Annotated in this window: 41 protein-coding genes; 22 read left to right on the top strand and 19 right to left on the bottom strand. The window is 58.3% G+C overall.

The features are described from left to right. Positions 1-5378, top strand: a 5378-nt coding sequence (locus K0F88_RS11430; protein WP_257605242.1) for an Ig-like domain-containing protein, incomplete at its 5' end; no start/stop codon positions are given. Positions 5379-5759: 381 nt separating this feature from the next. On the opposite strand, the gene K0F88_RS11425 is transcribed toward K0F88_RS11430, so the two are convergent. The 5 genes from K0F88_RS11425 to K0F88_RS11405 form a co-directional block, all read right to left on the bottom strand. After that, on the bottom strand, positions 5760-6119 hold the full coding sequence (locus K0F88_RS11425; RefSeq protein ID WP_094468562.1) for a DUF6124 family protein: 360 nt from the start codon (positions 6117-6119) through the stop codon (positions 5760-5762). Between the two features lie 439 nt (positions 6120-6558). Beyond that, positions 6559-8499: a cyclic di-GMP receptor LapD gene (lapD, locus tag K0F88_RS11420; protein WP_094468560.1), complete on the bottom strand. Its 1941-nt coding sequence runs from the start codon at positions 8497-8499 to the stop codon at positions 6559-6561. Positions 8500-8521: 22 nt separating this feature from the next. Further along, a complete protein-coding gene (gene lapG, locus K0F88_RS11415; protein WP_094468559.1) occupies positions 8522-9229 on the bottom strand; it encodes a cysteine protease LapG in 708 nt (235 codons plus the stop codon). A gap of 124 nt (positions 9230-9353) precedes the next feature. Then, on the bottom strand, positions 9354-9749 hold the full coding sequence (locus K0F88_RS11410) for a YbaN family protein (RefSeq protein WP_200667926.1): 396 nt from the start codon (positions 9747-9749) through the stop codon (positions 9354-9356). 10 nt (positions 9750-9759) lie between these two features. Next, positions 9760-10347 (bottom strand): YecA family protein, encoded by a 588-nt coding sequence (locus K0F88_RS11405; RefSeq protein WP_010461974.1) that lies wholly within the window; start codon positions 10345-10347, stop codon positions 9760-9762. 389 nt (positions 10348-10736) lie between these two features. Between K0F88_RS11405 and recQ the strand changes: the two genes are divergently transcribed. From recQ to K0F88_RS11385, 4 genes are all read left to right on the top strand, one after another. Further along, a complete protein-coding gene (gene recQ / locus K0F88_RS11400; protein ID WP_131062539.1) occupies positions 10737-12863 on the top strand; it encodes a DNA helicase RecQ in 2127 nt (708 codons plus the stop codon). A gap of 120 nt (positions 12864-12983) precedes the next feature. Next, positions 12984-13418, top strand: a complete 435-nt coding sequence (locus tag K0F88_RS11395) for a MarR family transcriptional regulator (RefSeq protein ID WP_094468556.1) — start codon at positions 12984-12986, stop codon at positions 13416-13418. A gap of 128 nt (positions 13419-13546) precedes the next feature. Further along, positions 13547-15310, top strand: a complete 1764-nt coding sequence (locus K0F88_RS11390) for a FimV/HubP family polar landmark protein (protein ID WP_219095138.1) — start codon at positions 13547-13549, stop codon at positions 15308-15310. A gap of 45 nt (positions 15311-15355) precedes the next feature. Next, the gene (locus K0F88_RS11385; protein WP_094468554.1) at positions 15356-15643 is read left to right on the top strand and encodes a SelT/SelW/SelH family protein; all 288 of its coding nucleotides are present in this window, start codon (positions 15356-15358) and stop codon (positions 15641-15643) included. On the opposite strand, the gene K0F88_RS11380 is transcribed toward K0F88_RS11385, so the two are convergent. Further along, positions 15637-16527 carry a DMT family transporter gene (locus tag K0F88_RS11380; protein WP_219095137.1) on the bottom strand — a complete coding sequence of 297 codons (891 nt, stop codon included), beginning with the start codon at positions 16525-16527 and terminating at the stop codon, positions 15637-15639. The two genes, K0F88_RS11385 and K0F88_RS11380, sit on opposite strands and share 7 nt — an antisense overlap. Before the next feature lie 96 nt (positions 16528-16623). Continuing rightward, positions 16624-17388 (bottom strand): AraC family transcriptional regulator, encoded by a 765-nt coding sequence (locus K0F88_RS11375; RefSeq protein WP_094468552.1) that lies wholly within the window; start codon positions 17386-17388, stop codon positions 16624-16626. Positions 17389-17517: 129 nt separating this feature from the next. On the opposite strand from K0F88_RS11375, the gene K0F88_RS11370 reads away from it, so the two are divergent. Next, positions 17518-18333, top strand: coding sequence for a UDP-2,3-diacylglucosamine diphosphatase (locus K0F88_RS11370; RefSeq protein WP_219095136.1), 816 nt, complete (start codon positions 17518-17520; stop codon positions 18331-18333). Positions 18334-18483: 150 nt separating this feature from the next. Here K0F88_RS11370 and K0F88_RS11365 read toward each other — a convergent pair whose 3' ends face one another. After that, entirely contained in the window at positions 18484-19074 is a 591-nt protein-coding gene (locus K0F88_RS11365) for an HD domain-containing protein (protein ID WP_094468550.1), read from the bottom strand. 99 nt (positions 19075-19173) lie between these two features. Further along, positions 19174-19485, bottom strand: coding sequence for an Mpo1-like protein (locus K0F88_RS11360; RefSeq protein ID WP_094468549.1), 312 nt, complete (start codon positions 19483-19485; stop codon positions 19174-19176). Positions 19486-19648: 163 nt separating this feature from the next. On the opposite strand from K0F88_RS11360, the gene K0F88_RS11355 reads away from it, so the two are divergent. Beyond that, on the top strand, positions 19649-20710 hold the full coding sequence (locus K0F88_RS11355; RefSeq protein ID WP_219095135.1) for an AraC family transcriptional regulator: 1062 nt from the start codon (positions 19649-19651) through the stop codon (positions 20708-20710). Here the strand turns inward: K0F88_RS11355 and K0F88_RS11350 are convergent. Next, positions 20667-22121 (bottom strand): TrkH family potassium uptake protein, encoded by a 1455-nt coding sequence (locus K0F88_RS11350; protein ID WP_219095134.1) that lies wholly within the window; start codon positions 22119-22121, stop codon positions 20667-20669. The genes K0F88_RS11355 and K0F88_RS11350 overlap by 44 nt on opposite strands. A 122-nt stretch (positions 22122-22243) precedes the next feature. On the opposite strand from K0F88_RS11350, the gene K0F88_RS11345 reads away from it, so the two are divergent. Next, positions 22244-22810, top strand: coding sequence for a nitroreductase family protein (locus K0F88_RS11345; protein ID WP_219095133.1), 567 nt, complete (start codon positions 22244-22246; stop codon positions 22808-22810). A 106-nt stretch (positions 22811-22916) separates the two neighbouring features. Here the strand turns inward: K0F88_RS11345 and K0F88_RS11340 are convergent, their stop codons facing one another. From K0F88_RS11340 to K0F88_RS11315, 6 genes are all read right to left on the bottom strand, one after another. Next, positions 22917-24257: a cell wall metabolism sensor histidine kinase WalK gene (locus K0F88_RS11340; RefSeq protein ID WP_219095132.1), complete on the bottom strand. Its 1341-nt coding sequence runs from the start codon at positions 24255-24257 to the stop codon at positions 22917-22919. A gap of 201 nt (positions 24258-24458) precedes the next feature. After that, the gene (locus tag K0F88_RS11335) at positions 24459-24917 is read right to left on the bottom strand and encodes a Spy/CpxP family protein refolding chaperone (RefSeq protein WP_219095131.1); all 459 of its coding nucleotides are present in this window, start codon (positions 24915-24917) and stop codon (positions 24459-24461) included. A gap of 317 nt (positions 24918-25234) precedes the next feature. Beyond that, positions 25235-25912, bottom strand: coding sequence for a response regulator transcription factor (locus tag K0F88_RS11330; RefSeq protein ID WP_010461945.1), 678 nt, complete (start codon positions 25910-25912; stop codon positions 25235-25237). Between the two features lie 7 nt (positions 25913-25919). Further along, positions 25920-26333 carry a translation initiation factor 2 gene (locus K0F88_RS11325; protein ID WP_219095130.1) on the bottom strand — a complete coding sequence of 138 codons (414 nt, stop codon included), beginning with the start codon at positions 26331-26333 and terminating at the stop codon, positions 25920-25922. A 109-nt stretch (positions 26334-26442) separates the two neighbouring features. Next, positions 26443-26742: a YciI family protein gene (locus tag K0F88_RS11320; RefSeq protein ID WP_008156126.1), complete on the bottom strand. Its 300-nt coding sequence runs from the start codon at positions 26740-26742 to the stop codon at positions 26443-26445. A gap of 1 nt (position 26743) precedes the next feature. Then, the gene (locus K0F88_RS11315) at positions 26744-27340 is read right to left on the bottom strand and encodes a septation protein A (RefSeq protein ID WP_219095129.1); all 597 of its coding nucleotides are present in this window, start codon (positions 27338-27340) and stop codon (positions 26744-26746) included. Positions 27341-27427: 87 nt separating this feature from the next. Between K0F88_RS11315 and K0F88_RS11310 the strand changes: the two genes are divergently transcribed. The 8 genes from K0F88_RS11310 to K0F88_RS11275 all read left to right on the top strand — a co-directional run bounded on the left by K0F88_RS11310 (position 27428) and on the right by K0F88_RS11275 (position 35111). Beyond that, on the top strand, positions 27428-28291 hold the full coding sequence (locus K0F88_RS11310) for a PHP domain-containing protein (protein ID WP_219095128.1): 864 nt from the start codon (positions 27428-27430) through the stop codon (positions 28289-28291). 13 nt (positions 28292-28304) lie between these two features. Next, entirely contained in the window at positions 28305-28934 is a 630-nt protein-coding gene (locus K0F88_RS11305; RefSeq protein ID WP_219095127.1) for an L-threonylcarbamoyladenylate synthase, read from the top strand. Then, positions 28935-29756, top strand: a complete 822-nt coding sequence (locus K0F88_RS11300) for a ScpA family protein (protein WP_010461931.1) — start codon at positions 28935-28937, stop codon at positions 29754-29756. An 11-nt stretch (positions 29757-29767) separates the two neighbouring features. Next, entirely contained in the window at positions 29768-30766 is a 999-nt protein-coding gene (gene scpB, locus K0F88_RS11295) for an SMC-Scp complex subunit ScpB (protein ID WP_219095126.1), read from the top strand. 144 nt (positions 30767-30910) lie between these two features. Beyond that, positions 30911-31102: a DUF1289 domain-containing protein gene (locus K0F88_RS11290; RefSeq protein ID WP_219095125.1), complete on the top strand. Its 192-nt coding sequence runs from the start codon at positions 30911-30913 to the stop codon at positions 31100-31102. A 157-nt stretch (positions 31103-31259) separates the two neighbouring features. Further along, complete coding sequence (gene rluB, locus K0F88_RS11285; protein WP_008156114.1) at positions 31260-32558, top strand: 23S rRNA pseudouridine(2605) synthase RluB; 1299 nt, start codon at positions 31260-31262, stop codon at positions 32556-32558. Between the two features lie 855 nt (positions 32559-33413). Next, complete coding sequence (locus K0F88_RS11280) at positions 33414-34247, top strand: glycosyltransferase (protein ID WP_094467956.1); 834 nt, start codon at positions 33414-33416, stop codon at positions 34245-34247. 60 nt (positions 34248-34307) lie between these two features. Then, positions 34308-35111, top strand: coding sequence for a 2OG-Fe(II) oxygenase (locus K0F88_RS11275; RefSeq protein WP_094467957.1), 804 nt, complete (start codon positions 34308-34310; stop codon positions 35109-35111). Between the two features lie 128 nt (positions 35112-35239). Here the strand turns inward: K0F88_RS11275 and K0F88_RS11270 are convergent, their stop codons facing one another. Continuing rightward, positions 35240-36205, bottom strand: a complete 966-nt coding sequence (locus tag K0F88_RS11270; protein WP_219095124.1) for a leucyl aminopeptidase — start codon at positions 36203-36205, stop codon at positions 35240-35242. Positions 36206-36274: 69 nt separating this feature from the next. Beyond that, the gene (locus tag K0F88_RS11265) at positions 36275-36412 is read right to left on the bottom strand and encodes a hypothetical protein (protein WP_010461921.1); all 138 of its coding nucleotides are present in this window, start codon (positions 36410-36412) and stop codon (positions 36275-36277) included. Between the two features lie 929 nt (positions 36413-37341). Between K0F88_RS11265 and K0F88_RS11260 the strand changes: the two genes are divergently transcribed. The 4 genes from K0F88_RS11260 to K0F88_RS11245 all read left to right on the top strand — a co-directional run bounded on the left by K0F88_RS11260 (position 37342) and on the right by K0F88_RS11245 (position 42146). Continuing rightward, a complete protein-coding gene (locus tag K0F88_RS11260) occupies positions 37342-38757 on the top strand; it encodes an amino acid permease (RefSeq protein WP_219095123.1) in 1416 nt (471 codons plus the stop codon). Between the two features lie 575 nt (positions 38758-39332). After that, complete coding sequence (locus tag K0F88_RS11255) at positions 39333-40655, top strand: DUF2002 family protein (protein WP_219095122.1); 1323 nt, start codon at positions 39333-39335, stop codon at positions 40653-40655. Between the two features lie 106 nt (positions 40656-40761). Next, positions 40762-41136, top strand: a complete 375-nt coding sequence (locus K0F88_RS11250) for a nucleotide pyrophosphohydrolase (protein WP_219095121.1) — start codon at positions 40762-40764, stop codon at positions 41134-41136. Next, positions 41133-42146 (top strand): HNH endonuclease, encoded by a 1014-nt coding sequence (locus K0F88_RS11245; protein ID WP_219095120.1) that lies wholly within the window; start codon positions 41133-41135, stop codon positions 42144-42146. Before K0F88_RS11250 ends, K0F88_RS11245 begins: the two co-directional genes overlap by 4 nt. 491 nt (positions 42147-42637) lie before the next feature. On the opposite strand, the gene K0F88_RS11240 is transcribed toward K0F88_RS11245, so the two are convergent. Next, positions 42638-43360: a hypothetical protein gene (locus K0F88_RS11240; RefSeq protein ID WP_219095119.1), complete on the bottom strand. Its 723-nt coding sequence runs from the start codon at positions 43358-43360 to the stop codon at positions 42638-42640. A gap of 373 nt (positions 43361-43733) precedes the next feature. Here K0F88_RS11240 and K0F88_RS11235 point away from each other — a divergent pair, with 373 nt between their 5' ends. Continuing rightward, positions 43734-44495 carry a hypothetical protein gene (locus K0F88_RS11235; RefSeq protein WP_219095118.1) on the top strand — a complete coding sequence of 254 codons (762 nt, stop codon included), beginning with the start codon at positions 43734-43736 and terminating at the stop codon, positions 44493-44495. Then, on the top strand, positions 44488-45123 hold the full coding sequence (locus K0F88_RS11230) for a hypothetical protein (RefSeq protein WP_219095117.1): 636 nt from the start codon (positions 44488-44490) through the stop codon (positions 45121-45123). Before K0F88_RS11235 ends, K0F88_RS11230 begins: the two co-directional genes overlap by 8 nt. Positions 45124-45336 lie beyond the last annotated feature (213 nt).

Raw genomic sequence — 45336 nt, 5'->3', positions numbered from 1 at the left:
CCCTCAACGGCAACGTCCTGACCAACGACGTGCAAGGCGCCGATCGCGTGCCGACGGGCCCAAGCGCCGGGCCGATCACCCCGGGCACCTTCACCGGGACCTACGGCACACTCGTTCTGAACGCCAACGGCACGTACACCTACACCCTGAACACCAGCGACGCCGACTTCAAAGCGTTGCACGGCAATGGCAGCGGCACTGAAACCTTCACCTACGTCATCACCGATGCCGACGGCGACACCAGCACCGCGAACCTTGTACTGAACATCCACAACAACGACGACCCGGTGACCCTCAACGGCCTCGACGTTTACGGCGGCGAACTCACCGTCTACGAGAAAAACCTCAGCGACGGCACCAGCCCGAACGCGCCGGCCCTGACCCAGAGCGGCACCTTCACCGTGACCGCCCTCGATGGCCTGCAAACCCTGACCGTGGGCGGGATCAACGTGGTGACCGGTGGCGTGGCCGCAGGCTTCCCGCAATCGATCGTCACCCCATTGGGCAGCACGCTGACCATCACCGGCTACAACCCGGCCACTGGCGTGATCAGCTACAGCTACACCTTGGCCGATAACGAAACCCACCCGACCGCCAACGGTGCCAACAGCATCACCGAGAACTTCAATGTCGTGGCGACGGACACCGACGGCAGCACCGCGTCGGGCCAGATCAACGTCAACATCGTTGACGACCTGCCCACCGCCAACCCTGATCACGCCTCGGTGGGCGAGGGCGCGACTGTCTCGGGCAACGTGCTGGATAACGACATCGGCGGTGCCGACGGCCCGGCGCTCAGCGGTGCAGTGATTGGCGTGCGCGCAGGCGCGGACACCTCGACCTCGGCCATCGGTGGCCTGGGCACGAATATCAACGGCACCTACGGTTACCTGACGCTGGATGCCAACGGCAACGCGACCTACCACAGCAATCCGAATGCGGTGAACGGCCCGGGCGCGACCGACGTGTTCACCTATACCGTGCGCGATGCCGACGGTGATGAAAGCACCACCACCATCACCATCGACGTGTCCAACAGCTGCATCGTCGCGTCCCGCGATACCGACGTGACGGTCTATGAAAAAGCCCTGGACCTGACCAAGGACGGGCAAGACCTGGCGGCCGGCACGGTCATCGGCAGCGATCCAACCAGCACCGGCGAAACCGCCAAAGGCACGCTGGTCGGCTCGGTCACTGGTGCGACTGGCGCAATCACCTACACGCTGGTGGGCAGCGCCACGGGTAACTATGGCCAGATCCAGCTCAACCCCAACGGCACGTACACCTACACCCTGACGTCGCCTGCGACCACAACGCCGCATGCCAACGACGGCGCGAATTCGCTGACTGAAAGCTTCACCTATCAAGCCACCGATTCGCTGGGTAACAGCACCACCAGCACCATCGTGGTGAAGATCGTCGATGACGTGCCAAAAGCCTTCGACGACAGCAACGCCGCCAAGGCGTCGGAAACCGCTCTGACCCTCAACGGCAACGTCCTGACCAACGACGTCCAGGGCGCAGACCATGTTGCCACCGGGCCGAACGCCGGGCCTGTGACCCCAGGCACTTTCACCGGCACTTACGGCACCTTGGTACTCAACGCCAATGGCACATACACCTACACGCTGAACGCCAACGACGCCGACTTCAAAAACCTGCACGGCGGCGGCACAGGCACCGAAACCTTCGCCTACACCCTCACCGATGCCGACGGCGATACCAGCACTGCCAACCTGGTGCTGAACATCCAGAACAACAACGACCCGGTCACGCTCAACGGCCTCGATGTGTACGGTGGTGAACTTACCGTCTACGAGAAAAACCTCAGCGACGGCACCAACCCCAATACCCCGGCCCTGACCCAGAGCGGCACCTTCACCGTGACCGCGCTGGACGGTCTGCAAACCCTCACCGTGGGCGGCATTGCGCTGGTCACCGGTGGCGTGGCGGCAGGCTTCCCGCAATCGGTGGTCACACCGCTCGGCAGCACGCTGACCATCACCGGTTACAACCCTGCCACTGGCGTGGTCAGTTACAGCTACACCCTGGCGGACAACGAAACCCATCCAACCGCCAACGGCGCCAACAGCCTCACCGAGAACTTCACCGTGGTGGCGACGGACACCGACGGCAGCACCGCGACAGGTCAGATCAACGTCAACATCGTCGATGATTTGCCCACCGCTGCGCCGAACACCGCCAGTGCGATCGAAGGCGCTACGGTCAACATCAGCGTACTTGGCAACGACGTACCCGGTGCCGACGGAGCGGCGGCCGGCGGGGCAGTGATCGGCGTGCGGGCCGGCAGCAACACCGCCACCTCTGCCGTCGGTGGCGTGGGCACCAACATCAACGGCACCTACGGTTACCTGACCCTGGATGCGGCGGGCAACGCCGTGTACCACAGCAACCCGAACTCGGTCGGCGTCGCGGGCGCCACCGATACGTTCACCTACACCATCCGCGATTCCGATGGCGATGAAAGCACCACCACCATCACCATCAACGTTACCGACAGCGGCCTCAAAGCCGTGGTCGATCAAGACGTCACGGTCTACGAAAAAGCCCTCGACCTGAACCAGGATGGTCCGGACCTGGCCGCCGGCACCGTCACCGGCAGCGACCCGGGCAACACCGGGGAAACGTCCACCGGGACGCTGGTCGGTTCCGTGACCGGCGGCAGTGGCGCCATCACCTACACCCTGGTCGGCAGTGCCACCGGGACCTATGGGCAAATGCTGCTCAACCCCAACGGCACCTACACCTACACCCTGACCTCGGCGCCGAAAACTTCGCCGAACGCCAACGACGGCCCGAACACCCTGAGCGAAAGCTTCACCTACAAAGCCACGGATGCCTCGGGTAACAGCACCACCAGCACCATCGTGGTGAACATCGTCGATGACGTACCCAAGGCGGTCGCCGCCGATCGTTCGGTCGCCGCGGTCGAGATCGATTCCAACCTGCTGTTGGTGATCGACGTCTCCGGCAGTATGGCCGATGCGTCCGGCGTACCCGGGCTGTCGCGGTTGGCGCTGGCCAAGCAGGCGATCAGTGCCTTGCTCGACAAATACGACGACCTGGGCGATGTGAAAGTGCAGATCGTCACCTTCAGCAGCAACGCCACTGACAAGACATCGATCTGGGTGGATGTCGCGACCGCCAAGTCGATCATCTCCGGCCTGACTGCCGGCGGTGGCACCAACTACGACGCGGCTGTCGCGACGATGCAAACCGCGTTCAACACCTCGGGCAAACTGACCGGGGCGCAGAACATCGGTTACTTCTTCTCCGACGGCAAACCCAACGAAGGCGACATCGGCACCGCAGACGAAACCGCGCTCAAAGCCTTCCTCGACGCCAACAGCATCAAGAATTACGCGATCGGCCTGGGCAGCGGCGTGAGCAACGCCAACCTCGATCCGCTGGCCTATGACGGCAGCACGCACACCAACACCAACGCGGTGGTGGTGACCGATCTCAACCAACTCAACTCGGTGCTGTCGGGCACGGTGGTCGGCGCGCCGGTCACGGGCACCTTGCTGGAAGGCGGCACGTTCGGCGCCGATGGCGGCTTCATCAAAACCCTCGTGGTCGACGGCACGACGTATACCTACGACCCTAAAGGCAACAGCAATCAGGGTTCGTTGAACTTCAGTGGCGGCGCCAACCACGGCACGTTCAACACGGTGAACAACAGCATCAGCATCGCCACCAACAATGGCGGCACGTTGGTGGTGAACCTCGACACCGGCGAGTACACCTACACCTCGCAAAAAACCACGGCGGTGGTGATCACCGAAAACATCGGCTTCACCGCCAGCGACAACGACGGCGACCTGGCCAGCTCCACGCTGACGGTCAAAGTCATTCCGAACGCGGCACCGGTGGCGGCCGATGACCACATCATCACCAACGTGCTCTCGGGCAACATCGTGGTGCCGGGTGAATTGCTGCTGGCCAACGACACCGATGCCGATGGCGATCCGCTGACGGCTTCACCCACCAACTTCAACACCGGCTGGATTTCAAAAGGCGCCGACTTCACCGGCACTGGCGCGATCAGCTTCGCCTCGACCGGCAACAACACCGCTAACCAGGTCCTGGCGAATGTGCGCAACGCCTTTTCGGCGAACGCGGCCACCATGACGGCCGTGCTGGTGATCAGTGGTTATCTGGGCGGGGTAACCACCGGCAACGCCAACGATGAGGACCGGATTACCGTCAACCTCAAACAGGGCGAAACCCTTAACCTGGACCACAACCTGGCAGGCGGTCACATCGCCATGGAGTACTCGCTCAATGGCGGCGCGTGGATCACACTCGCGGACGGGCAAACCCTCACCGCGGCGGCGGACGGGACCTACCAGATCCACGTTACCAACATCACCAACACCAGCGGCAGCGGCGTGAACAACGCGGAAAACTATCAGCTGACCATGACCCTCAACTACGCCGGGGGCCACGACATCGCCCCGGATGCCCACGGCACTTACACCGCCAATGACAACCACGGCGGCAGCGACAGCGCGGGCGTGACCATCAGCTATCAGGACGGCCACACTCTCACCGGCACGGCTGGCGACGATGTGTTGGTGGCGGGCGCCGGCGACAACGTCCTCAATGCCGGCGACGGCAACGACGTGCTCACCGCCGGCTCCGGCAACAATGAGCTGCACGGCGGCGCCGGCAATGACTTGCTGTTCAGCGGCACCGGCAACGACATGCTCGACGGCGGCACTGGCACCGACACCGTGAGCTATGCCCACGCCACCGCCGGGGTCACGGTCGACCTGAGCCTGGCCTCCGCGCAAAACACCGGAGGCGCCGGCACCGACACCCTGACCGCCATCGAAAACCTCACCGGCTCCAACTTCAACGACTCGCTCACGGGCGATAACTTCAGCAACGTTATCAACGGTGGCTTGGGCGACGACATCCTCAAGGGTGGCGGCGGTGACGACTTCCTGATTGGCGGTCTGGGCAACAACACCCTCACTGGCGGGGCAGGGGCTGACACCTTCCAGTGGCTCAAAGGCAACAGCGGCCATGACGTGGTCACCGACTTCACACCAGGCACCGACAAACTCGATTTGTCGCAACTGCTGCAAGGCGAAAACGGCACCGCGGCATCGCTGGATGACTACCTGCACTTCAAAGTCATCGGCAGCGGCGCCTCGGTCCTGACCAGCATCGACGTCAGCGCCATGGCCGGCGCGGCACCGAACCAGACCATCGACCTGGCCGGCGTCAACCTGGCCAGCCACTACGGCGTCACGCCGGGAGCGGGCGGGGTGGTGGCGGGTGGGCATGACACAGCGACGATCATCAATGGCATGTTGAATGACCATTCGTTGAAGGTGGACACCGTGTGATCTGAAGGCTGACCTCTGAAACGACAAAACCCGCCATTCCTGTGTAAGGAATGGCGGGATTTTTGTTGTCTGTGAGATCGCTTTCGCAAGTAAGCCCGCTCCGACACTTTGATCTTCAGTGAACACAAAACAGGCGAACAACCCAGGTCAACTGTAGGAGCGGGCTTGCTCGCGAAGAGGCCCGAAAGTCCCCCACAAAACTCGCAGCCTGAAGAGCTGTTGTGGCGAGGGGGCTTGCTCCCGCTGGGTTGCGAAGCAGCCCCAAAACCATTCACCGCGATTGTGTCTGATAAACAGCGTTTCGCTGGTTCTACGACTGCTGCACAGCCGAGCGGGAGCACGCTCCCTCGCCACAGGAAAGTGTTCGCCCCAGAATTTTTGCTAACCCTGCGGAACGAAATTATCCAGCATCCGGTTCACCGCCAACTCACCCAGCATCACCACCTGCTGAATCCCCAACACCGTGTTGCGATGCGACCCCTCCATCAATCCCGCGAAATTACTCAGCATCACACTCGCCGACGCCAGGGTTTCGCAGGCGTTGACCAGCAGGGTCTCGTCGTTGGTATCGGGGTCGATTGAGTAAATCGTGCTCGGTTTACGCGGAGTGTCTTTGGGAACGACCGGTTTGAGGTAGTAATCGAGGGCGCGGTCGGCGGCTTCGTTGAGTTTTTTTGAATCGGGGGTTTCGTAGGGGGAAACGTCGTCGGTTTCGGGTGGGTTGGGTGTGATTTTGAACATGGTGAAACTCCTTGATCAATGAGGCCACCACGCATCGCTGCTAAACGAAAGGTGGCGACTGTACGCGGGTTAGCAGACCAGGGATCAAGGAACCCGGCGCACCGAAGTGCCCCACGCACAGTCACCAAAACGCCAATCAGGAGGCAAAAAAACCGACTGATCAAGAGGGGACATTGCGTGCCTTGATATTTACCGAGCTGCTAAACCCGATCGCTGCATTTGCAACGACACGGAAACGATAGAGCGAGGGGGCAAGGCACACAAGCCGGCGGATTCTGGCGTAGTCGTAGGCAACGGCGCAAGGTTGTGTAGCCTTGGTCAGTGTCAGGAGATGTCTTTTAAACATCGCCGTTTAACATGAAAAGATTGTCCGAACCCAGCAGTTTTGGGCCGACATATCTGATAGCTAATGCCAACTTTCAAACCGCAGTCATACCCCTTACATCGGCTCCGGCGGTCCAATCAACCGCCCCATCACCCCAAACAACCCCAACTCCCGAATCACCTCCAATTCCCCTTTGGTCTCGACCATCTCCGCAATCAACGGCAAATCAATGCTGTTGGTCGCCCGGTAAATCGCATCAATAAACAGCCGCTTGTCACTCTGTTCATCAATGTGCCGGATGTACGCGCCATCGATTTTCAGATACGCCAAACCCAGCTGCGTCAGATTGCCGATCTGGCTGAAGCTACCGCCGAAATGCTGCAAGCCGATGCGGTAACCGGTGTCGAGCAGGCTGTGGCTCAGGCGTTGCAATTCATCGGGGGGCGGTAGTTGGCGTTCGTCGATTTCCAGTGTCAGCAGAGGGGCCAGGTCAGGCAGCGATTCGAGCATGTCGATGATTTGTCGCAGTTGTGCCGGGTCGCGCAGGGTGCTGCCGGACAGGCTTAACGCCAGCGGCCAGCGGTTGACGATGAGGTAATCGAGGGTGGCTTCGAGCATCGCCAGGTCGAGCCGTGCCGACCAGCCGAGACGCTCGATCCACGGCAGGAAATGCCCGGCGGCGATGGCCTCGCCTTGCGGGTCGAGCAAGCGCGCGAGGACTTTGTGGTGCAGCACCTGGCTGGTGTCGGCGCATTGCACCACGGGTTGGAAATACAGCTGCATTTTGCCGTGGGTCAGCGCGTCGTCGATCCAGGTGCGCCAGTCGTGTTGCGAGTGGTTCGTCGCGGTATCGGAATGGGCCAGATGCACCCACGGCCGCTCAGGATGTTGCTGAGCCTGGGCCAGCGCTTGATCGAGGCGCAGCAGGACGTCGCCGGCCGCTTGGCCGGGCTGATAGGCGACCACGCCCAAGTGTGCAACGGGCATGCAATCGCTGGCGCCGGTCAGGCGCAGGTTTTCCAGGGTGGCGCTGATTTCCGAGGCGAGGCGGGCGGCTTCGGTACTGTCCAGGCCCGGTGTCAGCAGGCTGAATTCGCCGCCACGATTACGCGCCGCCAGCCAGGTGCGCCGTTCCGGCAGTTGTGTGAGGCGCTTGAGCAATTCGCCGACGGCGCTGATCAGCCCATCGGTGCGCTGGCCGCCCAGGCGTTGGTTGAGGCCGATCAGGTCGTTGATTCGCAGCATCAATAAATGGCCGTCGCTGCTTTGCTCGCAGACCAATAAATGGTCGGCCAGTTGTTCGTCCAGCAAGCGTCGATTGGCCAGGCCCGTGAGGCTGTCCTGATAGGATTCGGCGCGCAATTTTTCGCTGCGCGTGGCCTCTTCGGAGAACAGCGCCTTGAGCTTTTCGACCATCTGATTCATGGCCAGCACCACGCGCCTCAGTTCAGGGGTGCGTGGCAGTTTTGGCAGGCTGAGGAACTCGCGTTTACTGATGGCTTCGGCTTGCCGGACCATTTTGTCGAGCGGGCGCAATTGCCGGCGTAACAACCATCCACCGAATACGGCGCTGAGCAGCCCGCAGATCAACAGCCAGATCAGGCTGCCGAGGGTGCTGTCCCAAAGTTTGGCCAGGGCGAACTGCGGATTGCTCTGCACTTCGACCCGCGCCACCTGTTCCCAACCGCGCATGATCAGCGCATCGCCACCTTCCGGGCGCAGGTTGACCAGACTCACAAACCAACCGGGCACGCCTTCGATCTGCGCCGATGTGCTGCGCTCCACCAGCACCTTTTCATCAACGATATTGACGACGCGGATGCTGCGGAAATAGCCGCTGTCGAAAATCGAGCTGACCATCAATTCGGTCATCGCCGGGTCGTCGATCTGCGCGGTCAACGACAGACCCAAGGCGGTGGCAGCATCCTGGGCGTGGGAGCGCAACTGGCTGAGCATCTGTTCTCGGGAGCTTTCCAGGCTGACAAAAAAACTGCCACTGAAGGCCACCAGCAAGAACAGGCAAATGGCGAGAAATAACTGTTTGCGCAGCGACATAAAACGCTCCTTGCGATGGCGGCTAGCCTTCGCCCACGGCGAACCCTTCGGCTTGCATCTTTTTCAACACGTCCTGCCACCGCGACAATTTCTTCGAGTCACTGCTGCGTTTGCCGCCATTGGCCCCCGGCAAGTACAGGCCTTCGGCGTTGAAGGCGTACACCGGCAACAGGTCGTTGCGTTGGGAGGCGGGGCGAATTTCGCCGATCAGGTTGTCGAGCACCAGCGGCTCGGCCGTGGGGCTGCTGTAGAAGGTCAGCACCATGTGCGCCTGGTTTTGGGACAGTGCCTTGACGTAGGTAATGCGCAGTTTCTCGCTGGGAATCCCGAGTTGGCGCAGGCTGAAATATTTCGCCAGGGCGTAGTCTTCGCAGTCGGCGGCACCCTTAATCAAAGATTCTTCCGGCGTGGCCCAGTAATCGGTCTGACGCCAGATGCGCGTGTCGTCCTGAAAGTTCAGCTGTTGATTGAAGAAGCGATTGACCGCGTCCAGTTGTTCGCGCTCGGGTTGGTTGAGTTCGCTTTTAAGCATTTGACTCCAGGCCTCGATTCTTCCTTGGGCGGGGCCGAGCGGGCCGTAGCGCTTTTCGGCGATTTGCAGGATCTGCGTAAAGTTCCAGTCGGCCCAGACACTGCTGAGCCCGGTCAGCAGAAAACTCGCCAGCAGCAGCCATCCGCCGAGCCGAAGTCGGAGCGTTGGCCATCCTGGACTACGCCGGCGACGGGACATGTCTGGCTGCTCGGGTGCAGATGACTGAAGTCTAGGCGGTGTTTTCAGCGAGGCAGGACAAATTGTCGGGTGGCAGGTGATCGTTCCCACGCGGAGCGTGGGAATGATCGGATGACGAGGGGGCTCAGGGCTTTTGCAGGGTTTTCTGTTTGAGGATGTAGATCGTCACCAGCACCGCGCTGGTCAGCATGACCCCCCGCGCCCACGGCAGGGGCACCAGGTAGCAGGAGAACAGGATGCTCACCCACATCAGGCCGATGGCGTAGACCTTGCCCTTGAGCGGGATGCCGTTGCCGTCGAGGTAGTCGCGAATCCACGGCCCAAGCCGTGGATGCCCCACCAGCCACTGATAAAACCGTGGCGAGCTGCGGGCGAAACAGGCGGCCGCCAGCAACAGGAAGGGCGTGGTGGGCAACACCGGCAGGAAAATCCCGATCACCCCCAGCGCTACGCTCAGCCAGCCGATGGCCAGAAGCACGTAACGCAACATCAGGGAGCGGTTGCCTATGGGGTTGTCCATAGGCAAAACCTTAGTGGTGACGTGGCTTGAGGATCGCCGGTTTCTCGTCTGGCGCCTGGCACAGCAGGTACAGCGCGGTCAGGGCTTCCGGGATCTGAACGATCATGTCGTCCATCAGGTTGGCGTCTTTGGCGATGTCTTCGAACTCAGGCTGTTCGTCGAACAGACCCGAACCGACCATGATTGGCAGCAGCATTTCGCTGACTTCGTCTTCGGCGGTTTCGAACCAGGCCGCTTCGCGCAGGAACACGCCTTCCATGAAACCGATGCACCAGCCGCGCAGGTCGGAATCGTCCGGCTCTTCGCCCAGGTCCAGGTCGCATGGCAGCTCGAACTCTTCATCGGAAGCCAGTTGGCGCGCGATGTGAGCCTTGAGGGCCAGCAGGGTGGATTCGATCGCTTCACGCTCGGTGTCGTCAGCGTAATGCGGCTCTTCGGCGAAGAGGGCGTCGATCCATTCTCGATCCGGAACCTCTTCGGAACAGATCGAAAGCGCAGTGAGGTAGCCGTGGGCGGCCACGTAGTCCAGCGCCTCGTCATGCAGTTCGTCGGCGTCGAGGAAGACTTGCAAACGGGTTAGTTGCTCAGCGAAGGACATTAAAGGGCTACCTTGGGAATTAACAGATGCGGGAATTCTAGGCCTTCTTGAGCGCTCAGGCCAGCCGCGCGGGATATTTGCGCCCCGGAACACCGCAATCCCCGTGGGAGCGGGCTTGCCCGCGATGAGGCCGGAACATCCAATACATTTATCGCCTGACACGCCACCATCGCGGGCAAGCCCGCTCCCACAGGTTTGTCCTCATGTGTCTTCTCAGCGGTGCCCTTTGCAAGGGAGGCCTCGGGTATACTCGCGCGTTTTGTGATGCCCTGCTGGCGTCGCGGCTGAGATGTGAAGCGTCATGCAATGCGCACTTACGATTTGTCGGTGCAGCCTGCGTGGTTCTGAACCAGCCTTGCAGGGATGTTTTTGTGATTTTTGGAGTTTTTATGCTCGAACAGGCTCAACGCGTCCTCAAGGACATCTTCGGCTACGACAGTTTCCGTGGCCGCCAGGGTGCAATCATTGAGCGCGTGGCCAGTGGCGGCGACGCCCTGGTGCTGATGCCTACCGGTGGCGGCAAATCCTTGTGCTTCCAGGTGCCGGCGCTGCTGCGCGAAGGCCTGGCGGTGGTGGTATCGCCGTTGATCGCACTGATGGACGATCAGGTCGCGACCCTCGAAGAGCTCGGCGTCGCCGCCGCTGCATTGAACTCCACCCTGAGCGCCGAGCAGCAGCGCGATCTTGCCGCGCGGATCAAGCGCGGCGAAGTGAAGATGCTGTATCTGGCGCCCGAGCGTCTGGTTCAGCCACGCATGCTGGCTTTCCTGCAAAGCCTTGAAATCGCCCTGTTCGCCATCGACGAAGCGCACTGCGTGTCCCAATGGGGCCATGACTTCCGTCGTGAATACCTGCAACTGGGCCAGTTGGCGGAGCTGTTCCCCAACGTCCCGCGCATTGCCCTGACGGCCACGGCCGACAAGCGCACCCGCGAAGAAATCGTCGACCGTTTGCATCTGCAGAACGCCGAGCGCTTTCTCTCGAGCTTCGACCGTCCGAACATTTTCTACCGCATCGTACCGAAGGAGCAGCCGCGCAAGCAGTTGCTGGCGTTTCTCGCCGAGCGCCGCAGTGATGCCGGCATTGTCTATTGCCTGTCGCGCAAGAAAGTCGACGAAGTCGCAGTGTTCCTCAGCGAGCAAGGCTTTCCGGCGCTGCCGTACCACGCCGGGTTGCCCAACGACACCCGGGCCCATCACCAGAAGCGCTTCCTCAACGAAGAAGGCCTGATCATGGTCGCCACCGTGGCGTTCGGCATGGGCATCGACAAGCCCAACGTGCGCTTTGTCGCCCACCTCGATTTGCCGAAATCCCTTGAGGCTTACTATCAGGAAACCGGTCGCGGCGGTCGTGATGGCCTGCCGGCGGATGCCTGGATGGCCTACGGCCTGCAAGACGTGGTGATGCTCAAGCAGATGCTGCAAAACTCCGAAGGCGACGAGCGCCACAAGCGTCTGGAGCAGCACAAGCTCGACGCTATGCTCTCGCTCTGCGAAGAAACCCGCTGCCGTCGGCAAACCTTGCTGGCCTACTTCGACGAAGACATGCCCGAGCCGTGCGGCCATTGTGACAACTGCGTCGATGGCGTGCAGACCTGGGACGCCACCGAGCCGGCCCGTCAGGCGCTCTCGGCAATCTACCGCACCGGCCAGCGTTATGGCGTCGGGCATCTGGTGGACGTGCTGCTGGGCAAAGACAACGAAAAGGTCCGCAGCTTCGGCCATCAGCACCTGTCGGTGTATGGCGTTGGCAAGGCCATGGGCGAGAGCGAATGGCGCTCCCTGTTCCGCCAGCTGGTGGCCCGTGGCCTGGCCGACATTGACCTTGAAGGCTACGGCGGCCTGCGCCTGAGCGACACGTGCCGGCCGCTGCTCAAGGGTGAAGTGACCCTGGAACTGCGCCGCGACCTCAAGCCGCAGACTACCGCCAAAAGCAGCAAGAGCCAGGCGAGCCAGCTGGTTCGTGGCGAAGAACGCGAACAGTGGGAAGCCTTGCGCGCCTTGCGTCGCAAGCTCGCCGAGGAACACGGCGTGCCGCCGTATGTCATCTTCCCCGACTCGACACTGTTGGAAATGCTCCGCAGCCAGCCGACCTCGCTGGCGGAAATGGCCACGGTCAGCGGCGTCGGCGCGCGCAAGCTCGAACGTTACGGCGAGGCCTTCCTCGAAGTGCTGGGCGGTCAGGTCGAGGCGCCGAAAGTCGTCGCCGACGTGCGCCACGAGTTGATCACCCTCGCTCGCGCCGGCATGACGCCGCTGCAGATCGCCGGTCAGCTGCAATGCTCGGAAAAGAATGTCTACACCATGCTCGCCGAGGCCATCGGCAAGCAGCAGTTGTCGCTGGAACAAGCGCTGGACCTGCCCGAAGAGTTGATGGGCGAGGTGCAGGATGCCTTCCTCGATGGCGAGGGCGAGTTGCCGCCGGTGTCGGAGATTGCCGCGCTGTTCGCCGGGCGAGTACCGGAAGGTGTCTTGTACTGCGTTCGGGCGGCACTGCAATCCGAATTCGAGGTTTAAATGACCTGTTACAGTGATGTAACGATTCACTACAGACCAGACCTTGCCTCAAGCCAACGGTCATGCTTAGCTGGCTAATAATTAGTTTTTCTCTATTTTCAGTCTAATCATGAGTTTTTTATGCCGTTAACCGATCAACACCGTTTTGGCATGCAACTGGCCCAGATGTCGCGCGGCTGGCGTGCCGAACTGGATCGCCGTCTGGCTGGCCTGGGTCTGTCCCAGGCGCGCTGGCTGGTGCTGCTGCACCTGGCGCGCTTCGAAGAAGCACCGACCCAGCGTGAACTGGCGCAAAGCGTCGGCGTCGAAGGGCCGACCCTGGCCCGGTTGCTCGACAGCCTGGAATCCCAGGGCCTGGTCCAGCGCCAATCCGTGCTGGAAGACCGCCGGGCGAAAAAAATCGTCCTCTGTGCCCCGGCCCGTCCTCTGATCGAACAAATTGAAACCATTGCCACTCAACTGCGCCGCGAACTGTTCGACGGCGTCGATGAGGCGGATTTGAAGGTGTGCATGCGAGTCCACGGGCACATTCTGGCCAACCTGGAAAAATCTTGAGGCATAACCGCGCGTCAGCTTTTTGAGATACCCCGTTGGGCAGACTATAAAGAACTACTAGGCAATATCGTGTTCGTACCGGATGTGCGAACGCGTACAGGTTGGTTCTGGTTATCTAAGGGATGCTCATGCTCGAGAGTTGGCACGTTGTATTGCGGTGTTGCGCCAGGCTGCTTCTGGTCGGTGGTGCTGTCACTTACTCGGCATTGGCCCCTGCGCTGGGATTGGGCGACATTACCCTTCATTCCGCGCTGAATCAGCCGTTGCGCGCTGACATCGCTCTGGTGGATGTCGGTGGGCTGGAGGAGGGCGAGCTGTCGGTCAGCCTGGCGACGGCGGAGGAATTCACCCGCTCCGGCGTCGATCGGGTGTTCTTCCTCAACGACCTGAAGTTCACACCGATCCTGCGGGGCAACCGCAGCCTGATCCGGGTGACCTCGAACAAACCGGTCAATGAACCTTTCCTGAATTTCCTGGTGCAGCTCAATCAGCCCAATGGGCGCGTGCTGCGCGAGTACACGGTGCTGATCGATCCGCCGGGTTCTCCGGGGATCGTGCCGGCAGAAGACGAACCTGTCGCCAGTCCACAAAACTCTCCATTCCCCAGCGTCAAACCGGCCACTGCGCCGGCACCGGCGGCGAAGAAGTCCGCGCCTGCGCCGGCCGTCGTTCAACCTGCCGTGCCTGCGACCGATCCCGCTGCCGAACAACTGGCCGCCAGCGTGTTGCAAAACCAGCAGCTGCAAAAAACCATCGATGAGTTGAATGCAAAGCTTCAGGCTCAGGATGAACAGATCGCTGGCCAGAAGAAACAGGTGAGCGAACTGCAAACCCGGCTGTCGGAGGTCAACCAGGCGCCGCCGGTGACGCCGGTAGCGGTGGCACCTGCCCCCGTCGTTGTTGAAGAACCCGAGGCCAGCCATTGGCCGCTGATTATCGGCTTGCTGGCGCTGATCGCTCTGGTGTTGCTGGGGCTGTTTGTTCGACGTCAACGCCAGCAGGTTCAGGCGTTGCCCGAGTCTTCGCCCGTTTCACCCTCGAAACATGAGCCGGTACTTGAGCGTGCGGCGCACCCGTCGGTGCAACAGCCTATGCTGAAACCCGCTCCCGATCATCGTGAAGAGACGCCGCCAGGCGATGTGCTTGAAGGGGTCGGTATCTACTTGGCGTATGGCCGTTTTTCCGAAGCCGCGGGTTTGCTGCGAGAAGCGTTGGTCAAGGAACCGCAGCGCACGGATCTGGGCGTGCAACTGCTGGAAGTCCTCGGCAAGCAGGGGGATGTTCCCGCCTATGACGCGCAGGAAAAAAACCTGCGTGACGGCGGGTTCGACGAAGAAAAGCTTCAGGAGATCCGCGCCCGCCACCCGAAACTGAACAATGCGGCACCAGCGGCACCAGCGGCAGCCGTGGCAGTCGTCACCGCAGCGCAAGCGGCACCTGCCGACGAGTTCCAGTTGAATCTGGATGACCTGTCCATGGATTCCAGCTGGGACCTGATCAGCCCTTTCGACAATGCTAAACCTTCAGACGAATCATCAAAGGCCGTAGAACCGGCGTTCACCTCGAATCTGCACGTGTTGCCCGATGTATTCGAGATGCCTGAAGAACCTACGCTGGATGAGCCAGAGCTTGAGTGGGTCGCCGAACCGGACTCACAGGCGCTGGACGACGCCTTTCTCGATGAGTTCAGCGATGCCGGCCCGTCACTGGAGCTTGAGCCGTTAAATCCGCAGCCGGCCGAGCCGTCCAGTGCCGGTAAACTGGAACAAGCCCAGACCTGTATCGATGACGGCGATCTGGACAGCGCCATCGAACTGCTCAACGAGCTGCTGAAGGAGGGCGATGAGCCGCTCAGGCAAACTGCCCGGAGCCTGTTGGCCGGAATCCGCTGAGCCACTACTATGGCTGCGCCCTCTGGCTCAGGAATCTTGCCCGTCATGACCACGCATAAACCGGAAATCATCATCACTTATTGCACGCAATGCCAATGGTTATTGCGTGCGGCCTGGCTGGCCCAGGAACTGCTCAGCACCTTCGGCGACGACCTGGGCAAAGTGTCGCTGGTGCCCGGTACCGGTGGGGTTTTTCATATTTTCTGCAACGATGTGCAGATCTGGGAACGCAAGGCCGATGGCGGTTTCCCGGAAGCCAAGGTGCTCAAGCAGCGGGTCCGCGATCAGATCGACCCGGACCGCGACCTCGGCCACAACGACCGCACTCAGTGAGACGCAGCTTCGGCTGCCACGGTCTTTTTGCTTGAAGCGGACAGTCTGCTGGAGACCACAATCGCGACGATGATCAAGGCACCGCCGAGCAGCATGCGCACCGTCGGGTTTTCATCGAACAACAACCACGCCATGGTGATGCCGTACACCGGTTCCAGGGCGAACACCACAGCCGCGGTGCGCGCCTTGATCACCGCCAGGCTGGCGACGAACAAGCTATGAGCGACGCCGGTGCAGAACACCCCGAGCAAACCGATCCACAGCCATTCGATGGCGCGGACGTCGCTCAACTGCGGCGCCGCCACCGGCAGCAGGCACAGCGCGACCACCACGTTCTGACACAGCGCGGCCTGCACCGGCGGGATTCTGCCGGAGCTGGCGCGGTTGGTCAGCGACAGCAGGGCGAACAGCAAGCCTGAACCGACCGCCCAGAGCAGGCCCGTGGTGGCGCCACTCGCCAGATCGAAGTCAGGCGTGACCAGCACCAGCCCGACACTCACCAGCACCACCAACAGGATTTCATTGGCGCGGATCCGCTCACGGAATATCAACCCTTCGAGGATCACGGTAAACGCCGGGAAGCTGGCGAAACCCAGGGTCGCGATCGCCACCCCGGCCACTTTCACCGCAATGAAGAAACTCACCCAATGCCCGGCCAGCAGCAAGCCACTGAGCAGCAGCCGGCGCCAGTCCTGTGCTTCGAGTGTGTACCAGCGCGTGTTGCTGGCAAACCGCGCGAACACCGCCAGGGCGAGCACGGCAAATGCAGCGCGGCCAAACACGATGACCGCGGGCGAGGCGGCAGCGAGTTTGCCGAACACACCGGTCAGGCCGAACATCAATGCGCCGATATGCAGGGCGCCAAGGGCGGTACGGGGAGTCATTGCGATCCTTGATAAATGTATTTGAACCGGGCTGCCAGACACCATCGCCAGCTGCTACATTTAATCGCGCGACGCCCAGTGATGTCTGTCTTCAGACTATCGACTTTTGTCGCCAGCCTCGCGCCGCAGTTCGCCCGGGGTCTTACCAAACTCGCGCAACACCGCCGCGGCAAAGGCACTCTGGGAACTGTAACCGACCCGACTGGCAATCTCGCCGATGGGCAATGGCGAATCCCGCAACAGTCCCACCGCACTATGCAGCCGCCGACTGCGGATGTAATCCATAGGTGTCTGCCCGCATTCAGCGACAAACCGCGCATGCAACCGGGCGCTGGACAGCCCGGCAACGCGCGCCAGATCGGCGACCTGCAATGGATAAGCCGCGTACTGATCGATATGCGCATTCAGCGCCGCATACGGCAGGCGCCGACCGCCCACGATGTCGGGCTTGGCGTTGTTGAGGCTGGCCAATAACAGCACCGCGCCCTGCTGGGCAATCAACGGGTCACTGACCTGGCTGCCCGCCAGCCAGCTCACTAATTGGCTTTGCCCGGCATCTAGCGGCAGGCGACCGGCGTTGTCGAGCAAACGGCGGCTGGCGTCGGCGTGATCGCCAAGGGACTGCGAAACCCATTGATCGCTCGGTATATCCAGCACCAGGCAACGGCTGCCATTGCTGCTGCCGCAGGCGTGATGAAAGCCCGATGGCACCACCACGAAACTCTGCTGAACCACCTGGCTGCCATGCCCGCCGACTTCGAAGTCCAGCGCACCCGACAACCCGAACACCAGTTGCGCGTGGTCGTGGCTGTGGACGATCAGGTCCTTGGTGTATTGGCGCAGCGTGAGGATCGGTCTCATCGCAGGTCTCCCGGTCAAGATGCGGCCAGTCTACACCGGCCGGGCGTTGTCACAGGATTGACTCGCCGCTGTCATGGGCCATTAACCCGACCGGCGCAAGCTTGCCAAAACTTGCCCTGAGGGTTGTCCATGACCAGCGCCGAGCTCGCCAAACCCAGCCGTAAGCAACGTGTGCGGACCTTGTGGATTTCCGACGTGCATCTGGGCACCCGGGACTGCCAGGCCGAGCACCTGTCGCAGTTTCTCAAGGGCTACCATGCGGACAAGATCTACCTGGTCGGCGACATCATCGACGGCTGGAAACTGCGCGGCGGCATGTACTGGCCGCAGACGCACACCAACGTGATCCGCCGCCTGCTGACCATGAGCAAGCGTGGCACCGAGGTGATCTATGTCACCGGTAACCATGACGAATTCCTGCGCCGCTACTCGAAGCTGATCCTGGGCAACATCCAACTGGTGGACGAAGCGGTGCACGTGACCGCCGATGGCCGCCATCTGCTGGTGATTCATGGCGATCAGTTCGACGTGATTACCCGGTATCACCGCTGGCTGGCCTTTCTCGGCGACTCGGCCTACGAATTCACCCTGACCCTCAACCGCTGGCTGAATCACTGGCGCGCGCGTTATGGCTACGGCTACTGGTCGCTGTCGGCCTACCTCAAACACAAGGTGAAAACGGCGGTCAGTTTTATCAGCGACTTTGAAGAAGCCATCGCCCACGAGTGCGTCAAACGCGAGTTGCATGGGGTGGTGTGCGGGCATATTCACCATGCCGAGATTCGCAAGGTCGGAGGGGTGGATTACCTCAATTGCGGGGATTGGGTGGAGTCGTGCACGGCGTTGATCGAGCATTGGGACGGGTCGATCGAGTTGTATCGGTTGGCGGATGCACAGGCGCGGGAGGCGGAGTTGAAAGCCATTAAAGTCGCAGAGCCGGCATAGTCTGTTAGCAATGCAGTGTCTGAGCCGGCCTCTTCGCGGGCAAGCCCGCTCCCACAGTGACCGAGGTGAACACAAGATTTGTGAAACGCCAGAGAACCCTGTGGGAGCGGGCTTGCCCGCGAAGAGGCCTGGCCGGACACCCCACGCCTGTCAGGCTGGCGAATGTTCTTCCATCGCCGCCTTGTAGATCGAATGCTTCGGATGCGCAAACAAGCGCTCCATCATCGGCTCAAAGAAACTCAGCGGTAATGTCTCGTAAGCCGGATCAAACGCCGCCGCGTCATATTTGGCGCAGAACTCGATGGTTGGCTGATACTGCGGATGCCCGCTGAATTGTTCGCGCAAATGCCGATCCATACCCAGGTGATGGAAAAAGTAATACCCCTGGAATATCCCGTGCTTCTCCACCATCCACAGGTTTTCGGCGCTGACGAACGGTTTGAGAATCGCCGCGGCGATGTCCGGATGGTTGTAGGAACCGAGCGTGTCGCCGATGTCGTGAAGCAGCGCGCAGACCACGTATTCTTCATCCCGGCCATCGCGCCAGGCACGGCTGGCAGTCTGCAAGGAGTGGGTCAGCCGATCCACCGGGAAGCCGCCAAAATCACCCTCCAGCAATTTCAGGTGCGCCACAATCCGTGACGGCAACTGCCTGGCGTAGGCACTGAAGTCGGCGGCGATAATCGCCCAGTCTTCCTGCGTGCCATCCTGCATGTGGGTGAATCGTGCATTGGCGTTCATCAGCTATCCTCTTGTTCTAATCGAAAGGGATGTCTTGAGTGTAGGGCTTGGATCCAATGTCGCATTGACTGCGCAGGACGGTTTGATGGCCAGTGGAGCCTAGAACGGCACGCGACCCAGGATCATGTCGCGGTACATGACAAAGTCGCCGAGCAGGCTGTAAAGAGGATGCTGAAATGTGGCGGGACGGTTTTTCTCAAAAAAGAAATGCCCGACCCAGGCGAAGCTGTAACCCGCCAGCGGCAAGGCGAGCAACATCAACCAGGCGCCTTTGCCGATGGTCAGCGCCAGAATGAAGATGACCAGGCTGGTGCCGACAAAATGCAATCGTCGACAAGTGCTGTTGCTGTGTTCACTGAGGTAGTACGGGTAAAACTCAGCGAAGCTGTTGAAACGTTTGACGTTTTCCACGACTGCGATCTCTGTGCTTGTTGTTCTGATTGCAAGTTGTTCTGCGGGTAGCCTATTTGAGTCTAGAGTGATCATTGGCATCAGCCAGTGACAATGGGCGCCACTTTAGTATCCTTCGAAAACTTGCCGCGGTAGACGGCTCACTAATCAGTAAGAAAACGCCATGAGCGAACGAACGACTTCTGCAAGCTGGGCGATGGGGATTGTCAAAGCTCTGGAGATGGACGGCCTGGATTGCCGGGTTCTGTTCAAGCAGCTAGGGCTCGACTACGCGTCTCTGGATGATCCGGATGCGCGCTTCCCGCAAGATTCCATGACACGCCTGTGGCAGCGCGCGGTCGAGCTGTCCGGCAACCCGGCGATTGGCCTGAACATGGGCAAGGTGGTGCGACCGGCATCCTTCCATGTTGCCGGCTACGCGCTGATGTCCAGCCAGACTCTGGCCGAAGGCTTTCAGCGGCTGGTGCGTTATCAGCGAATCATTGCCGAAAGTGCCGACCTGAGTTTCCGATTGCTGGATGAAGGTTATGCGCTGATTCTGACGGTGCATGGCGATCACTTGCCGCCGACCCGACAGAGCGCCGAAGCGTCGCTGGCCTGTGCGTTGGCGCTGTGCGGCTGGTTGACCGGGCGCACGTTGCAACCGCGCAAGGTGCTGATCCAGGGCGATCAGCCTGTCGATCTCGAACCCTATAAACAAGCGTTCCATGCGCCGTTGGTGTTCAACGCGGCCTATGACGCCTTGATTTTCGAACGCGCCGACATGGAAGCGCCGCTGCCGACGGCCAACGAGGCGATGGCGCTGTTGCACGACCGCTTTGCCGGCGAATACCTGGCGCGGTTTTCCGAGAGCCGCGTGACCCACAAGGCGCGCCAGGTGCTGTGCCGTTTGCTGCCCCAGGGCGAACCCAAGCGCGATACGGTGGCGCAGACGCTGCACCTGTCGCAGCGCACCTTGCAGCGCCGTTTGCAGGAAGAAGGCACGAGTTTTCAAACCTTGCTCGACGACACGCGACGTGAACTGGCCGAGCAGTACCTGGCGCAGCCCACCATGACCCTGCTGGAAATTGCCTACCTGTTGGGGTTTGCCGATCCGAGCAATTTCTTCCGCGCCTTCAGGCGCTGGTTCGACGCCACGCCCGGCGAGTACCGGGCGCGGCTGATGGAAACGCCGGCGGTTGTCAGTGCCGCCAGAACGCAGGAATACACAGAACAAACACCGTAATGATCTCCAGTCGGCCCAGCAGCATGCCGAACGAGAGAATCCACTTGGCGGCGTCCGGCAGGGTGGCGAAGTTGCCCGCCGGGCCGATGGTCTCGCCCAATCCCGGGCCGACACCGGATACGGTGCTGGCAGCGCCGGTCAGGGCAGTCATCCAGTCGACGCCGAGCAGCGACAGCAGCAATGCAATCACGCAGATGGTGATGGCGAAGAAGAACGAGAAGGTCAGGATCGAACGCACGATCTCTTCGTCGAGACGGTGGCCGTTGTACTTCTGCTTGATCACCGCGCGCGGGTGAATCAATTGGTTAAGGTTGGCCTTGAGCAGGATGTAGGCAACCTGGAAACGGAAAATCTTGATCCCGCCCGCCGTCGAGCCCGAGCAACCGCCGACAAACCCCAGATAGAAGAACAGCATCAGCGAGAAGTTGCCCCAGAGGCTGTAGTCCCCCAGTGCAAATCCTGTCGTGGTGACGACTGAGGTCACATTCAGCGCCACATGCCGCAACGCATCCAGCCAATGCAGTTGGGTGGTCCACCAGTACCAGGTGCCGAGCACCAGCCAGGTCACCAGCAACATGCCGAGCAAGCCTTGAACCTGCTGATCCTTGATCAGTGCCCGACGGTTGCCGCGCAAGGTCGCTACGTACAGGGTGAACGGCAGGCTGCCGAGAATCATGATGACAATCGCCACCCAGTGCACCGCCGGTTGCGTCCACTTGGCCAGGGACTGGTCGGACGTTGAGAAACCTCCGGTGGAAATCGCCGACATCGCGTGGTTGATCGCGTCGAACGGGCTCATCCCGGCCCACCAGAACGCCAGGCTGCCGAGAATGGTGATGCCCACATAAGCCGCAACGATCAAACGCGCCACCATGTGCGAACGGGGCATGACCTTTTCGGAACGGTCCGACGACTCTGTCTGGAACAGCCGCATGCCACCGATGCGCAGCAGTGGCAGAATTGCCACCGCCATGCCGATAAAGCCGATGCCGCCGATCCAGTGCAGCAACGAGCGCCACATCAGGATGCCGGGGGACATGGTGTCCAGTCCCGTGAGCACCGTGGAGCCGGTGGCCGTGATGCCGGACATGCTTTCGAAGAACGAGTCGGTGTAGCTGATGCGCTGGGTCAGCAGGAATGGCAGCGCTGCGAAGATGCACACCACCACCCAGCTGCTGACAGTCAGCAAGTACATGTCTCGCGGGCGCAGATGAATGTGTTCGGGACGGCCGGGGATGACCAGGGCTAAACCCGCGAGGAAGGTAATCATGCTCGCCCAGAGGAACGACGGCAGATCGCTCGTGCGCTCGAAAATCACCAGGGTGGCCATGGGCACGACCATGGCGATGGCCAGCGTGATCAGGAAGATGCCGATGATGAATCCAATAATCCGTAAGGTCGGCAACGCCATGAAGTCCGCTCGGGCTGAGGAAGGGAAGGCCGCCATTCTACCTGCGGGGCAGGGCATGTAAACCGGCACTGCCACGGCAGTTGAAGCTAGAATAGCCGCACATATTTTTCTGGAGGTGGCCGATGCAGGCTCTCGACGCTTTGCTCAACCGTGTTTCCGTTCCACGACTGCTCGAACCGGCACCTACCGCAGCGCAGCGTGAAGTGCTGTTTTCTGCCGCGATGCGTGCGCCGGACCACGGCCATTTGCAGCCTTGGCGCTTCCTGACAGTCGAAGGTGCGGCGCGCGAGCAAATGGGCGAGTTGCTGGCCGAAGCGGCGAAGCTGCAAGACAGCGAGGTGTCCGAGGCGGCGCTGGACAAAGCGCGTAACGGTCCGTTGCGCGCACCGCTGGTGGTTGTGGTGATCGCGCGATTGCAGGACCACGTCAAATACCCGAAATCCGAACAACTGCTGGCGGCGGGGTGTGCGGCTCACGGAATTCTGCTGGCCGCTTACGCGCAAGGCATTGGCGCGGTTTGGCGCACAGGGGATCTAGCCTATTCGGTGCATGTGGCCAAGGGGTTGGGATTGGCGGAAGGGGAAGAGGTGATCGCTTTCCTGTACCTGGGGACGCCGCAGAAAGAACCGCGGGTGGCCGAGAAAGTGGACCTGGCCGAGTTCGTCAGCGCTTGGCCCGGTAGCAACTGAGCGCCCAATCCCTTGTGGGAGCGGGCTTGCCCGCGATGGCGGTGGCACGTTCAACGTATCAGTGCCTGACATTCCGCTATCGCGGGCAAGCCCGCTCCCACAGGGATTACGGTTGAACCATCGCTCCGGGCACCAGCGGTAATTCCAGGCTGGCGATGAACCCGCCTTGCGGATGATTGGCCAGTACCAGACTCCCGCCATGTCGCTCCGCCGCACGTCGCGCAATGGCCAGTCCCAAGCCATGCCCGGCCGCCGTCTGCCCCGGCGCCCGATAGAATGGCTCACCCAACTGAGTCAGATGCTCGGCATCGACACCGGGCCCATGGTCCCTGACGCTGACCACAATCCGCTCGCCCTGGCGCACCGCCTGCATTTCAATCGACTGCCCCAAGGGGTTGAAGCGCTGAGCGTTGCGCAGCAGGTTGTCGACGGCGCGCTCGATCATCGTCGGCCAGCCCTTGAGGTTCAGCTGCGGTTCGACGTCCAGGTGAACGGTCTGCTCCGGTGAACTCAATTGCGCATCCTTTTGCAGCGTACTGAGCAACGCATTCAGATCCACTTCTTCAGCGCTGGCGTTGTCGGCATCGACCCGCGCCAATACCAGGATTTCGCTGATCAAGGCTTCCAGTCGATCGCATTCACGGGTCAAGCGTGGCGCGAGTTTTTCCCGTTCTTCGGGTGTGGCCCGTTCAGCCAGTGCCAGGGCAATGCGCAGTCGCGCCAGCGGCGAACGCAGTTCATGGGACACATCACGCAGCAATTGTCGTTGGCTGCCGATCAGACTTTGCAGGCGCGCACCCATGCGGTTGAAGTCGTTGGCCAATACACCAAATTCGTCGCGCCGGTTGGCCAGTTTCACCAGGCTGTTCTGCTGATAGGTGGTTTGCCCCAGGTCATGCACCGCACCGCGCAAGCGGTTCAGCGGGCGAGTGATGGACAAGGTCACGAACAGGCTGAAGAGGGTCAGCACCACCAGCGCAATGCCCAGCGCACTCAACGGCCAGAGCAGGCTTTCGCGGTGCCAGGCGTCCAGTTCCGGGTGCGGAATGCGATAGATCAGCAGGTAGGTGTCGCCCGTCTTGGCACTGGTGTATTCGTCGGTCAGACGTCGCCACGGCAGGCGACGATCGTCGTTGTTCTGCCGTGCTTCGAAAGCCGCCGCACGCCGGGGAAAGGTGCCGCGCACCACCGGGTCGCCGCTCTCGTTGAGTACCTGAACGTCGATGTGATATTGGCGCTTGCGCTGTTCCAGAATGTCCTGGGCCGCTTCCTCGCCCTGGGCTTCGTAGGTTTGCGTCCACTGTTCGGCCAGGGTGTTGAGGCCCGGGTGGCGGCTGAGAATCCACGCGTCCTGGTTGAGCATGTGCCCCAACAGAATGGAAAGCCCTGCAACCAGAGCGATGGCCAGCCAGAAGCTGGCCAGGATACGCCAGAACAATGAGCGCACAGAAAATCCTCAAACAAACATTAACCAGTGTGGGAGCGAGCCGACCTGTAGGAGCGAGGCTTGCCCGCGAAAGCGATTTCATGATCAACAGCGGTGTTGAATGTTAAATCGATTTCGCGGGCAAGTCGGATCGCCGCACCGCTCGCTCCTACAATGGCAAAAAACCCGACGGGGTTAGCCGTCGGGTCCGGGGTCAGCGCATTATTGCGCTTTTTGCGCTTTTTGCGGTTGTTGCGCTTTCCACGCCTTGAACTCAGCCCATTCGGCGCGGCGCTCAGCCTGTTTCTTCTGGATCTCGTCGAATTTCTTCTGTTGATCCGGTTTCAGCAGGCCACGGACATCGGCTTCGGCTTTTTTGTGGTTGGCGGCCATTTCGTCCTTCATGGCTTTCTGGTCGGCCGGCGAGAGTTTCTCCAAGTACTTCTCGACCACTTGCTTACGCTCGTGCATCTGCTCGCCCATGATTTTGCGGATCTGTTCACGCTGTTCGCGGCTCAGGTCCAGCTGGCTGTACGGGCCTTTATCGTGCATGCCGTGCATCTGACCGCCGTGGCGCGGGCCGTCCATCGGGCCACCCATCGGGCCGGCACCTTCAGGCATGGCCATGGCAACGGTCGGCAGGGCGGCAGCGAACATCAGAGCGATAAGAGTCTTGCGCATGGTGAATCTCCTTGTCTCGTTCCCGGTACGTTCCGGATGAGTTCAGATTACGGAGATCAAGGTCAGCGGCGGTCAGCGGAGCGTAAAGCTTGGGTAAAGACGATTTCTCATCGACCTTACAAATCCATGCCCTGACGAAACACTATCGTTGTAGCAGCTGTTGAGCCCTGGCAAGGCTGCGTTCGGCGGCGAAGCCGTCGTAAAACCTGAGAACGCGGTTTACCTGAACAAACGCATCGTCTGATTACACGACTGCTTCGCAGCCGAACGCAGCCTCGCCGGGGCTCGACAGCTGCTACGAAGGTTTGCGTTGGGTTTCAGAGGCTGTAGTAGTAACCGCGGCTACGCAGGGCAACGATGCGCGGGCGGCCGTCGGGGTGCGGGCCGATTTTTTTGCGCAGGTTGCTGACGTGCATGTCCAGGCTGCGGTCGTACAGGGTCAGCTTGCGGCCGAGGGCGATTTGCGCCAGGTCCTGTTTGTCCAGGGGCTCGCCGGGTTGCTTGAGCAGGGCTTCCAGCAGACGGCTTTCGGAGACGGTGAGGGTGAATTCCTGTTCGTCGATGCTGACCACGCCACGCACCGGGCTGAAGCACAGGTCGCCCAATTCGAGCTGGCTGGACACCGCCGTCGGATGACTGCGGCGCAGTACGGCGCGCAGACGGGCTGTCAGTTCCCGTGGGTCGCACGGCTTGGCCAGGTAATCGTCGGCGCCGAGTTCCAGGCCGAGGATACGATCCAGTGGCTCGCCACGCGCAGACAGCATCAGCACCGGCAGGTCCGGGTGGTCGCTGCGCAATTGCTTGAGCAGTTCCAGACCGCTGCCGTCCGGCAGCATCACGTCCAGTACCACGGCGGCGGGGGAGGTTTCGGCCAGCGCACGGCGAGCACTCTGGCCGTCGTGACAGGCACGGACCTGAAAGCCTTCCTGGCTCAGCCAACTGCTCAGGAGCTCGCACAGCTCCTGGTCATCATCAATTAATAACAGCTCGCTCATTACTCACTCAATTTAGCCATTGCCGACGTTTTCTGGTGGCACCACTGGCGAAGATACCGCAGAGCAGGGCCAATAGCGCAACCCCACCACCGATTACGAACCATTGCTGCTGATCAGTCAGCAGACGTGGCAGCGGATTGCTGGCCTGGGCTTCCTTGAGTTGCAGCTTGAGGCGCTGGTTCTCTTGGCGCAACCGGCCCAGCTGAGCGCTTTCGCGTTCACTGTCGGTATTTTGCAGTTGTTTGCTCAGTTCTTCTCGTTGCTGCTCACTTGCCTTCAAGCGCTGCTGCAACTCAGTGATCTGGCTGCCGGCGCTCAGCGACAGCGGCGTCGAACTGTGGCCCTCGGCGCTTTCTTCACCGTGGGCAGGCGCCACCATCGACAACGTCACCAACATCAGACACAACGGACCTTTGCGCATCGCCACTCCTGATTCCAATACGAGTATTGGGCAGGTTGTCGGCCGGCAAACGAGAATAATGAGCGTTGAGCGCGCGATGAACCGGCAAGGTTCATCGCGCGGGCGCGATTTACGGCAGGACTTGCTTGAACGGCTTGACCGAAACGTTGGCGTAGACGCCGGCGGCGATGTACGGATCCGCATCGGCCCAGGCCTGGGCGGCGCTCAGGGAATCGAACTCGGCGACGATCAGGCTGCCGGTGAATCCCGCCGCGCCCGGATCATTGCTGTCGACTGCCGGGTGCGGGCCGGCCAATACGATACGACCTTCGCCCTTGAGCACTTGCAGGCGCTCAAGGTGGGCAGGCCGTGCGGCCAGGCGGGCTTCCAGGGAGTTGGCGACGTCTGTGGCAATGATGGCGTAAAGCATGTCAGTCCTCGGTTTTTGGCGTGGTGGTATCGGCGTCGTGCAGGTGGCGGGACAGGTAAATGCCCTGGGCGACCAGGAACAGCAACGTCATGCCCAGGCTGCCGAAGACTTTGAAGTCGACCCAGTAGCTCTGGAACGTGAACGCGACGAACAGGTTGGCAGCACCGCAAAACAGGAAAAAACCGATCCAGGCGATGTTCAGACGCGTCCAGACCAGGTCTGGCAGGGTCAGTGCGTGACCCATGATGCGCTTGATTAGCAGTTGGTCACCGATGAAGTGGCTGCCAATGAACGCCAGGGCGAACAGCCAGTTGACCACCGGCGCTTTCCACTTCAGGAAGGTTTCGCTGTGGAACGCCAGGGTCAGGCTACCGAAGACCAGGCAGGCGATGAGGGTCAGCCATTGGCTCTTTTCCAGCTTTCGCTGCTTGATGAACAGCGCACCGTAAACCACCAGGGAGCTGATGATCAGCATCGCGGTGGCGCTGTAAATACCGCCTACAGTCAGTTGATGACCACCGATGTCGACGACCCGTGGATCAATTTTGAAAACGATGAAAAACAGCAGGAGCGGGATGAAATCGATGAATTGTTTCACAGTGGCAGCCAGAAGCAGGATGTGGCGGCATAATAACAAACATATGGGCGCGCGATAGCGCCAGCTGATTTGAGGTAACACATCCCCGTGAATGTCGACTTGCACTGCCATAGCACCGCCTCCGATGGCGCTCTCGCGCCTGCTGTCCTGGTGGCGCGTGCGTTCGAGAAAGGCGTGCGAGTCCTGGCCTTGACCGATCACGACACCCTCGAGGGCCTCGATGAGGCCCGCAGTGCGGCCACCGCGCTGGGGATGCAACTGGTCAATGGCGTGGAACTGTCCTGCACTTGGGGCGGCGCGACCATTCATGTGCTCGGCTACGGATTTGATGTCAATGCCGAACCGTTGGTCGAGGCGATTGCCAAATTGCACGATGGCCGCTGGCTGCGGTCCGAAGAAATAAGCCGCAAGCTGGCGTTGAAAGGCATGCCCGGCGCGTTGGAAGGTGCCCGGGCAATCCAGCAGGAACTGGGCGACAGTGGCAATGCGCCGGCCCGTCCGCACTTCGCCGACTGGATGGTGCGTGAAGGTTTCGTCAAGGATCGCGCTGAAGCGTTCCGTAAATGGCTGGGTGCCGGCAAGCTGGGCGACGTCAAGCAGCACTGGCCGACCTTGGAAGACACGGTCGAAACCCTGCGAGCCGCGAAAGCCTGGGTCAGCCTGGCGCATCCGTGGCACTACGATTTCACTCGCAGCAAGCGTCGCCGCCTGATTTCTGACTATATTCAAGCCGGGGGCCACGCCATTGAAGTGGTCAATGGCCATCAGCCCGCCGAGCAAGTGGGCAGCCTGGCGATTCTTGCCCGCGAGTTCGGTCTGCTGGTCAGCGCCGGCAGTGATTTTCATGGCCCTGGAGGCTGGTCCGAGATCGGCGAGTACCGCCCACTCCCGGAGGATCTGCCACCACTGTGGTGTCGATTCAAACATGACCCAATTATTGCCGCCGTCTGAACAGGTAGAGAATGTGAGTCAATTTTTCCAGATTCATCCGGAAAACCCGCAAGCGCGCCTGATCAAACAGGCTGTCGAGATCATCCGCAACGGCGGGGTGGTGATTTATCCCACAGACTCGTCCTACGCCATTGGTTGCCAGATCGGCGACAAGAACGCCGTGGACCGCGTGCGCCGTCTGCGCGGGCTGGACGACAAGCACAACTTCGCGCTGATTTGCAGCGACCTGTCGCAACTTGGGGTGTTCGCCAAGATCGACACCGGCACCTTCCGCTTGCTCAAAGCGCACCTGCCCGGGCCTTACACCTTCATTCTCAACGCCACCCGTGAAGTCCCGCGGCTGTTGTTGCACCCGAAAAAACGCACCATCGGCCTGCGGGTACCGAGCCATCCGATTGCCCTGGCGTTGCTGGAAGAACTCGGCGAGCCCTTGATGAGCGTGACCCTGATCATGCCCGGCGACACCGACCCGATGAGCGATCCTTACGAAATGCGCCAATTGCTTGAGCATCAGGTCGACCTGATCATCGATGGCGGTTTTGGCGGGATCAAGGCGTCCACCGTGATCAACCTCGCCGACGGCGAACCGGAAGTGATCCGCGTCGGTTGCGGCGACCCTACGCCGTTCATGGCCGAGGCGTAGATGTCTGCAGTAGAGCCCGTTGTCGACAGTCAGGCCGGTGCCCAGCAAGAACTGCCCTTCGCCATGGTCTATGGCCAGGCGGTCATGGAAATGCCGCTGGACCTGTACATTCCGCCGGATGCGCTCGAGGTGTTTCTCGAAGCCTTTGAAGGCCCCCTCGACCTGCTGCTGTACCTGATCCGCAAACAGAACATCAACATCCTCGACATCCCGGTGGCGGAAATCACGCGCCAGTACATGGGCTATGTCGAGCTGATGCAGTCGGTGCGCCTGGAACTGGCCGCCGAGTACCTGGTGATGGCCGCGATGCTGGCGGAGATCAAGTCGCGGATGCTGTTGCCCCGCGCCGAAACCATCGAAGACGAAGAAGATGACCCGCGCGCCGAACTGATCCGTCGCTTGCAGGAATACGAACGCTTCAAGGCGGCGGCCGAAGGCATTGATGGCCTGACTCGCGTCGGGCGTGACGTGGTGGTGCCCAAGCTGGATGCCCCGGAAGCCCGGGCACGCAAGCTGTTGCCGGATGTGCGTTTGTCAGAGCTGCTGCTGTCCATGGCCGAGGTCCTGCGCCGTGGCGACATGTTCGAAAGTCACCAGGTCAGCCGCGAGGCGTTGTCCACCCGCGAACGCATGAGCGATGTGCTGGACCGGCTCAAGGGCGGCGGTTTCGTGCCCTTCGTCGAGCTGTTCACCGCTGAAGAAGGACGTCTGGGGGTGGTGGTGACCTTTATGGCGATCCTCGAACTGGTCAAGGAATCTTTGGTCGAGCTGGTGCAGAATGAGCCGTTCGCGGCGATCCACGTGCGAGCCCGAGCCGAATAACGAGTTGAATCATGAACCTGACTGAACCCCGCGAGCTGGCGCCATTGCTTGAAGCCTTTCTGTTGGCCTCGGGAAAACCGCAATCGCTTGAACGCCTGTTCGAACTCTTCGAAGAGGGCGAGCGCCCTGAGCCGCCAGTCTTCAAGAAAGCCCTGACAATTCTGGCCAAGTCCTGCGACGGCCGCGCCTTCGAGCTGAAGGAAGTGGCCTCCGGGTATCGCCTGCAGATCCGCGAAAAGTTCTCGCCGTGGGTAGGGCGTTTGTGGGAAGAACGCCCGCAGCGTTATTCCCGCGCCATGCTCGAAACCATCGCCTTGATTGCCTATCGCCAGCCGATCACCCGGGGCGAGATCGAAGACGTGCGGGGCGTGGCGGTCAACAGTCACATCGTCAAAACTCTGCTGGAGCGCGAGTGGATCCGTATCGTCGGGTACCGCGACGTGCCTGGCAAACCGGCGATGTTCGCCACCACCAAGGCGTTTCTCGACCACTTCAACCTGAAAAATCTCGACGATTTGCCACCACTGGCTGAGTTGCGTGAGCTGGAGCCTGATCCGGTACTCGATTTCGACGATGCGCCGGTGCCGGCAGGCTTGCAGGAATTGGCCGATGCCAGCGCCGAACCGGAAGAGCCCAAGGAGGAGACCAGTTTCCATACGCTGTTGCTGGAACTGGACACCATGGAGGAGGGGATCAAGACCGACTTCGATGACATCCTGCGCGACAGCGCGGTGACGGATTCCGAAGAGGTGCTGGATCAGCCTGAGCCTGAGATCGAAGTTGAACTTCAGGTCGAGCCTGAAGCCACAGTCGAAGAAGAGCAGGAAGAAGAGCAGGAAGAAGAGCTTGAAGACGACGTGCTGGGTGTTGCCGAAGCCCGCGAAAAGCTCCTGGCTGCCGTCGCCGCTCTCGAACAACCAAAACCCGAGCCCGAGTTGAGCGACGAAGAAGCCGAAGCCCGCGCCCTGGCCGAAGCCATCGAAGCCGAACGCCGCGAATTCGACGACTGACCCCAACCCTGAGAACAAATGAGATCCCTGTGGGAGCGGGCTTGCCCGCGATGAGGATGTGTCAGTCGACATCATTGTTGTCTGATCCACCGCAATCGCGGGCAAGCCCGCTCCCACAGGGGAATGTGTGGTCTGGAGTGATTGATGAGTTCTACCAAAGACCCCTGCATCAGCCTCTGCAAATTCACCGACGACATCTGCCTCGGTTGCGGTCGCAGCAAGCGCGAGATCAAGGCCTGGAAGAAACTCGACAAGACCGACAAGCGCACTGTTCTTGCTGAAGCCTCGCTGCGCTTGATCAAACTTGGCGCCACCGGTCGGCGGAAAGGCAAGTAAGTCTCCATTCATCAGCTAGTCTCTGATGCGCGAACGCTTCCATGAGCGTATGATTCGCGACCCTTTGGCGATCCCTTTGCCAAAGTACCCAGTTTTACATCGCTTCAGGACGCTCAATTCAGGGCCGCCTGAACAGACCACACCGGGAGGTGCCCAGATGAGTATCAACGACCAGAAAGACGACCAGGAAATCGGCCCAGCAGGCGAAAAACTGCAGAAAGTCCTCGCCCGTATCGGCGTCGGCTCGCGCCGTGACGTAGAAGCCTGGATCAGCCACGGCCGCATCAAGGTCAATGGCAAAGACGCCACCCTTGGGCAGCGCGTCGACATGCACGACGCCATCACCATTGATGGCAAGGTGATCAAGCGCGAAGAAGCCGCCGAGTCGGTACGCCGCGTGATCATGTACAACAAGCCCGACGGTGAGATCTGCACCCGCCTTGATCCGGAAGGCCGTCCGACCGTTTTCGACAAGATGCCGCGCCCGAAAGAAGGTCGCTGGATCAACATCGGTCGTCTGGACATCAACACCACCGGTCTGCTGATGTTCACCACCGACGGTGAGCTGGCCAACCGACTGATGCACCCGTCCTACGAAATGGACCGTGAATACGCGGTACGTGTCCGTGGCGAAGTCGATGACGAGATGATCGAGCGTCTGAAAGCAGGCGTCGTCCTCGAAGACGGCCCGGCCAAGTTCACCGACATCAAGCAAGCGCCAGGTGGCGAAGGTTTCAACCACTGGTACCACTGCGTGGTGATGGAAGGTCGCAACCGCGAAGTTCGTCGTCTGTGGGAATCCCAGGGCCTGGTGGTCAGCCGTCTGAAGCGCGTGCGTTTCGGTCCGGTGTTCCTCAACTCCGACCTGCCGATGGGCCGCTGGCGCGAAATGAGCCAGTACGAAGTCGACATTCTGAGTGCTGAAGTCGGCCTGACCCCGGTGGCCATGCCGCAGATGAACGCCAAGAGCAAAGACAAGCTCGACCGCATGCAGCGTAAATCGTCGCGTCCAATGGGCAAGACCGAGCGCGTGCGTTCGTTGCGTCCAGCCATCGGTAACCAGACCGCTGCTACGCCACGTGATACTCGTGAACCGCATATCGAAGGCGAGCGTCCAGCGCGCAAACCAGCAGCACCGCGTGCTGACGGCGAGCGCGGTCCACGCACGCCGCGTCCGGCCAACGGTCGCACTGAACGTGGCGAAGGCCGTGGTGCGCCAAGCGGTGGTCGCAGTGATCGCGGTGCTCCAGCCGGTCGTGGCGAGTCTCGTGGTGAGTCGGGTCGCGGTACGCCAGTGGCAGACCGTCCTTCCGACACCAAGCGTCCGGCCAAGGCGCCGGCGAAGAAGCGCCCAGGCATAGTTCTGGTCGACAAGGATGCGCCATCGGGCAAACGCCGTGGTGCGCCGGCCGGTTCGGGCCAGCGTCCGGGCTTTGGTCGTCGCAAGCCTGAGTAATCGGTAAGCGCCGCATAAAAAACGCAAACCCTCGGTTCTTTGCCGAACAATCGGTTATATAAGAACTACCAATAGCCCTCGCTCAGAGGGCTATTTTGTATTCAACATTTGTTGTATTTGACAGCTCTAGATCTACTACCTATACCGAACGGACGATTAGGCGAGGATTGCTTGATGCCCGTAGTGAATGCATACGCAAAGGTCGTAGTCGATGATTCAAGGTTTCGGAGTGAAATCCCAGTCCTCTTGACCGAGATAGGGGGTGTCCTGCCCCAGCTGAACTATCTGCAGAACAAGCAAACCGAGCGCAGGCTTGCCAGGCAACACAATGTCGTCATCTCCTTGCGCCCCCGATATGCTTTTTTAGGAAAAACCGGAGAGGCGACATCCTGACACCGGGGGTAACCTAGGATCCATTCAGTGATGTGGTCATCCCTACAAACTAACTCGCGTGCGCCCTCGAGTGCCGGATTGGTGCGACTACGCGACGTGTGACCTTCCTGATTGGGAACGCTCTGTAGGTGTCTGGATGCCGTATGACGAAACGAGTGTGCTGAATGCCTTACCGATACCCAGCTCATCACTACTCAAGAACCTTTGACTAATGAGTCTTTTGATGTAACGAATTATTTCAGCGAGGTTTACCTATAGACTAGCCCCTTATACGATGCAAACCGCATTTACTACTCTCCATTAGGTCTGAGTCAACGATGATTAGACACTGACTGTTAACGGTGTAACAAAACGATGATTTCTGGCCACGCAAAGTTTGCGCGTGAAAAAATAAACAGCAGCTGGATACAGGCGCGATTATTTTTAGCATCTATTTCCAAGCTATTATTGAGTGTGTGAACAATGGGTGGCACTGATTTTCTGGCTGAAAAAACTAAAGTTTTCAGTATTGTTGTAGTTAACTACAAAACACCCGAAATAACCAAAATATGCTTGGACCTATTGCATCAGCATGTGGGCAACAGCGGCGTCCCGATATGGGTGGTTGACAACTATTCCGCCGATGAAAGCACAGAGTATTTGCGTACACTTGACTGGATCAACCTGATCGAGCGAACCACTCCCGAACCAGAACAGGGCCATATCGCGCATGGTAAAGCACTCGACATGGCGTTGGAACGTATTGATACCGACTACGTATTTCTGCTGCACACCGATACGTTTATTTTTGATAAAAATGTGTTTTCGATGATGCTGAACAAATGCATGAAGAACCCGAAGGTCATAGCCGTTGGTTGTGTAGAACAATTAAACCGCGGTATCACTAGAACCCTCTGGCGCTTTAGTTCACGACTATTCAAACACCACTTCAGACGTACGAAACTTTCCCTTGGGCTACGCTCCAGAGAGCCAAAGCCGTACAGGGAAGTTTACCTGAAGAGCTTCTGTACGTTATGGAACTGCAAATTGATCAAACAGCACGACATGCATTTTTTGATGGATGATCGTGTGCCTGGCTATACCCTCCAAGACCGCATGACCGAGCTTGGTTATGTTGTTGAACTTTTGTCGCCGCGTAAGATATTCAGTTATCTCGATCACATTCAGTCCGGCACTGTAGCTGCCGCTGGAGGCTATGAAACGACTCATAGACGCACCAAGATGTACAACAACGTCCTGGAGCGTCTGAGCAAGGACGATAGCAAAGGTCAAACGTCGCAGGCACGCAACAAGTAGTGTAGGCAACACTATCAAAAGTCATCCATAGGTCTTTATGTTCAGGTTATTGGAGCGGTAATGACACCCATCACTAAAACACTACCCATCACCCTCTCCCCGGAGCTTGATTTCGACCAGAACGCCGCCAGCACTTTTGGTCACTCACTAGCCAGTTGCTATGTCCAGGCCACGCCATTTCCACACATCGTCATCGATGATTTTTTACCGGAAGACCTGATTGCGAGTATCTGCGCGCACTTCCCAGTCGAGCCAACCAACAACGAAATGCTCTACGAGCGTGGCTATAAAGGTCAGCACAAACGGCAAATCAGTCCCAACGAATGCGATCCCTATCTGAAGACGGTGTTCAATGCCTTTAACTCGGCACCCATGTTGCAGTTTCTTGAAAAGCTGACGGGCATCGAAGGTTTGATACCCGACCCATACTTTACCGGTGGCGGGCTGCATGAAACAAAAAAGGGTGGTTTCCTGGGGGTGCACTCGGACTTCAGACTCAACAAAAAGCTTAATATTGAACGCAGACTGAATGCCATTATTTATCTTAACGAAGACTGGCAGGAGGAATACGGCGGCAACCTGGAACTTTGGGATGTCGACATGAAGACTTGTCTTAAAAAAGTCCTGCCGATTTATAACCGCTGCGTCATTTTCAACACAGACAAAGACAGCAACCATGGGCACCCAGAGCCTTTAACGACTCCGCAGCACATCACGCGCAGGTCTATAGCGCTTTATTACTACACCGCAGCAACCGTGGCGGCCGATCCCGCACAAAGAAACAAAACCCATTACAAGCCAAGGCCCAAAGATCGTTTAAGCCTCAAGTACTATATGAGCAAGCTGATCAAGAAGAAAAACTAAACAATATTGCCAGGAAGGGGGGGGGCCGACCCCTTCGCGGGCAAGCCCGCTCCCACAGGTACGGCGGCGTCCCTGTGGGGGCGGACTCGCTCATGAAGATATCAGTCGCATCTGCAGGAAAATGGTTGCTAAAACACAAACCGCCCATCAAACACCGGCTCATCATCCAGTGCCAATACGCCACTGGAGAAGATCAGGTCCAGATGATGGCTGCCCTTGGCCCCTCCACCCAACCCCAGATGCAGCCCGCAATGGCGCTCCTCGAACCCGGCATTTCGGGCATACAGCGCCTTCACGCCTTCATTGGTGCCGATCCCCAACTCCTCAATGCGCCGGTTCGACGGATTAGCCTCCAGGTACTTGTTGAAATCATGTTCCAGCCCCGGCACATCCGTGGCGATCTTGTGGATGGTCGAGTTCTCGATCCATAACTCCAGCGGCGAATCCAGCACCCCGTACTTGCGGGCAAACGGAATAGTGCTGAGGAACGTCCCCATGAACTTCACCCGGCCGTTGATTGCTTCACTGTGCGTGGCAATTTCACCGGGGGCCAAATCAAAGTTGCCGATGCCGTTGATATCCGTCCACTTCTTGATGCTATGCATCGGTGTTTCAAACCATGAGCCGTGATCATCTTTGAAACTTAACGTGGTGGCATGGGACATGCGCTGGATCAAGTGGCTGTTCAACCCCGCTATGCGCTGTGGAGTGACGCTGAAAGTGTTGTAGAAGTAATCGCCGTAATCCTTGAACAGCAGCGACTTCTTCCAGTTCTCGGCCATCACACCTTGCAGCGCACGGACAAACTCCGGGCCGTCGGGGCGAGGATTAGGCAGGGTGGAAGAGTCGTAGAAGAAAATGTACAGATCGCTGTCGGCAATCGCCTGGGCCAGCTTATCTGTCGGCTCAATGTCCAGGCGCAAGGCGTTGAAACGGAAGGGCTGGCTGTCACCGGCCTGTTCGGCGATGGCGCCGGTCAGTGCCTCGTAATCAGCGGTGTGGCCGAGCAAGACCTTTGCCGGGTTGATGCCGGCAACGGCAGGGTGGTGTTCGAGGTAGTAAAGGAAATGCGAAATGGCGCGTTGCTTATCCATGTAGTCCTCCCTGACAAACCGAGAAAAAGTGGCAGGCACAACCGGCCGGATCGTGCCTGCCGGGGTGCCTTACAGAGGCCACATCGCCGTGCCGAACGGAACAACCGCGTCGGCTTGCATCATTTCAACGGCGGCTTCATGGGTTGGTGCTTCAAACCAATCGTCCAGTTGCAGTTCAGTTTCCAAGTCTTTTTCAAGTGCTTGCATTGTGAATCTCCTAGATGACTTTTCGGTAAGTGCAGCGGCGCGTTTTCGGTCATTGAATAACGTGCCAACTTGCCGGTCGATGCGTCTCGGCAAGTCGCTGAAAACCTAGTCCAGAGCTTTTTAAATTGCAATAAAATAATCAAATTAGATTTATTTGCACTTTTTATTCTGTTTTTTGGGAGCGTATTTATCGATTAAAAACAAAAAACTAACTCGACCTTTTCCTTAGGAAGCTTCCTAACGTCAATTTGCAGTCGTCCTACAGATTGATCTGATTTGGAAAGTGTGCGTTACGGCTTGTAAAGAAAAGCTGACGGATTTTCGCTTCTCAGCCCTTGAATTGACGTCCACGGAAAGGGTGTAAGGAAATCCTTCCGCAAACACCTCGCTCTACCACCCTGCAAGGCTCTGGCCCGCTTGTTTCAGCGGCGCTGGAAGGGTGAGATGCGCTTCATGCCTGTCGTGCAGGTGCATAACAAGAAGGAGGCGCAATGAACGCCGTGACTCATCTCCACTTCTCCCCCGAGGGCGATTTGTTTGTCGTCCCCGTCGAAGACCCGCAAAGGTCTGACCCAGTTTTTGCAGCCGCCCGAGACCCTCGGGGCGGACACAGGCAATCCCGGCAAACGATGCGCTGATCCAGCGGTGTCTGGCAGCAGGGGGTTACAGGTGTACAATGCGCCGCGTTTTAACTGTGACCTCCTGCGCACCTGCGCAAACCTCAAGGCTATCCGCCTTGTTCACTCCGCCGCGCCACAAGCGTGTCGGGTTCGATTTCGTCACAGATAAAAACAAACAGGTGACGCATGACCGTTGTAAAAACGCTGAACTCCTTTTGCCTTCGCTGGGGTTTGATCGGCGCTGCTTGAAATCGCAACCGAGCAGCAACGTCTAACGAACATCATCAAACCTTGCGTGAGACCCTTTTCATGAGTGGACAAAACTCGCATTCAGGCGAGCTGAAACGCGGCCTGAAAAATCGCCATATTCAACTGATCGCCCTCGGTGGCGCGATCGGTACCGGGCTGTTCCTGGGCTCGGCCGGCGTACTGAAATCTGCCGGCCCGTCGATGATCCTCGGCTACGCCATCTGCGGCTTCATTGCGTTCATGATCATGCGCCAGCTCGGCGAAATGATTGTCGAAGAACCGGTGGCCGGTTCCTTCAGCCACTTCGCCCACAAATACTGGGGCGGGTTCGCCGGCTTCCTGTCGGGCTGGAACTGCTGGATCCTGTACATCCTGGTGGGCATGTCGGAGCTGACTGCGGTCGGCAAATACATCCACTACTGGGCGCCACACATTCCGACCTGGGTCTCGGCCGCCGGCTTCTTCGTCCTGATCAACCTGATCAACCTGGCCAACGTCAAAGTCTTTGGCGAGGCCGAGTTCTGGTTCGCAATCATCAAGGTCGTGGCGATTGTCGGCATGATCGCGCTCGGCAGCTACCTGCTGGTCAGCGGCCATGGCGGCCCGCAAGCCTCGGTGACCAACCTGTGGGCCCACGGTGGTTTCTTCCCGAACGGCGTCAGCGGCCTGGTGATGGCCATGGCAATCATCATGTTCTCCTTCGGCGGCCTGGAAATGCTCGGTTTCACCGCAGCAGAAGCCGACAAGCCGAGAACCGTGATCCCGAAAGCGATCAACCAGGTGATCTACCGGATCCTGATTTTCTACATCGGTGCGCTGGTCATTCTGCTGTCGCTGACGCCGTGGGACAGCCTGTTGGCGACCCTGAACGCGTCGGGTGATTCCTACAGCGGCAGCCCGTTCGTGCAAGTGTTCTCGATGCTTGGCAGCGACACCGCCGCGCACATCCTCAACTTTGTGGTCCTGACGGCGGCGCTGTCGGTGTACAACAGCGGCACTTACTGCAACAGCCGCATGCTGCTGGGTATGGCCGAGCAGGGCGATGCGCCGAAAGCCTTGGCGAAAATCGACAAGCGCGGCGTGCCGGTGCGTTCGATCCTCGCTTCGGCGGCGGTGACGTTGATTGCGGTGTTGCTGAACTACCTGATACCGCAAAACGCGCTGGAACTGCTGATGTCGCTGGTGGTTGCCACCCTCGTGATCAACTGGGCGATGATCAGCTTCTCGCACTTCAAGTTCCGCCAGCACATGAACAAGACCCACCAAACGCCGTTGTTCAAGGCCCTGTGGTACCCGTATGGGAACTACGTCTGCCTGGCGTTCGTGGTGTTCATTCTCGGCGTGATGCTGTTGATCCCGGGCATCCAGATCTCCGTGTATGCGATTCCGGTTTGGGTCGCGTTCATGTGGGTGTGCTACGGCATCAAGAACAAACGCAGCGCTCAGCATGCGTTGCACGCGGCAAACGCGAAGTAAGCGCAGCACGCAGAAACAACAAACCCGGCCAATGTGCCGGGTTTTTTGTTTTGAGGACTGACACAAATCCCTGTGGGAGCGTGGCTTGCCCGCGATTCAGGCACCGCGGTTCATCAGGCATACCGGGTCATCGTTCTTCGCGGGCAAGCCACGCTCCCACAGGGGCAGCATTCCTTCAGTCTATTCGCGGTATCCTGCGCGTTCTGAATACGGACGGTTTTCCATGCTGGTGATTTCCAATCACTTATTCTGGTTTTATGGAATGACTGTTAAGTCCTTTTAGATTGCGGGTTACAGGTAATCTTTGATGTTCGACCTTCCAGGTTGAAGGTTGGTTTTTTCCCGTTTCTATCCCGTATCTGTTCTATACCCCTGATCATAGGCAGCACAATAACCAGTTGCGACCGGCAGAGAACGGCCAAAAGCAGTGAGTCGGATGAATCTAAAAAACGCGGGGCGATTCACAATGGTAGATTGTGAATTCATCCAGGAGGTGTTTCGGTGCTCGTCGCCGATCTAAACTGGAGCCCCATGTCAGCGAGCGATTTTTACCATCTATTAAGTACGAATCGAATATGAAATTGACCCCCCTGCAGATCAACGCGCTCCTTGAACACATAGGTTTTACCGTCGTCAGCGATAATGTAAAAAAACACATCTGGCGCTATAAAGGAGGTGAGCCACTTTTTGTGAACATGGAGAACAACACTGGAAAATCTGCCCTAGTAATTGACCCAGGCTGGATGGAGCGAGTCTCGGAACTCCATGAAGTTCAAGGTGTGATTCCCGGAGCCAGGCACGTTTACCATAGCAACATGAACGTTTTTCCAAAGCGTTTGAACAAAGGGGGCAAGCCGACTCACTACGGTTTACCTTTAACGCTAAATGATGAAAGGTCGCTGCTTGGCCTTTTGGGCGTTCTGTACCCAGGGCTTGATACTAAGCGGACTGATCCTGTGACTTCAGTATCAGCGAGTGAAACGCCTCTGCATGAAAGTCGATCCATCAACCATTCTGAGTTACTGGGCTGGTTTGCACGGCACACAGGGCGGGAGCTCACTTGGGAGCAGCTCCAGCAAGCTCCCAGTACCGTCACGATTTCGGCCAAGGGTATTTACAAACCAAAGGAGCTTATGTACGCGCTGTCGATTCGACAGACGTTGGACAGTCCCTACAGTGATCAACAGCTCGATTATCAAGATAACGGAAGCTGGCATTACTCCTATGCTCAAGAGGAGAACCCGCGCGGCAACTCGGCTGACCTTTTCACCAATCAAGGCCTGAAGAAATGCATGGACGATGGAGTGCCGGTTGCGGTTCTGGTGCAACTTTCTAAAAAGCCTGACGTGACAAGATATCGGATGCTAGGCCTGGCCAAGGTTATCTCGTGGAAGGACGGAGTTTTTACCCTTGAGAGCACCACGCTGGCAGAAAATGACACCACTGCAAACCCCGCTGCCGACGATTCGACAGCATACTCGCCGAATGGAGTCGAAGATAACCGTAAGCGCACGCTCAGGGAGATCGCTCAGCGTCTAGGGCAGGGAGCATTTCGAAGTGGCTTGCTGACCGCCTACGAGGGACGCTGCGCCATCACAAATTACGCAGTTGAGGAGGTGCTGGAAGCTGCGCATATCACCCCGTATTTGGGGCAAGAAACGAATCACATAAGCAACGGCCTTCTACTACGCAGTGATCTACATACGCTGTGGGACAGGGGCCTGATCTATCTTTGTGATGATCTCAAATTACATCTCAAACCGTCTCTGGCACCCTCTGAATATGCTCCTCTCGCAGGTAAAAAAATCAGGGCTACAACGGGTGGCGCTCCAGGGCTATCTATGGATGCGATCCGGGCACATAGAGAGTGGTGTTTCAAGACTGATTGTGGCGAGTAGTTGATCCGATATGACGTTCGGTGACGATGGTTTAGTCGCTGTGATTGCTCGAGTAGGCATAGTGCTGTGTTAGATTCTTGCGATACCAAATTTCGGCGGAATCGACATGAGCGAAGTGGCTAATCAAACAGACAGACTTCGTCTGCTCGAACAGAAAGTAGATGAGTTCTCGGCGGCCAGAGACTGGGAGAAATTTCACACCCCGAAAAATCTGTCCATGGCGCTGACGGTTGAGGCCGCTGAGCTGATGGAGATTTTTCAGTGGCTTGAACCTCAGGAGCACTTCGAGAAGCTTTCCTCAAAAAAACAGATGGCGGTGGAGCATGAGGTGGCTGATATCTTCATTTACCTTATGCGATTTTGCTCGGTAACCGGGATCGATCTGATCAGCGCTGCAGAGGAAAAACTTAAGCACAATGCCGAGAAGTACCCAGCCGAACTGGTCAAAGGACAGTCCAAGAAATACACGGAGTATGAATGACAAAATTGTTCGTTTTTACGGCGGGAGTTCCTGCTGCTCGTAAACACATAAGTGACTCTATTTCGGCCCCCGTAAAGCTATCGAAGCTTGATGATGCACTTGAGCCGCATGAGGCAAGCTATGTGCGATCGCTCCTGCCAAGTGACGAGGGTTTCTTTGCCTGGGGGGCCGTTCCAGGGGAGAAAAACATCCCTACATGGGAAGCCATGGGCGAAGGGGATATCGTTCTCACAGCGTACGACAACCACTACCGATACGTTTCCTCGGTATTGCTCAAGCTACATAACCGAGAGCTGGCAAAGAGTATCTGGGACGTCGACGCTGACGGGAATACTTGGGAGTACATGTACATCCTGAGCGAGCCTAAACCCATCAAGGTGCACGTGACAGCGGAACCTGCGATTGGTTATCTCTACAACGGCTACCGCGGTTTCACTCAGATCAAAAATCGAATCGACAGGATTAATGACGACTTTGGCGATCTGAATAGCTTCATCACCGCAGCTTTCGGGGTAGATATGCCGAAGCTGGTCATTCCTATTGAATTGCTAGCCGCCGAGCAAGAAGCTGAGTCGACAGGCTCATTTGACCCTGACAGCGTGCTCGATGAGCGTAAGAAAGTCTTTGCTGCGATTGTGCGGCGAAGGGGGCAACCAAAATTCAGAAAAGAAGTTATGGAGGCTTATGAGGGCAAGTGCGCGGTGACTGGTTGCTCTGTTGAAGCAGTGCTAGAGGCGGCCCACATCAAGTCATATGCAGGAGACAACACAAACCATGTTACGAACGGAGTTCTACTGAGGGCAGACATCCATACACTCTACGATTTGGGCAAGCTGAAGATCGATGAGAAAGGTGTAGTGCACCTCGACAGCGACCTTAAGGGCTCGATTTATGGGGTCCATAGCGGTCAAAAAATCAGCCTGCCGAAAGGCGTAAAAAAGGCACCGAATATCAAAGCACTCAAGAACAAATTCAGCGGCAGTATTGAGCCAATGTTAGCTATTTTGTAGTTGCTTGCAGCTCGTTCTTCAATGATTTTATGAGTGAGCATGCGTCTGCTGCTGTTGCGCGAGCTAGAAAGCTCAGATCACCCGCAGGGCTTTTTCGTTTCTAACTGACATAGAGCGAGCAAAGTGGAGTTCTAGTTGACGGAGAAGTCTTCCGGGCGAAGCTATTAGCCTACCTGACATTCGTAATCTGGCGCCCAGGAGGTGCTTGGTTCAACAGCGTCTAGCTGTGGCTGGGTGATCACCACAGTGGAGTGATGTATATACCAGTCGGGTGGCGGCAGCGTTGTCTCAGACGTCTCCTTTTGGCCGGTCTCTGCCTATGATGACAGGCAGGAGTCGGCCAAAGGCAGACGCCCGGGGGTAGGTACCGACATTGGCGGACGTTTGGATCAGGTCGTTACCGGCCAAAAGTAATGATGCAAATGTGTCTGCGAAACTGAGCCAATTCACACATGGGACGAAAGATCGCCGTATCTGGAAGGCTATCGTACTCAAAAGCCCAGGCCGGAAGGTTCAGTTCCACCTTCTCTAGCAGGTTTTTCGTCAGGTTCTATTTTCGGGATCGCCCCCAAGTCAGCCCACTTTGCGAGTTCGTGGAGAGAACTGAATGCATAGCTCTCCAGTGGACCTGTCATTGATATCCCAAACAAAACAATTGGAAATTTTTGGCTGGTATTTTCCCCGCCTCGTAATCCTAGTAACCATTGTAAGTATAGTGAGAATTCGGCAGCATGCAGCCCTGCTTTTTTTTGCGCAACTTTACTGGCAAGCTCTTCGCCTAGGAATATTTGGGCTTTATCATCTACTCTTTTAACTGTTTCGGACTTTAGCGCTATACAGGCAGGAAGCACATCTGGACGACATACCAAATCCTGGTATATACCTCCATGTGTTTTTAATCCCGCGTCGCGAATTTTTTTTCCCCACATGACATAATGACACTGCCGATGGTAGTGCTCCGCGTCTTTATGCTGTCTTAAACTTGTGCACAATCGACATGCTGATAGTTTTGTATTTTCCGCCTTAACGTTCCGGCGCCCGGATTTAAACTCAATGAGTAAAAACCAATCATTAGCGGCAAACATCTCATCAGCATTAAAGTGTCGATCTGCGCCGCACAGTGGAATACTCAAATCATAGAGATTCTGCTTACCGCAGGACTTTACTAACTGGCGGTGGAATAGCTTAGCGACACTATTTTCTCTTCCTGACACACACGACTCCATCGTTGCGATTCACTGATCAGAGATCATAGTAGCCAGATGATATCTCGACGTCTATCGGCAGGTCCAATTCACGTCTCCTTACCGGCGACCACTAGAAGCCAGTTCTTCAGCGGAAAAATGGTTGTAATTCGCGGCCAGTGGCGATCACTTGGTTGTACGTCAACGGGCCTCAAAGAAATCAAGGCACAAATTAAGCGTGTGCATTCGGCAAATGCATAAAGTAACTTGACGCCAGACCTCATGGTTGCACTATGTTCAGCGCGCCGCCTTCATCTCCCACAAGCGGCAGAGTGCGGAGGATACAGACTGTATTCTGCTTGGCAGTTGGGCCCGACTGAAGTTCAAAATCAAGGAGTAACGCGTGCTGCATGCCATAACGCACAATAAGTCTCGTGTATATCAGCGGTACCTGGGGCATCGAGAACCCGGTGAAAAAAGAGTTTCAGAGGAAGATGAGATCACCGCTCTAATCATGGGGCCGTTGGCCTTCCTGCCTGCCAGTGCGATCGGGGCATTCTGGATGGCGCTCGCGAAAAAGGGAAAGCCAGAAGCGTTCCCTGAGGGGCCGGTAACACAGGCAGAAATGAGATTCTGGCCCAGAAAAAATCGAATCGAACCGGATATGTTGGTTGAGTTGTGGTGGGGAGCGGAGAGGTGGTCGCTACTGATCGAATTCAAATGGAGGGCTCCCTTGAGTGGTGACGACCAACTCCATAAGCAATGGAAGAACTATTTGTCGCATGATGAGCAGAAAAGAGCCTTGCACATCTTCATTGCCCCTGAGACCAGCGCAGGTATCGAAGCAAAGGGCCGAGACGACATTTGGAAAGGCCACCTTCTACTTCGCTCTTGGTTCGATGTGTTGAATACTTTGCATCAGTTGAAGAACTCGGAGTTGCTCCTGCATCGTTGGTCCGAAGAGGTGATCTGTTGCCTCGGAAAGCTAGGAATTCGCCCTTTTTGTGGTTTCAAGGACCTTGGTGCGCTGGAGTTAGCGCCGCAGAGAACCGAAATTTTCTGGAGGGGCTTCGATGGTTTTGCTCATCTGGAAACACCTGAACTTCCCTCAGTGAACGTCTCGCAACAAACATTCTTTAATGCAGTAGGAGGCCGTCATGGCTGATATCGGCAAGTCTATTTCCGAGTGTATCTCCTTCATTTCCAAGGTCGGCGCAGAGTGTGAGGTCCTCGCTTTGTTGTTGAAGCAAGAACTGAATAGCCTGCTGAACAACGGCTCGATCAGAAAGTACGTTGTAGCAGGACCATGGGTAGAAGCGTCTTTGACGGACAGCAATAGTTGGGTGTACACCGACATTGCATACTCTCTGCCCGTAATCATAAAGCCCAAACGAACGACTGGGGCGTACCTAAGCTTCCAGATTAGTTTCGTAGGGACTGGCATTGCCGCTATAGATAACAATCAACCGCTCCTGCACGTAGGCTTCTGGTCTAAGCCCGTAGATTTTGACGAGTGTTGGATGGGGTTCCCGCTGGATGATTCACCGCGAACCCTAGAGGAAGGTCAGTTGTTTAGATGGACAGCGTCTGGTGAAAACTTTAGCGAGTGGGTCTATAGCCTCCGTCTTGCAGAGGTCAATACGATGCAAGATATCCAAGAGCAGATCGTGATCCCAGTAATGGCGCTTCTATTGGGTGAGAGCGTCATAGATGCATTCGCTGGCACAGCCCGAAGCGTTGTCCGCTACTGCGAAACCGGAGGCTCACCAGGACAATATCGTGTGGTGCAGTGAGTAGTTTTCTTTGGGGCAAACTACGATTTGCTTGGCACTTGTTAAATCACCAAGCCGAGGTTCGTGGTCTGTCCCTGATGAATCGAAAAAGGTATGACTGCTTTTGGCCGATCGCTGCCTGTTGCAAGGGGCTTCAATCGACCCTAAGCAACCCTTGATGTAAGTTTGTTGTCGCCAAATGTTATTGGCATTCATGGAGGATTCTGACTGATG

Source organism: Pseudomonas sp. UMAB-40 (genome assembly GCF_900095275.1).
Lineage (GTDB): Bacteria > Pseudomonadota > Gammaproteobacteria > Pseudomonadales > Pseudomonadaceae > Aquipseudomonas > Aquipseudomonas mandelii_B.
This window is presented reverse-complemented; position numbering and strand designations above follow the sequence as displayed.

Bases quoted from the DNA above. Each gene is read 5' to 3' on its own strand.
- K0F88_RS11425 (WP_094468562.1), bottom strand. From the start codon at position 6,119: ATGTTCAAAATCACACCCAACCCACCCGAAACCGACGACGTTTCCCCC.
- lapD (WP_094468560.1), bottom strand. From the start codon at position 8,499: ATGTCGCTGCGCAAACAGTTATTTCTCGCCATTTGCCTGTTCTTGCTG.
- lapG (WP_094468559.1), bottom strand. From the start codon at position 9,229: ATGTCCCGTCGCCGGCGTAGTCCAGGATGGCCAACGCTCCGACTTCGG.
- K0F88_RS11410 (WP_200667926.1), bottom strand. From the start codon at position 9,749: ATGGACAACCCCATAGGCAACCGCTCCCTGATGTTGCGTTACGTGCTT.
- K0F88_RS11405 (WP_010461974.1), bottom strand. From the start codon at position 10,347: ATGTCCTTCGCTGAGCAACTAACCCGTTTGCAAGTCTTCCTCGACGCC.
- recQ (WP_131062539.1), top strand. From the start codon at position 10,737: ATGCTCGAACAGGCTCAACGCGTCCTCAAGGACATCTTCGGCTACGAC.
- K0F88_RS11395 (WP_094468556.1), top strand. From the start codon at position 12,984: ATGCCGTTAACCGATCAACACCGTTTTGGCATGCAACTGGCCCAGATG.
- K0F88_RS11390 (WP_219095138.1), top strand. From the start codon at position 13,547: ATGCTCGAGAGTTGGCACGTTGTATTGCGGTGTTGCGCCAGGCTGCTT.
- K0F88_RS11385 (WP_094468554.1), top strand. From the start codon at position 15,356: ATGACCACGCATAAACCGGAAATCATCATCACTTATTGCACGCAATGC.
- K0F88_RS11380 (WP_219095137.1), bottom strand. From the start codon at position 16,527: ATGACTCCCCGTACCGCCCTTGGCGCCCTGCATATCGGCGCATTGATG.
- K0F88_RS11375 (WP_094468552.1), bottom strand. From the start codon at position 17,388: ATGAGACCGATCCTCACGCTGCGCCAATACACCAAGGACCTGATCGTC.
- K0F88_RS11370 (WP_219095136.1), top strand. From the start codon at position 17,518: ATGACCAGCGCCGAGCTCGCCAAACCCAGCCGTAAGCAACGTGTGCGG.
- K0F88_RS11365 (WP_094468550.1), bottom strand. From the start codon at position 19,074: ATGAACGCCAATGCACGATTCACCCACATGCAGGATGGCACGCAGGAA.
- K0F88_RS11355 (WP_219095135.1), top strand. From the start codon at position 19,649: ATGAGCGAACGAACGACTTCTGCAAGCTGGGCGATGGGGATTGTCAAA.
- K0F88_RS11350 (WP_219095134.1), bottom strand. From the start codon at position 22,121: ATGGCGTTGCCGACCTTACGGATTATTGGATTCATCATCGGCATCTTC.
- K0F88_RS11345 (WP_219095133.1), top strand. From the start codon at position 22,244: ATGCAGGCTCTCGACGCTTTGCTCAACCGTGTTTCCGTTCCACGACTG.
- K0F88_RS11335 (WP_219095131.1), bottom strand. From the start codon at position 24,917: ATGCGCAAGACTCTTATCGCTCTGATGTTCGCTGCCGCCCTGCCGACC.
- K0F88_RS11330 (WP_010461945.1), bottom strand. From the start codon at position 25,912: ATGAGCGAGCTGTTATTAATTGATGATGACCAGGAGCTGTGCGAGCTC.
- K0F88_RS11325 (WP_219095130.1), bottom strand. From the start codon at position 26,333: ATGCGCAAAGGTCCGTTGTGTCTGATGTTGGTGACGTTGTCGATGGTG.
- K0F88_RS11320 (WP_008156126.1), bottom strand. From the start codon at position 26,742: ATGCTTTACGCCATCATTGCCACAGACGTCGCCAACTCCCTGGAAGCC.
- K0F88_RS11300 (WP_010461931.1), top strand. From the start codon at position 28,935: ATGTCTGCAGTAGAGCCCGTTGTCGACAGTCAGGCCGGTGCCCAGCAA.
- scpB (WP_219095126.1), top strand. From the start codon at position 29,768: ATGAACCTGACTGAACCCCGCGAGCTGGCGCCATTGCTTGAAGCCTTT.
- K0F88_RS11290 (WP_219095125.1), top strand. From the start codon at position 30,911: ATGAGTTCTACCAAAGACCCCTGCATCAGCCTCTGCAAATTCACCGAC.
- rluB (WP_008156114.1), top strand. From the start codon at position 31,260: ATGAGTATCAACGACCAGAAAGACGACCAGGAAATCGGCCCAGCAGGC.
- K0F88_RS11280 (WP_094467956.1), top strand. From the start codon at position 33,414: ATGGGTGGCACTGATTTTCTGGCTGAAAAAACTAAAGTTTTCAGTATT.
- K0F88_RS11275 (WP_094467957.1), top strand. From the start codon at position 34,308: ATGACACCCATCACTAAAACACTACCCATCACCCTCTCCCCGGAGCTT.
- K0F88_RS11270 (WP_219095124.1), bottom strand. From the start codon at position 36,205: ATGGATAAGCAACGCGCCATTTCGCATTTCCTTTACTACCTCGAACAC.
- K0F88_RS11265 (WP_010461921.1), bottom strand. From the start codon at position 36,412: ATGCAAGCACTTGAAAAAGACTTGGAAACTGAACTGCAACTGGACGAT.
- K0F88_RS11260 (WP_219095123.1), top strand. From the start codon at position 37,342: ATGAGTGGACAAAACTCGCATTCAGGCGAGCTGAAACGCGGCCTGAAA.
- K0F88_RS11255 (WP_219095122.1), top strand. From the start codon at position 39,333: ATGAAATTGACCCCCCTGCAGATCAACGCGCTCCTTGAACACATAGGT.
- K0F88_RS11250 (WP_219095121.1), top strand. From the start codon at position 40,762: ATGAGCGAAGTGGCTAATCAAACAGACAGACTTCGTCTGCTCGAACAG.
- K0F88_RS11245 (WP_219095120.1), top strand. From the start codon at position 41,133: ATGACAAAATTGTTCGTTTTTACGGCGGGAGTTCCTGCTGCTCGTAAA.
- K0F88_RS11230 (WP_219095117.1), top strand. From the start codon at position 44,488: ATGGCTGATATCGGCAAGTCTATTTCCGAGTGTATCTCCTTCATTTCC.